A 57,671-nucleotide genomic window follows, 5' to 3' on the forward strand; every position below is an offset into this window, starting at 1 on the left:
CGGCATGCTGGTCGACGACCTGGCAGGCTATCTGAAGCTCCAGGCCGAGGTGGGCAGCGAGACGCTCGGACTCACCCTCGACATCGGCCACCTCGTCTGCAACGAACCACAACCACCGGCCGCCTGCATCACCGCGGCAGCGGCGCACCTGGTCAACGTCCAGATCGACGACATGCGCCGGGGCGTCCACGAACACCTCGAGTTCGGCACCGGCGAGGTCGACTTCCCGTCGGTCTTCAGTGCTCTCCGAGAGATCCAGTACGCCGGGCTGGTGGCGGTCGAGCTCCCCAGACACTCCCACGCGGCCCCAACGATCGCGCGCGACTCGCTCGCCTTCCTCCGCCGAGCCGCCACATGAGCCGCCTAACCGCCGCGCACCTGGAGGCACACCTGCCTCCGGCCGCACAGGCGAGGCTCGCAACCTCGCGCCAACAATCGCTGGCAGAGGTGTTCCCGGCGGTCGCCCGCCAGGTCGGCCGCGCCAAGCTGGCCCCATGCGACTCCGCGGTCCGGGCGCTCAGTGACACTGCGTCCGCGGGGTCGGGCGAGGGGCAACCGGCGGCTGGTCCAGCGGGCTGGACTGTGGATCAGGCGGTGCGAGCCCTGCTGTTGGTCGGGGTGGAGTCTGCGGAGGTCCTGGAGCTCTATCGCTACGGTGATGCTGCCGAGAAGCATGCTGTGCTTCGGGCGCTCTCGGTCGCGGAGGTGGCTGGTCGGCTTGGCGACAGCGCATTGCCGATCGTCGCGGATGCGATCCGGACGAACGATCAGCGGCTGCTGGCTGCGGCGCTCGGACCCTACGCGACGGAATGGTTGCCGCCAGCAAGTTTTCGGCAGGCGGTCCTGAAGTGCGTCTTCGCCGGTGTTCCGCTGGCTGTTGTCGACGGCTTGCCGAGCCGGGCTGACGACGGGTTGGTCCGCATGATGAAGGACTTCGCCGCCGAACGGACAGCCGCCGGGCGGGACGTCCCGGCCGATCTGCAGCCATACCTCCGGCCCGATCTCGCCGGCGACCGCCAGCCGGGTCCGCCCGCAGCTCTCAGCCCCGTCTCGCCGCCCAGGAGAGGTGTCTGACCTATGCGTATCTTCGATCCACATATCCACATGACTTCGCGGACCACCGACGACTACGCCGCGATGGCAGCGCACGGCGTTCAGGCTCTGGTGGAACCGGCCTTCTGGCTCGGCCAGCCGCGGACCAGTGTCGGCTCCTTCGTGGACTATTTCGACTCGTTGATCGGTTGGGAACCGTTCCGCGCGTCCCAGTACGGGATCAGGCATCACTGCACGATCGCGCTGAACCCGAAGGAGGCGAACGACCCGCGCTGCCGCGAAGTACTCGAAGTCCTGCCGCGCTTTCTCGCCAAGGACGGCGTCGTCGCGGTCGGGGAGGTCGGCTACGACTCGATGACACGCGAGGAGGACGAGGTGTTCGCAGCGCAGCTCGAGCTGGCCAAGCGGTTCGAGTTGCCGGTCCTGGTCCACACGCCGCACCGCGACAAGGCGGCCGGGACTACCCGGACGCTGGCTGTGGTGAAGGAGTCCGGAGTCGCCGCCGAGTTCGTCGTGGTCGACCACCTGAACGAGGTGACCGTGAAGGAGGTCGCCGACTCGGGGTGCTGGATGGGCTTCTCGATCTATCCGGACACGAAGATGGACCCGGACCGGATGGTGGCGATCCTGCAGCAGTTCGGCACCGAACGGATTCTGGTCAACTCAGCCGCCGACTGGGGCAGGTCGGATCCGCTCCGCACCTACGCGACCGGCCAGGCGATGCTCGCGGCCGGCTTCACCGCCGCCGACGTCGACCAGGTGCTGTGGCGCAACCCCGTCGCGTTCTACGGCCAATCGGGACGGCTGGAGCTCGATCGCGGGCAACCCGAGGAGACCTTCGCCGGGAACTCCATCCTCCGCGGAGCCCGCGCATGAGGTTCCGGCACCCGGACGGCTCGGTCGTCCATCTCGCGTACTGCACCAACGTGCACCCGGCCGAGGATCTCGAAGGCGTGATCGCCCAGCTCGACGGCTGCTCCTCCTTGGTCCGGAAGAACCTCGATGTGCCAGTCCTCGGCGTCGGCCTCTGGCTCGCGCACACCCTGGCCGAACGCCTGGCCACTTCGCCGATCGCACTGAACCGCCTAGCCCAGGCGCTCGAGCGGAACGGCCTGGAAGTCGTTACCCTGAACGGATTCCCGTACGCCGGGTTCCATGATCAGGTGGTCGGCAAGAAGGTGTACCGGCCCGACTGGACGGAGGCCGCGCGCCTCGACTACACCCTCGATCTGGTCCAGGTGCTCGGCGATCTCCTGCCCGCGGACGCGGCGTACGGCTCGATCTCGACGCTCCCGCTCGCCTGGCGCACACCTTGGACGAAGGCGCGGGACGACCAGGCGCGGCGGGCATTCGACAAGCTCGACGAGCACCTCGCCGGAGTGGAGACGCGAACCGGCCGCCGGATCCGGGTCGCGATCGAACCCGAGCCCGGCTGCGTTCTCGAGATGATCCCCCAGGCCGCGCACTGGCTCAGCCCGTACGCCGCGTCGCAGGGCCCGGGCTCGTACGCCGGGCCGCCGGGCGCGGGTCCATCCGCCGGCCAGTCGCGGCTCGGGGTATGCCTCGACACCTGTCATCTGGCGGTCCAGTTCGAGGAGCCGGCGGAGGCGTTCGCGGTGCTGGCCGACGCGCGGGTGGACATCGTGAAGAGCCAGGTGTCGGCGGCTCTGCAGGTCGCGGATCCGTCCGACCCGGCCGCGCGGGAGCTGCTGAAGGAGTTCGCCGAACCGAAGTTCCTGCACCAGACCCGGGAGTACGGCGGCGCCGGCGTGGACGACCTCGATCTCGTCGACGAGCTCTCAGGTCGCGAGGCCTGGCGGGTGCACTTCCACGTGCCCGTGCACGCGGCTCCTCGTGCGCCACTCGCGAGCACCACAGACGTCCTGCTGGAAAGCCTCGGGGAACTCGTCGGCGGACCGCATCCGCGCACGCATCACCTGGAGTCGGAGACCTACACCTGGTCGGTGCTCCCCGCCGGACCGAAGAACCAGTACGAGCTGGCCGAGGGAATCGCGGGAGAGCTGGCCTGGCTCCGGGACCGGCTGACAGCGCTGGGTCTGGAGGAGATCAGATGAGCAAGCAGGTTGTCGTGATCGACGTGGTCGGGCTGACGCCGAGGTTGTTGCGGAGGATGCCCCGGCTTCGGGCGTTGCCGTTGGCGCGGGAGTTGGGGACGGTGTTGCCGGCCGTGACGTGTTCGGCGCAGGCGACCTTCCTCACCGGCGCGATGCCGTCGGAACACGGTGTCGTCGGCAACGGCTGGTACTTCCGCGACCTCGGCGAGATCTACCTCTGGCGCCAGCACAACCGGTTGGTGGAGGGCGAGAAGGTCTGGGACATCGCCAGGCGCACGAATCCGTCGTACAAGGTCGCCAATGTGTGCTGGTGGTACGCGATGGGTGCCGACACAGATCTGCTGGTGACCCCGAGGCCCATCTACTACGCCGACGGCCGGAAGGTGCCGGACTGTTACACCCGGCCGGTCGAATTACACGATCGCCTGACCGCGAAGCTGGGCGACTTCCCACTGTTTCACTACTGGGGTCCGACCGCGGGGATCAAGTCGAGCAAATGGATCGTTGCCGCGTCGCGCCAGATCCTTGCTGAGGACAACCCGGACCTGCTGCTGACGTACGTCCCGCACCTGGACTACGACCTGCAGCGGTACGGGTCGTCGTCGGTGCAGGCCACCGAGGCGGCGATCGAGCTGGACGGTGTACTGGCTCCGCTGCTGGACGATGCGCAGGCCAAGGGGGCGACGGTGATCGTGCTGTCGGAGTACGGCATCACCGATGTGGCTCGGCCGGTCGACATCAACCGCGTGCTCAGGACAGAGGGGCTGCTGGAGGTCCACACCCAGGACGGGATGGAATACTTGGATCCTTGGGCCTCGAGGGCGTTCGCAGTGGCGGATCACCAGGTCGCACACGTCTACGTGAAGGATCCCGCGGACATCGATGCCGTGAGCAAGCTTCTCGCCACGGTCGACGGTGTTGCGGAAGTGCTCGATGCTGAGGGCAAGCGGGCCGTCGGGTTGGACCACGAGAGGGCGGGCGAGCTCGTGGCGGTGGCTGAGCCGGATTCGTGGTTCACCTATTACTACTGGCTCGATGATGACCGGGCGCCGGACTTCGCCCGGGGAGTGGAGATCCACCGCAAGCCGGGATACGACCCGGCCGAGCTGTTCTTCGATCCCGCCGACCGTTGGGTGAAGCCGCGCGCGGCGTCGTATCTGCTGCGCAAGAAGGTCGGGCTGAGGTATGCCATGCAGGTGGTTCCGCTCGATCCATCGGTCGTGCGCGGCTCCCACGGACGGCTGCCGGATTCACCCGAGGACGGTCCGGTCTTCCTCAGCTCGGATCCGACCTTGGCTCCGGAAGGCCAGGTCGCCGCGACCGCAGTACGGGATCTGCTGCTGAAGGCTGCATCAGGCTGATTCGCGGATGACGAGCTCGGTCGGGAGGATGACGGAATCCGCGCTGCCGTTGGCCAGCAGTTCCAGCAGCAGCCGCGTGGTGCCTGCGGCCTGTTCGCCCATCGGGCTGCGGACGGTGGTGAGCGCGGGCGCGGTGTAGAGCGCGGCCTCGATGTCGTCGAAGCCGACCACGGCGACGTCTTCCGGGACTCGCCGACCGGCCTCGCGCAGGGTCCGGAGCGCGCCGATCGCCATCAAGTCGTTCGCCGCGAACACCGCGTCGAGCCGTGGATCGTCGTCCAGCAACTGACGCATCGCCTCCGCGCCGGAGATCCGGGTGAAGTCGCCCAGGGCAACGATCGATCTGCGGCCGGTGCCCTTCAGCGTGTCCCGGTAGGCGTTCAGGCGATCCTGCGCGGCGGTCATGTCGAGCGGTCCGGAGATCGTGGCGATTCGCTGCCGCCCCTGGTCGAGCAGATGCTGCACAGCCTTGGCGGCGCCACCGACGTTGTCGTTGTCGACATACGGCATCAGGCCGGGCGTCGACAACCGTCCGTGCGACACCACCGGCAGCCCGGTGCGCGCCAGTACTGCGGGCAGCGGGTCGGCGCCGTCCATCGAGACCAGCATCGCGCCATCGACATGGCCGGCGGCCAGGTACTGCTCGACGCGGGCCCGGCTCTCGTCCGAACCGGCCAGCACCAGGGACACCTGCTTGCCTGCGGCCTCGAGCTCGCGGCTGGCGGCGCGGACCACCATCGCGAACATCGGATCGTCGGAGACCAGCCCGGCCGGGGGATCGGACACGATGATCGCGATGGTGTTCGTCTTCTGGGTGACCAGGTTGCGGGCGGCCCCGTTCGGCACGTAGCCGAGCTCGGTGACCGCGGCCATCACGATCTGCCGGATCTCAGCGGCGACGGTCGGCTCGCCGTTGATCACCCGGGACACGCTGGACTTGGACACCCCGGCTCGGGCCGCGACCGCGTGCAGCGTCGGTCGTCTCATGGCGCGCACCCCCTCGATCGGCCCTAGGGGAGCGTTCCCCAGCACTGAGCATCCTGGCGCCGCAGCCGGCCTGTCAACCCGGCACGGCCAGTCCCATCACTGCGTACAAGCGAATGCAGCCGATCCGGTACGCAGTGTTACGCGCAGGTTGCGCTCGGATCACCGCGAGCTCTTGACACCGTTCCCTCAGCCCAGCACGCTCAGGCCTAGGGAACGTTCCCCCGGATGTCTTCACCCGCCCCAGGAGATGCCATGGATACCTCTCGTCGACCTGCCGCGCGCCTCAAAGCCGCGACCCTCATCGCGGTGGCGATGAGCTTCTTCCTAGCGTTGGTGGTCAGCCCGCCGGCCGGCGCCGCCGACACCCTGCTGTCCCAGGGCAAGACCGCCACGGCTTCCTCGGCGGAGAACATCGCGTTCCCGGCGGCCTCCGCCGTCGACGGAGACCCCGGCACCCGCTGGTCGAGCGGCTTCAGCGACCCGCAGTGGATCCAGGTCGACCTCGGTCAGACCGCCACTGTGAACCAGGTCCAGCTCAGCTGGGAGGCGGCGTACGCGAAGGCCTTCCAGCTCCAGACCTCCGCCGACGGCAACAACTGGACCTCCATCTACAGCACCACCACCAGCACCGGCGGCAACCAGACCCTGACCGTGTCCGGCTCCGGCCGGTACGTTCGGGTGCTCGGCACCCAGCGGGCGACCCAGTGGGGCTACTCGCTCTGGGAGTTCAAGGTCTTCGGTGCGACCGGCGGCACCGGCCCGGGCCCGGGCAGCAAGTTGCTCTCCTACAACAAGCCAGGTTTCGCCTCATCGCAGCAGAGTGACGGCAACTGCTGGGAGTGCACCCCTGCCAGAGCGTTCGACCTCGACCCGGCCAGCCGCTGGGCGACCACGACCGACACCGGCTGGGTGGACCCGGGCTGGATCTACGTCGACCTGGGCGCGGTCGCGCAGATCGACAAGGTCGTGCTGCAGTGGGACCCGGCCTCGGCGAAGGCCTACCAGGTGCAGGTCTCGAACGACGCGATCAACTGGGTCCCGATCTACAGCACGACGAGCGGTCCGGGGTTCAAGGAGACGCTGAACATCACCGGTTCCGGGCGCTATGTGCGGATGTACGGCACGCAGCGGAACACGCCGTACGGCTACTCGCTCTGGGAGTTCCAGGTCTACGGCACCGGTGGTGCGCCGACCACGCCGCCGACCCCACCGGCCGATCCCGCGAACCCGCCGCAGCTGATCTGGTCCGATGAGTTCAACACCGCCGCCGGCACCAAGCCCGACGCCGGCAAGTGGGTGGCCGATCCGGGCAACGGCCAGAACGGTGAGTTGCAGGTCTACACGAACCACAACAACGCGCAGATGGACGGCGCCGGTCACCTGGTGCTCGAAGCGCGTCGCGAGGTGACTCCCGGCTCTGCCTGCCCGATCGATCCGGTCAGCGGGAGCGGCACCTGCCAGTACACCTCGGCCCGGATGAACACCGGCACGAAGTTCACCACGACGTACGGCAAGATCGAGGCGCGGATCAAGGTGCCCAAGGGCAACGGGTTCTGGCCGGCCTTCTGGATGATGGGCGCGGACTTCCTGACCGGTCGCCCGTGGCCGTACAACGGCGAGATCGACATCATGGAGATCCTCGGCCGCGAGACCACCAAGGGCTACTCGACGCTGCACGCCCCGGCTTACAACGGCGCCGGCGGGTACGGCGGCAGCTACGGCCTGCCGGGTGGAGCGGACTTCGCAAACGACTTCCACACCTGGACGATGCTCTGGAACTCGACCGGGATCACCTACCAGGTGGACGGGACCACCGTCTTCACCGTCGACAAGGCTCAACTCGAGGCGACGCGCGGTCCGTGGATCTACGACCACCCGTTCTACCTGATCCTCAACCTGGCCGTCGGCGGCGACTTCCCAGGTCCTCCCGACGCCAGCACGCCATTCCCGTCGCGGATGCTCGTCGACTACGTCCGGGTCTACCACTGAAGCGAGGAGGTCTCATGAGAGCCGTCAGATTCAGTACGTTCTTCTTCACCCTGCTTGCCCTTCTCGGTGCCTACCTGGTCTCCAGCAGCGAGCCGGCAGAAGCGGCCGAAACCCTTTTGTCACAAGGCCGTCCGGCGCTGGCGTCGTCGGTGGAGAGCGCGGCCTTCCCGGCCTCGGCCGCCGTCGACGGTGACAACGGGACTCGCTGGGCGAGCAGCTTCGCCGACAACCAGTGGTTGCAGCTCGACCTCGGCTCGTCGCAGACGATCAACCGGGTGCTGTTGCGCTGGGAGGCGGCGTACGCGCGCGGCTTCCAGCTCCAGACGTCCGGCAACGGCACGGACTGGACCACCATCCAGACGACCACCAACGGCACCGGGGGAGAGCAGAACCTGACCGTCAACGGCAGCGGCCGTTACGTGCGGATCCTGGTCACCCAACGCGCCACCCAGTGGGGTGCGTCGCTGTTCGAGTTCCAGGTGTACGGCGGGACGGCCAGTGGGCCGATCGTCCGCGTCGCGGAGTTCCTCGCCGACTGCGCGTACACCCACCGGCTGCCGGACGACCCGATCGTGTTCCCGAACCTGCCGGGCGCCTCGCATATGCACAGCTTCTTCGGTGCGACCGTGACGAACGCGAACACCACCGTGCAGGACCTGGCGACCTCGCCGACGACGTGCAACCCGGCCGAGGACAGGTCGTCGTACTGGGTGCCGACCTTCTACAACAACAACCAGCCGGTCGAGCCGACCGGCACGACGTTCTACTACCTGGGCGAGGGGGTCCGCGACGACGTGATCGCGCGGATCCAGCCGCTGCCGTACGGGCTCCGGATCGTAGCGGGCAACGCGAAGGCGACCGGCCCGAACGACAACACGATCTCCCGCTGGTCCTGCCTGCACGCCGGTGATGCCGGGGCCGGGCACGACTTCATCACCTGTCCGGCCGGCACCATGCTCGAGTCCTACCTGGATTTCCCGCAGTGCTGGAACGGCCGCGACCTGGACTCGCCGGACCACAAGAGCCACATGGCGTACCCCGTCAACGGCGACTGCCCGGCCAGTCACCCGGTGCCGGTGCCGAAGCTCCGGCAGGTCCTGCGCTACCCGGTGAACGGCTCGACGGCCGGATTCCGGCTGGCGTCGGGTGGCGGGTTCACCATGCACGGTGACTTCTTCAACGCCTGGCCACCGGCCGAGATGGAGCGCCGCGTCAACGACTGCATCCGCCCGATCATCAAATGCGGGGCCGACGGTCACCCGTAGGTCCCGCCGCCCCCACCCAAACTGCCGGGCGGGTCCCCCGTCCCAGGGCCCGCCCGGCCGCTGTTGTGTTGGAGGAGTCATGAGAACTCTCGCGGTGGTTGGCCTGATCACCGGACTGCTCGCCGGCTGCGGTGCGTCCTCCGCAGCCTCGGAACTACCTGCCAGTACTCCGGTGCCGACCGCTGAGCAGGCGTTCAACCCCACCGACCTGGCGTGGGTCGAGCTGATGGTTCCGATGGACGAACAACTTCTCCGCGTGCTCGGGTTGGCGACCAGGCAGGCGGCCGATCCCGCAGTACGGAAGCTGGCCGCGCAGGTCAGCGCAGGTCATCGCGCCGAGCTCGCCCAGCTGGTCGCGCTGCGGACCGAGGCCGGTGCGCCGACCACGAACCCGCACGAGGGGCACGACATGCCCGGGATGATGACCGAGCCGGAGATCGTTGCCCTCAGCAAGACCCGCGGCGCCGCCTTCGACCGGCTCTTCGAGCAGAACCTCAAGGAACACCTGGACCAGTCGATCGTCGTCGCCCGCAGTATCGCCACCGCCGGCAAGGAACCAGCTGTGAAGAAGTTGGCCGCGTCGATCGAGACCAGCCGAGCCGCCCAGCTCAAGCAACTCGCGACCCTTAGCAACGGCTGAGTGGCATTCGCCTGCCTCCGGGTGCGGCCCTTACGCTGCGCGAGTGGCGACTTCGTGGCATCGAGGACGGAAGCAGCTGTTCACTCGGTTAGTGGTTTCGCTACTGGCACCGGCGTTCTTGTGCACAGGATGCCAGTCCGGCGGTACCAACGCCGGGCCTGGCCGACCGACCGCGCAACCGCAGACGCCGACCGTGCCGGGCCGGTCGCGAATGGCCGACATCAGAGCGGAGAACGCGAAGCCCGGGACTACCGCGTGGGAACTCCCCAACAGCCGACTGGCGGGTCCGACGGACCTTGCCGGCTACGCCGATCGAGTCAGTGCCCGTTCTGGCGAGTCCTTCCGGCTGTTCGTGTCGTCGAGCGATGGCGATTTCACCGTGCGTGCCTTCAGGATCGGCTGGTACGGCGGCAAACAGGGACGGTTGGTCTGGACTTCAGGGACGGTTCCCGGCCGACCGCAGCCGGCCGCGACGCTGGCGCCCGGCCGGATGGTCACGACTCATTGGCAGCCATCCCTCACCGTCCCCACGACGGGATGGCCGCCGGGGACCTACCTGTTGTTGCTGACGGCCGCGAACGGCAAGCAGAAGTACGTGCCAATGACCATCAGGTCGCAGTCCACCGGGGGCGCCGTCGTCATCGTCAACGCCGTCGCGACCTATCAGGCCTACAACCAGTGGGGTGGATACTCGCTGTACAGCGGCCCGGACAAGTCCTTCGCGACCCGGTCCTCCCGGGTGAGTTTCGACCGGCCGTACGACGGCGACGGCGCGCATCTGCTGTTCAAGTCCGAGCACGCGCTGATCGTCCTCGCGGAGCGGACCGGCGTGCCGTTGGCCTACCTGACCAGCCGGGACCTGGACACGGATCCCGGGGCGCTCGCCGGTGCGCGCGGAGTCATCTCACCCGGCCACGACGAGTACTGGTCGACAGGTATGCGTGCCGCGGTGACCAAGGCCCGGGATGCCGGCACCAACATCGCCTTCCTGGGGGCGAACGCGGTGTATTGGCGGGTCCGATTCGAGCCGGGACAGCTGGGCGCGGGGCGAGTACTGGCTGGTTACAAGTCCGCCGTGACTGATCCGCTGAAGAACCGGCCCGACACCACCGTGAAGTGGCGCAGCCTCCCGTCCGCGAATCCGGAGAACAGTCTCACCGGCATGCTGTACGAGTGCTTCCCGGCGGCGGGATCGTTCGTCGTACGGCGACCGGACTCCTTCTTGTTCGCCGGGACGGGAGCAAGAAAGGGTTCGTCCTACCGGGGGCTGGTGGGGACGGAGATCGACAGGGCCTACCCGATCGCCGGTACGCCGGGGAACCTCGAGGTGCTGGCGCATTCACCGGCCACCTGCGGTCCGGGCCGGAACACCTTCTCCGACGCCACCTACTACACGGCGCGGTCGGGAGCGGGCGTGTTCGCCACCGGTTCGATGGACTGGCTGCGTGCGCTACGCGGGGTTGATCCCAAGCACGGCATCGACCGCGCGACGGTCACCTTCGCTCAGGTGGTCACCCGCAACGTGGTCACCGCCATGGAGGCCGGACCGCTGGCCCGCCGTCACCCGTCCACGCCGGACCTTGCCTCGGTCGGCGACTCCAGGTCGACCTCGACCGGCACCGGTGGACGCGTCGGGCGGTGAGGGTCAGCCGTTCGCGATCCTCGACACCGCGAAAAGGATGATCACCAGGACCGAGAAGACGCGAACGGCGCGCTGGCCGGTGCTGACCAGCGGCCAGGAGAGGAAGCCGAGCCAGGCCAGCAGCAGCGCCAGCAGGATGAGGGCGGGGACACCCGCGACGGCCGGGGCGAAGACGCCGAGCAGCGCCAGCACGAGGGTGATGCCGGGGAGAGTCAGCTTCGGCATGGTGTGCAGCCGGGCCACGATCGGGTAGCTGGCCTTGGTGATCCTGGCCCGGAGCGGACTCGTCGGCTGGCTGCTGGGGGAACTCATGACCACAGTGTTCCAGGTTCCTGGTTGAGGTCGGCGTCACTGTAGGCGCCTGCAGGTCGCTGAGGGTAACGTCGTACGCTTGCCCGCGTGTTCGTGGTGATCAGGTTCAGGGTCGAGGAAGCCGCCCAGCCGGAGTTCGTCGTACGGCTGGAGACCGCTGTCGAGGTGCTGTCGCGGCAGAAGGGCTTCGTCGCGGCCAGGACCGGGCGGAATGCGGACGATCCGGAGCTGCTCGCGCTCTCGATGGAGTGGGAGAACATCGGCAGCTACCGGCGGGCGCTTTCGCCGTACGAAGTGAAGGTGGCGGCGGTGCCGCTGCTGTCCGAGGCGATCGACGAGCCGACCGCCTACGACGACCTGCACGACTTCGCGCCGCTGCGATAACGCACCCGTAACCCATCGTCTGCGCGGATGCGACGCGGGCCACCCCGGCCCGATAGCCTGGACCCTTCCCGTACCACCAACTGTGTCATTTACTGGAGTCGAAAAGTGCCCGTGGATACCGTCGATGCCGTCGTCAGCCTCAGTAAGCGGAGAGGCTTCGTTTACCCATGCGGCGAGATCTACGGTGGGACCAAGTCGGCCTGGGACTACGGACCGCTCGGCGTCGAGCTGAAGAACAACGTGCGGACCCAGTGGTGGCGCTCGATGGTGACGAGCCGTGACGACATCGTCGGGCTGGACTCGTCGGTGATCCTGCCGACCAAGGTGTGGGAGGCGTCCGGCCACCTGTCGGAGTTCGTCGACCCGCTGACCGAGTGCCAGTCCTGCCACAAGCGGTTCCGTGACGACCACCTGCGGGAAGACTTCGCGCGCCGGAAGAACCGGGACGCCGACGAGGTCAAGCTGGACGAGATCGCCTGCCCGAACTGCGGCAACAAAGGCACCTTCACCGAACCGCGGATGTTCAACGGCCTGCTGAAGACCTACCTCGGCCCGGTCGAGTCCGAGGAGGGCCTGCACTACCTGCGGCCCGAGACCGCGCAGGGCATCTTCATCAACTTCGCGAACGTGATGGGCACCGCCCGGAAGAAGCCCCCGTTCGGCATCGCCCAGGTCGGCAAGAGCTTCCGCAACGAGATCACCCCGGGCAACTTCATCTTCCGGACCCGCGAGTTCGAGCAGATGGAGATGGAGTTCTTCGTCGCGCCCGGCTCCGACGAGGAGTGGCACGAGTACTGGCTGAAGACCCGCTGGAACTGGTACCTCGACCTCGGCCTGAACCCGGACAACATGCGCTTCTACGAGCACCCGAAGGACAAGCTCAGCCACTACTCGAAGCGCACCGTCGACATCGAGTACAAGTTCCACTTCGGTGGCAAGGAGTTCGACGAGCTCGAGGGCATCGCGAACAGGACCGACTTCGACCTGTCCACCCACTCCAAGCACTCCGGGGTCGACCTGTCCTACTTCGACCAGGAGAAGGGCGAGCGCTGGACGCCGTACGTGATCGAGCCGGCGGCCGGCCTGACCCGCAACGTGCTCGCGTTCCTGCTCGACGCCTACACCGAGGACGAGGCCCCGAACGCCAAGGGTGGCGTGGACAAGCGGACCGTACTGCGCTTCGACCCCCGGCTGGCCCCGGTCAAGGCGGCGGTGCTTCCGCTGTCCCGCAACGCCGACCTGTCCCCGAAGGCCAAGGACCTGGCCGCCGAGCTGCGCAAGAGCTGGAACGTCGACTTCGACGACGCGGGCGCGATCGGCCGCCGCTACCGCCGCCAGGACGAGATCGGCACGCCGTACTGCATCACCGTCGACTTCGACACCCTCGACGACCAGGCCGTGACGATCCGCGAGCGGGACTCGATGAAGCAGGAGCGGGTCGCGCTGACCGAGGTGACCGGCTACCTGGCCCAGCGTCTGGTGGGCTGCTGACGATGAAGCTCCACGGGATCGCGCTGCTCGGCGTGCTTGCGCTGGCAGGGTGTTCGGACACTCCTGCCGACAACGCGGGTGGTTCGCCGACCTCGTCGGGGACGACGTCCGCGCCGTCCTCGGCGCCGATCCCCACTGCTTCCACGCCAAGCCTGACCCCGCTGCCGACTCCCACCAAGCCGTGGCCGACGCCTTCGGTCAAGGGCGCGCCCGAGTCGGACGCGCCGTTGGCTCAGCGGATCCGGTTCGCCGTCTCCAAGCAGGCCCAGATCGCCGCGGGCAAGGCTGCCACCACGACGGTGAACTGCCCCGGCATCGAGAGCGCGGAGAAGCCCGGGCAGCACAGCCTGACGTGCACCGTGACGTATGCGGGTAAGTCGTACCCGGGCAAACTGACGATCGACGCGAAGCAGTACTCCGCGACGTACAAGTTCACCTCGGAGTCGGTCGCCATCGTTCGGCCGAAGGTGGTCGACGCGGTGCAGCGCACCGTCACCGGCGCCGCGAAGGTCACCTGCACGATGGACGAGGTGGCCGTGGTCAAGCACACCTCGCAGGGCATCTCGTGCGACGTCACCACCGTCGACAACGCAGTGCAGCCCTACCGCGCGCGGATCTCCGGCAACGGCCAGGTCCTGGTCACGAAGGCTTAACTGATGCTGACCCCACCGCACCAGCCCGGTCACATGCTGAAGCTGGGCAACCTGACGATCGATACGCCGGTGGTGCTCGCGCCGATGGCGGGGATCACCAACGCGGCGTACCGGCGGTTGTGTGCGGAGCAGGGCGCCGGACTGTACGTGTGCGAGATGATCACGTCGCGCGGGATCGTCGAGGGCGACCAGAAGAGCCTGGACATGCTGACGTTCGACGAGCGAGAGACGGTCCGCTCGGTCCAGCTGTACGGCGTCGACCCGGTCTACATCGGTCGCGCGGTCGAGCTGCTCTGCGACCAGTACGGCGTGGCGCACATCGACCTCAACTTCGGCTGTCCGGTGCCGAAGGTGACTCGCAAGGGCGGCGGCGCGGCCCTTCCCTGGAAGCGGAATCTGCTCGGCGCGATCCTGCGGTCCGCGGTGAAGGCAGCCGCGCCGTACGACGTACCCGTGACGATGAAGACGCGGATCGGGATCGACAGCGAGCACCAGACCTACCTTGATGCAGGGAAGATCGCCGCCGAGTCTGGTGTGGCGGCCATCGGGCTGCATGGACGCACCGCGGCGCAGGCCTACTCGGGCCAGGCGGACTGGGCAAAGATCGCCGAACTGGTCGAGCACGTGAGCATCCCGGTGCTCGGCAACGGCGACATCTGGGAGGCGTCCGACGCGCTCCGGATGGTCGCCGAGACCGGTTGTGCCGGCGTCATCGTTGGACGCGGCTGCCTCGGGCGGCCGTGGTTGTTCCGCGACCTGGCGGTGGCGTTCGCCGGTGGTGAGGCGCTGAACCTGCCGACGCTGGGCGAGGTCGCCAAAGTGATGCGGCGGCACGGCGAGCTGCTGGCCGACCTGATGGGGGAGCAGCGCGGCCTACGCGACTTCCGCAAGCACGTGCCTTGGTACCTCAAGGGTTTCCCGGCCGGCGGCGAGCTCCGCGCCGCGCTCGGTATGGTCGATTCGCTGGCCAGGCTGGACGAGCTCTTGTCCCAGCTCGACCCCTCGGCCCCGTTCCCCGTGCACGAGCTCGGTGCGCCTCGCGGTCGGCAGGGGAGCCCGCGCGACCACGTCGTCCTCCCGCACGGCTGGCTCGACGACACCGACGGCATGAGCACCGACCTGGCTGAGGCCGAGATCGGCGTTTCCGGCGGCTGAACGCATCCGCCCCTAAGCTCCTGTCATGGCGAGTAAACCGGACGAGACGCGCGACGGGGTACCGCTGACCAACCTCGACCAGCCGCTGTTCGATGGTGCCGAGGCGACCAAGCGCGATCTGGTCGACTATCTGGACGCGGTCCATGAGCGGATCCTGGGCGAACTGCGGGACCGGCCGTTGTCGGTGATCCGGGTGCGTCCGGGGCAGCAGCCGTTCATGCAGAAGAACGTCCCGAAGTACACGCCGGACTGGGTGCAGACGGTGTCGCTGTGGGCCGAGGCGTCGAAGCGCGAGGTCTCCTACGCGCTGTGCAACGACCGGCGTACGTTGCTCTGGTTCGCGAACCAGCGCGCGGTCGAGTATCACCCGACGCTGGTCCGGGTCGATCGGTGGGACCGCGTTACGCAGCTCGTACTGGACCTCGACCCGCCGGAGGGCGCGACGTTCGACCTTGCTGTGCAGGCCGCGCACCTGGTGCGGCAGGCGCTGACTGACGTCGGGCTGAGCGGCGCGGTCAAGACCAGCGGGGCCAAGGGCGTGCATGTCTACGTGCCGATCGACGATCAGGCCACGATCGAGGACGCGGCCGCGGCAACGCGCGCGATCGCGGCCCGGGCCGAGCGGATCGACCCGGCGCTGGCCACCACTGAGTTCGTCCGGGAGAACCGCGGCGGCAAGGTGTTCGTCGACTCCACCCGCGCCGGCGGAGCGACCGTTGTCGCGGCGTACAGCCCCCGCATCCGACCAGGCACGCCGGTGTCGTTCCCAGTTGGTTGGGACGACCTCGACCAGGTCTCGCCCTCCGACTTCACGCTGCACACCGCGCCGGGACTTCTCGGAGACGCTGACCCGTGGGCAACGCAACTCCCCGCTCCGCAGACACTGAGCGCCGCCCTGATCGAGGAGGGCCGCGCCATCCCGATCGCTCGCGTTCAAGCCATGCACGAAGGCAAACGCCGGGCCCAGGCGCGCCGCGCCGCTAAGCAAGACGGCTGACCTCTAGCAAAGTCAGGCCGGCAGGCTGGCGTCCAGCAGCAGTACTGCGGCCTCTCGGGCGCGGGTGGCAGGGTCGGCCGTACCGGAGATCGCGGAGCGGGTGATCGCGCCTTCGCTGAGGAGAATCAGGTGGTCCGCAAGGCGATCCGGATCCGGCGCGCCGGCTGCTGCCGCCAGTTCGCCGAGGGCTTGGCGGAAGCCCTCCTTGTGCTGCATCGCCAGTTCGGCCACCCGAGGTGAGACGGTGCCGAGCTCGCCGAACGAGTTGATGAAGGCGCAGCCGCGATAGTCGCGCTGCAGGAACCAGGTGTGCAGAAACTCGAAGACCGCGAGAATGCGCTCTCTCGGATCTGTCGCGGCGTCAACGTGCTCGGCCAGCATCGACTTCCACAGCTGGTCGCGCCGGTCCAGGTAGGCCTCGATCAGCCGGTCCTTCGAGGGGAACAGCTGGTAGAGCCGCTTCAGCGAGACGCCGGAGGCTGACCGGATCGCGTCCATCCCGACCGCCTGGACGCCGCGCTCGTAGAAGAGCGCGTCCGCCGCATCCAGCACCTGTCGCTGGGCGGTCTCTGTGTCGAGCGTCATGGTCTTCCTCCACTGCGGGTCGATGGGCGGGCTTGCGTGAGAACCATCGTTCTCCTACAGTAGCTGATATCGGCGGAGAACGTTCGTTCTCCGCTTTGGACCCGCAGAGGAGAGAATTTCGATGACCGTTCTGGAGCCCGCCGCACAAGCCTTCGCCGACGCGACCGCCGTCCCACCGTTCCTGTTCCAGCTGCCGCCGGCCGAGGGGCGTAAGGCGGTCGACGAGGTGCAGACCACCGACTACCCGAAACCCGCCGTCGACGAGGAGTGGATCACCGCCGCCGACGGCACCAAGGCGCGGATCGTCCGTCCGGCCGGAAGTACCGGCGCGCTGCCGGTGGTGCTGTACATCCACGGCGCCGGCTGGGTGTTCGGCAACGCGCACACGCATGACCGCCTGGTCCGCGAGCTCTCTGTAGGAGCCGGCGCCGCGGTGGTCTTCCCGGAATACGACCTGTCTCCGGAGGCGCGGTACCCGCACGCGCTCGAGCAGAACTACGCCGTTGCCCAGTGGATCGTTGCTTCGGGCAAGGACAACGGCCTGGATGCCGGTCGGCTGGCGATCGCGGGTGACTCGGTCGGTGGCAACATGGCCGCCGCGGTGACCCTGCTCGCGAAGGAGCGCGGTGACGTGACGTTCCGCCAGCAGGTGCTCTTCTACCCGGTGACCGACGCGTCGTTCGACACCGCGTCGTACCACGAGTTCGCCACCGGCTACTTCCTGCAGCGTGAAGGTATGAAGTGGTTCTGGGACCAGTACACGGCCGACGAGGGCGAGCGGAACCAGATCACCGCGTCGCCGCTGCGTGCGAGCCTCGACCAGCTGTCCGGCCTGCCGACCGCGCTCGTGATCACCGGTGAAGCGGACGTACTGCGCGACGAGGGCGAGGCCTACGCGGCGAAGCTCCGCGAGGCCGGGGTGGCTGTCACAGCGGTCCGGTTCGGCGGCATCGTCCACGACTTCGTGATGCTCGACGCGCTCCGCGACACCCACGCCGCCGAAGCCGCGATCAGCCTCGCCGTCAGCACCCTCCGCACCGCACTCAGCTGATCCGGCAGCACCTGTTCCATGGCCAGACCTTGACGACGTTCCACCTCGCGTCGTCGAGCACCGTCGGCGGCAACCCGCAGTACGGGGCGTTTTCACACCGTTGCCGACGACAGCGTCCAGTTGCGGCTCGTAGTACGGGCAGTGCATGGACGTGCGGCAGGCGTCGCTCCGGGGCGGAGGAGCGACGCCTGCCGCGGGGTGTGTGTCAGTCGTTCTGGTTGTTGAGACCCGACCCGCCGGCTTACCTCACCACCGGCCCGCCCGCCGCCCCCGCCTCCCTACCCGACCCGCCGGCCACCACTCGACTACCCTCCCCGACCCGCCGGCCATACCTCACTACCCGGCCCGACCCGCCGGCCGCGACTCGACTACCCTCCCCGACCCGCCGGGCAAACCTCACTACCCGGCCCGACCCGCCGAATCGCCGGCATGATTTCGGCGGGTCGAGCCGGGTAGTGCCTCGACCGCGGCGGGTCGGTCCGGGAAGTCGACAGCGAACCGGCGGGTCGGTCCGGGAAGTCGCGCGGGCCACGATCCGACTACCCTCCCCGACCCGCCGGCCATACCTCACTACCCGGCCCGACCCGCCGAATCGCCGGCATGATTTCGGCGGGTCGAGCCGGGTAGTGCCCCGACCGCGGCGGGTCGGTCCGGGAAGTCGCGCCGGCACCGGCGGGTCGAGCCGGATAGTGCCCCACCCCGGCGGATCGAGCCGGGGTGTCGCGGTGGAGCCGGCCGGGTTGCGACTTCCCGGTTCGACCCGCCGGCCACGATCCGACTACCCTCCCCGACCCGCCGGGCATACCTCACTACCCGGCCCGACCCGCCGGCCGCGACTCGACTACCCTCCTCGACCCGCCGGGCATACCTCACTACCCGGCCCGACCCGCCGAATCGCCGGCATGATTTCGGCGGGTCGAGCCGGGTAGTGCCCCGACCGCGGCGGGTCGGTCCGGGAAGTCGACAGGGAAGCGGCTGGTCGGTCCGGGAAGTCGCGCCGGCACCGGGGGGGTCGAGCCGGATAGTGCCCCACCCCGGCGGATCGAGCCGGGCCCCCCACCCCGGCGGGTCGGGCCGGGTAGTGCCCCGATCCGGGGTGTCGGTCCGGGAAGTCGCTCCGGCGCCGGCCGGGTGCGGCGGGAGGGGGACGGGGGTCGGAGGGGCTGGCGGTGGGTGAGTTCGGCGGAGATCAGGAGGCGCATGGTCGGCGGCGTGGGGCCTGGTTCGGTGCCGGCGTACGGGTGGGTCGGGGATTGAGATAGGGCGGGTGGAGCTTGGGGGAGGCGAGCTAACGTCTTCAGGGTGACTAGTGCACCTGTTGAGCTTCCTCGTAAGGCTGGCGAGCTTCGGGCCGCCGGATACCTTCCTCGTACGATCAAGGCCGAGATCCGCGACAACTTGCTGAAGGAGTTGCGCGCCGGTCGTGACCCCTGGCCCGGCATCGTCGGGTTCTCCCGCACTGTTATTCCTCAGTTGGAGCGTGCTCTGCTTGCGGGGCACGACGTAGTACTGCTCGGTGAGCGTGGGCAGGGCAAGACCCGCCTGCTGCGCACGTTGATCGGGTTGCTGGACGAGTGGACGCCCGTGATCGAAGGCGCGGAGCTTCCCGAGCATCCGCTGGAGCCGATCACGCCGGAGTCGAAGCGCCGGGCCGCCGAGCTCGGTGACGACCTGCCGGTTGCGTGGTTGCACCGCAGCCTCCGGTACGCCGAGAAGCTCGCGACGCCCGACACGTCCGTCGGGGACCTGATCGGTGATGTCGACCCGGTGAAGGTGGCCGAGGGGAGGAGCCTGGGGGATCCGGAGACGATCCACTTCGGGCTGGTTCCGCGGGCGCATCGCGGGATCGTCGCCATCAACGAGTTGCCGGACCTGGCCGAGCGGATCCAGGTCGCGCTGCTGAACGTGATGGAGGAGCGCGACATCCAGGTCCGCGGCTACACGCTGCGGCTGCCGCTGGACGTGTTGCTGGTGGCAACGGCCAACCCGGAGGACTACACGAACCGCGGCCGCATCATCACCCCGCTGAAGGACCGGTTCGGCGCGGAGGTGCGGACGCACTACCCGCTGGACATCGACGCCGAGGTCGACGTGGTACGGCAGGAGAGCCACCTCACGGCCGAGGTGGGGGAGCCGCTGCTGGAGGTGCTCGCGCGGTTCGTGCGGCATCTGCGGGAGTCGACCGCGATCGACCAGCGATCGGGTGTTTCCGCCCGGTTCGCGGTCGCCGCTGCCGAGACGGTTGCCGCCGCGGCATTGCGCAGAAGCGCGATCACTGGTGAGGACCCGGCGGTCGCCAGGCCGGTCGACCTCGAAGCTGTTCCGGCTGTACTGCGGGGCAAGCTCGAGTTCGAGCCGGGAGAAGAGGGACGCGAGACCGAGCTTCTCGAGTACCTCCTGCGCCGGTCCGTCGCGGACACCGCGCGCGAGCGGTTCGCCGGACTCGACCTCAGCCCGCTGGCCGAAGCCGTTGCCAACGGCCACCTTGTGACGACGGGTGAGCGAATCCCGGGACGCGACGTGCTCGCGGCTCTCCCCGAGCTTCCCGTGCTGCACGACGTGGCAGCGCGAGCAGGCGTCGACCCCGACGATTCGCCGGGCCGGATCGCGGCGGCAGTCGAGCTCGCTCTGGAGGCGCTGTACCTGTCCAAACGGCTCGCCAAGGACGCCGACGACGACACCACGATCTACGGGATCTGACATGACCGCCGCCATACCGGAAGGCTGGTCGTACGGGCCCTGGCACGAGGGTCCGGACCCGCTCGCGCCGCCGGTGGATCTGCGTGACGCCTTAGACGAGCTCGGCCGTGACGTGATGGCCGGGTCGTCGCCGAGATCCGCGCTGGAGGAGTTGCTCCGGCGCGGCACTCGCAACACCCAGGGGCTGGACGATCTGACCCGGAGGTTGTGGGAGCGTCGTCGCGAGATCCAGCGGCGGCACAACCTCGACGGCACGCTGCGGGACGTGCAGCGGCTGCTCAACGAGGCCCTCGAGGCCGAGCGGCACGAGCTCTTCCCGAACCCGTCCGACGATGCCCGGTTCAGGGAGGCCCAGCTTGACGCTCTCCCCTCGGGGACGGCGGCCGCAGTACGGGAGCTGGCCAACTACGACTGGCAGTCGGAGGAGGCGCGGCAGAAGTACGAGGAGATTCGCGAGCTCCTCGGCCGCGAGTTGCTCGGGTCGCGCTTCGAAGGGATGAAGGAGGCGCTGCAGAACACGACCCCCGAGGACGTCGAGCGGATCAACGAGATGCTGTCCGACCTCAACGCCTTGCTGGCGGCGCACGCTCAGGGCAACCCCGATATCGACGACCTGTTCGCCGAGTTCATGGACAAGCACGGCGAGTTCTTCCCCGAGAACCCCCGCAACGTCGACGAGCTGATCGACGTACTGGCGGCTCGGGCGGCCGCGGCGCAGCGGATGATGAACTCGATGACGCCGGAGCAGAGGGCCGAGCTGGCTCAGTTGTCTCAGCAGGCGTTCGGCAGTCCGCAACTGGCTCAGCAGCTGGCGAATCTCGATGCACAGCTGCAGGCCCTCAGACCGGGGGAGGACTGGTCCGGGTCGGAGCGGATGAGTGGCGACGACCCGCTCGGACTCGCCGAAGGTGCGCGGGCGATGTCGGACCTGGCTGAGCTCGACGCGTTGGCCGAGCAGCTGGCCCAGTCGTATCCGGGCGCCCGGCTGGAGGACATCGACCTCGACGCGCTCACCCGGCAACTCGGCGACGAGGCGACCGTCGACGCCAAGCGGCTGTCCGAGCTGGAACGCCAGCTCCGCGACCAGGGGCTGCTCGAGCGCGCACCCGACGGCACGCTGCAGCTGTCCCCGAAGGCCCTGCGCCAGCTCGGCCAGACCGCGCTGGAGGACGTACTGCGAACGGCCCGCGGTCAGTCCGGCGAACGCGACTCAGCCTCGGCGGGCGCGGCCGGCGAGCTCAGCGGGTCCACCCGGGCCTGGCAGTTCGGCGACACGCAGCCGTGGGATGTGTCGCGCACCGTTCGCAACGCAGTACTGCGTACTGCGGGCGCGGGCCGCGGCCGTTCGGTGAAACTCGACGTGGCCGACGTGGAGATCTCCGAAACCGAGCACCGGCCGCGAGCCGCGGTCGCACTGCTCGTGGACACCTCCTGGTCGATGGTCCAGGAGGGACGCTGGTTGCCGATGAAGCGGACCGCGCTCGCCCTGCACCAGCTGATCTCGACCCGCTACCGCAACGACGCGCTCCAGCTCATCACCTTCGGCCGGTACGCCGGGGTGGTGGAACTGCCGCAGCTCATCGGCATGGAGGGCGCCTGGGAGCAAGGCACGAACGCGCACCACGCGCTGCTCCTCGCGGGGCGGCACCTGCGCAGGCACCCGGACGCGCAGCCGGTGGTCCTGATGGTGACCGACGGGGAGCCGACGGCCCACCTGGAACCGGACGGCACGGCCGAGTTCGACTACCCACCCCGTCCGGCCACCTTGCGGAAGACCGTCGCGGAGGTTGACCGGCTCGCCAAGCTCGGCGCCTCGCTCACGGTGTTCCGGCTCGGGGACGATCCGCGGTTGAACGCGTTCGTGGATCTACTCGCGCGACGCTCCGGTGGACGGGTGCTCGCACCCGACGCGGACGGGCTCGGCGCGGCGGTGGTCGGCGACTATCTGAGGACCCGTCGCAAGCTCTGAGACGGCTCAAAGGGAGGCGATTACCCATCTCGAAGGTGGGTAATCGCCTCCTTTCGCATTTCCTCGGAAAAACCCCTGACTGTCCTGCGTTGTCAACGAGGTAAGGGTTTTCCGCCCCCTGGCATGTGGGCAGGGTCACGGTCTCAACGTGAGACCAGTGTTCAAGTGGACTGGTTTTTGGGCTTACTCTGAAGAGACGTCCAGCGCCATCGGAGCCGTCGGGCCAGCGGTCATCATGCCGCGCAGGAGCGACCACCTCGCGCCCACACCTCAGGGAGTCACAGTGCCGAAACTCGTCTACGACTTCACCGAAGGCAACAAGGACATGAAGGAGCTTCTCGGCGGCAAGGGGGCCAACCTCGCCGAGATGACCAACCTGGGTCTGCCCGTTCCTCCAGGCTTCACCATCACCGCTGAGGCCTGCCGCGTCTTCCTGCAGACCGGCTCGGTGCCGCCCGAGCTGGCGGACGAGATCGACCACCACGTGGACGCGTTGCAGCAGAAGATGGGCAAGAAGCTCGGCCAGGCCGACGACCCCCTGCTGGTATCGGTCCGTTCCGGTGCCGCGGTGTCGATGCCCGGCATGATGGAGACCGTCCTGAACGTGGGCCTGAACGACGACTCGGTGAACGGACTGGCACACCACTCCGGCAACCCGCGGTTCGCCTGGGACGCCTACCGCCGGCTGATCCAGATGTTCGGCAAGACCGTGCTCGGCATGGAAGGCGATGTCTTCGAGGACGCGATCGAGGCCGCCAAGAAGGCGAAGGGCACCAAGAACGACCTCGACCTGGACGCCGACGACCTGAAGAAGCTGGTCGCGCAGTTCAAGGCGGCCGTGCACGAGCACACGGGTCGCGAGTTCCCGCAGGACCCGCGCGCCCAGATGGACCTGGCGATCGAGGCCGTCTTCGGCTCCTGGAACTCCGAACGCGCCATCCTCTACCGCCGCCAGGAGCGGATCCCGGCGGACCTCGGTACGGCGGTGAACATCTGCTCGATGGTGTTCGGCAACCTCGGCATGGACTCCGGCACCGGCGTCGCCTTCACCCGGGACCCGGCCACCGGCCAGCGCGGCGTGTACGGCGACTACCTGCAGAACGCGCAGGGCGAGGACGTGGTGGCGGGCATCCGCAACACCGTCCCGCTCGCCGACCTGGAGAAGATCGACAAGAAGTCGTACGACGAGCTGATGGAGATCATGGCCAAGCTGGAAGGCCATTACCGCGATCTGTGCGACATCGAGTTCACCATCGAGCGCGGCAAGCTCTGGATGCTCCAGACGCGCGTCGGCAAGCGCACCGCGGCGGCTGCCTTCCGGATCGCGACCAGCCTGGTCGACGAGGGCGTGATCGACATCGACGAGGCGCTTCGCCGGGTCAAGGGCGCGCAGCTCGCGCAGCTGATGTTCCCCCGCTTCGACTCCGAGGCCCCCAAAGAGCTGCTGACAAAGGCGATCGGAGCCTCCCCTGGCGCCGCCTCAGGCAAGGTCGTCTTCACCTCGGCCGCGGCGGTCGAAGCCGCCGACAAGGGCGAGAAGGTCATCCTGGTCCGCCGCGAGACGAATCCCGACGACCTGCACGGCATGATCGCCGCGCAGGGCATCCTGACCAGCCGCGGCGGCAAGACCTCGCACGCGGCAGTCGTCGCCCGAGGCATGGGAAAGACCTGTGTCTGTGGGGCCGAGGACCTCGACGTCGATGTTGCCGCCGGCAGGATCAAGGTCGACGGCAGGACGATCGAGGTCGGCGAGGTGATCTCCATCGACGGAACCACCGGCGAGGTGTTCCTCGGCGAAGTCCCCGTGGTGCCTTCCCCGGTCGTGCAGTACTTCGAGGGGTCGCTCGCCCCGGAGGCGGGCGATGAACTCGTGGCGGCCGTGCACCGGCTGATCACGCACGCCGATGAGACGCGGCGCCTCGACGTCTGGACGAATGCTGACACCGCTGACGACGCGGCACGGGCCCGGCGGTTCGGTGCTCAGGGCATCGGTCTGTGCCGGACCGAGCACATGTTCCTGGGGGAGCGGCGCGAAGCTGTCGAGCGGTTGATCCTGGCTGAGACGGAGGAGGAGTGTGAGGCGGCGCTGGCGGAGCTGGAGCCGCTGCAGCGCGGGGACTTCCTGGAGTTGCTGGAGGCGATGGACGGACTCCCGGTGACGATCCGGTTGATCGACCCGCCGCTGCACGAGTTCCTGCCCTCGATGGAGGACCTGGCCGTCAAGGTCGCGCTGGCCAAGGAACGAGGCGAGGACCCGGGCCACGATGCCACCCTGCTGGCCGCGGTTGAGCGGTTGCACGAGCAGAACCCGATGCTCGGACTGCGCGGCGTCCGCCTCGGCCTGGTCATCCCCGGACTGTTCGCGATGCAGGTGCGCGCGATCGCCTCGGCCGCCGCCGAGTTGCGCAAGCAGGGCAAGGACCCCCGGCCGGAGATCATGATCCCGCTCGTCGGCGCGGTGCAGGAGCTGCAGCTGGCGCGGGACGAGGTGGAGGGTGTGCTGAACGACGTCGCGTCCTCCGAAGGTGTGGAGTGGAAGACCCCGATCGGCACCATGATCGAGCTGCCGCGGGCCGCGATCACCGCGGACCAGATCGCCGAGGCGGCCGAGTTCTTCTCGTTCGGTACGAACGACCTGACCCAGACGACCTGGGGTTTCAGCCGCGACGACGTGGAGGGCTCGTTCTTCTCGAAGTACCTGGAGAAGGGCATCTTCGCGGTCTCCCCGTTCGAGTCGATCGACCGCGAAGGCGTCGGCGCGCTGGTCCGGCTGGGGGCCGAGCGGGGCCGTTCCACCCGCCCGGAGCTGAAGCTCGGCATCTGCGGCGAACACGGCGGCGACCCCGACAGCATCCACTTCTTCCACGAGGTAGGCCTCGACTACGTCTCCTGCTCGCCGTTCCGCATCCCGGTCGCCCGCCTGGAAGCGGGCCGCGCAGCGCTCAGCTAGAGCCTGGGTCCCTCCCGTCGGCGGGGCGGCGCCGACGGGAGTCAGGGACGGGCTTTGCCGAAATACATGAGCTCCCACAGGGCGTCGTCGACGTAGCTCTCCTCGAGGCTCTCGCCCACGTAGTGCTCGACGCGCACCTCACCGACGAACCTCAGGTAGGCGCCGTCGAACCCGGAGAGCTTCGCCGCGGCCTTCTTCGGCCCCTTGAGCCCGTCGACGAACTTCATCGTCGACAGGTCCGAGTGGCGGGTGTACGTAACCACGTACCGCTCGGTCCTGTCGGTGTAGGTGTAGCGGGTGACATTGGCGACCGGCTTGCCGGTTCCCGTGTCGGTGTAGCGACCGAGCTCCTCGAAGGTCACCTTGCTTTTGTCGTCGGCGATGAGTTTCCCGTCGCGGGCGAGCATGAACACGGGCAGCGTGGAGTACCCGTACTGCTTCTCGGCCGTGATGTACGAGGCGATCACCGAGAACGGCCCGGCCGATCCGCGGGCCCAGTACCAGTGATGCATCAGCTTCAGCATCAGGGTGTTGCCCCAGTTGTGGTCGTGGTAGCCCACGCCCGTCGTGGTGCTGGTCTTCCCGCCGATGCTGTACGTCGCCTCGACCCGGCCCTCCGGGACAGACGGAAGCCAGGCGAAGACCTGCTCGGCCTCTGTGCCGAACAGCCAGTGCCCCGACTCGGGACGCCAGGCAGGCACCTGCCCGGTCAGCGTGACGTCCACCTCGACGTCCTCGGCCTTGGCGTGAATCGTGTACGTCTGCAGGTCGCCGGCGAAGACGTTGTCGCCGATCCGGACGTCACAGGTCTCGGTCGAGGCGGAGAAGGCCTTTGCGTCGAACTCGGCAAGCTTCTCCACCGTGGTGCCGTCCGGCAGCGTGAGGTCGATCCGGATCATCGGCGCGAGCGGCTTGTCGATGGCGGTGAACTCCTTGGTGAAGAAGACCACGACCAGTTTGGCGCCGTCGTCCAGGTGCGCGTCGAAGTACCACCACTCATAGCTGCCCGGGCCGCCGTCGGTGCGCAGGCCGTCCTCGTGGGGCTTGATCGATCCGGCCTCGATGCCGAACCGGGCGTAGTCCTCCGGGGTGTTGCCCATCCGGGCGGGCGTGGTGCGGTCGGGTGCCATGTCTCTTCTCCTCGAGGGGCTGCTAGTCGGGTTCACTGTGTAGCCGGGTTCACTGTGGTTAAATATCCACGTGTCTATTTTGTCCGCACGGCCAGCATGCTCCTCTCGCCCCGGTTCGGCAAGTGAAGATCCGGAGGGAATGCTGTGACGGTGCAGACACGAGGACGCGGCCGCCCGCGGGCCGGTGAGGAGCTCGACGTCGGTCGGCTTCTGCAGGGAGCGCTGGAAGCGTTCGCCGAGAAGGGGTACGACGGCATGTCGGTGCGCGAGCTGAGCCGGCGGCTCGGGGTGAGTCATGCCTTGCTCACCGCGCGCTTCGGCTCCAAGGATGGCCTGTGGTTCGCCGCGATGGAGCACGCCCTGGCCGCCGCCGAGAGTTCGTGGCGGCAGCTGGCCGACGATCCCCAGCTCGACGACCTCGAGGCGCTCCGACAGGCGATCGTCTACCAGGTGATGTTCTCGGCGGCGCATCCGGAGGTGCTGCGGATCATGAGCCACGAGGGCGCGATCGACAGTCCGCGGATCCGCTTCGTCCTCGACCATTTCGTCAACCCGCTGCGCCCGCTGGTCGAGCGGCGGATCGACCGGCTGGTCGCCGCCGGCCGGATCCGTGAGGTGCCGTATGCGACCGTCCATTATCTGGTCGTCCAGGGCGGCGGAGCCCCCTACGCCACGCCCGTTGAGACGGCCTTGCTCGGTGGATCCCAGCAGCCGGACGCGGATGAGGTGCGCCGCCATGCTGAGACGGTGGCGGACCTGATTGTCACTGGCCTGGCACCGATATCCCGCTGAACCCACGGCCCCTGTGCCATAGCCTGCAGCAATGGGGCGGCAAGAGTTGCGAAAGACCTTCGGCGAGGACGCCGAGCTGTACGACCGGGTGCGCCCGACGTACCCACCGGGCCTGTACGACGAGCTGGCCGCGCTGCTGGGGTATCCGATCAGACCGCGAGTGCTGGAGATCGGCTGCGGCACCGGCCAGGCGACCGCGCCGATGATCCAGCGCGGCTGGTCCGTCAAGGCGGTCGAGCTGAGCCCGGAGCTGAGCCGGGTCGCGCGGAACAACCTGCCTGAGCTCGAGGTGATCACGACGGACTTCGAGAGCTGGCCGTTGCCGGCGGAGAAGTTCGACCTGGTGCTCTCGGCCACGGCGTTCCACTGGATCGACCCTCAGATCCGGGTGCCCAAGTCGGCGGACGCACTCCGGCCCGGCGGGGTCCTCGCGGTCGTGTCGACGGAGCACGTCGCCGGTGGGAGCGAGCAGTTCTGGGTCGACGTCCAGGCCTGCTATCGCCGGTTCACTTCCGACGCGGACGAGGACGGTCCGCGCCCGGCGGACGACCACCCGAAGGACTCCGCCGAGTTCGACGCCTCGGGCCGGTTCGGGCCGGTGGAGTTCCGCCGGTACGAATGGGAACAGACGTACACGACCGCCGAATACCTCGATCTGCTCTCGTCGTACTCGGGTCATCGGGCCTTGACACAACAGGCTCGTGACGGACTGTACGGCTGTGTCAGCGCTCTCATCGAGTCGGCCGGGGGTTCGATCACCAAGCGTTACCTGACGCAACTGGCTGCAGCAAATAGCCTTTACCAACCCCTTGCATCCAGCTGATTCGCCGGTGAAAATGTCCGAGCGGGAAGGGCGTTCGCTCGTCGACTTTCGGGTCTGACCTGAACCAGCCGCTGTGGCGGCTCGCGACTCCCTTCCCGCACCAAATTCCGCTTCTCCCCGGCCTTGATTCGCCATTCTTTTATAAGGTCGACGGTATGGCTCTCTTCGCACTCCAGTTGAAGTTCACCGATGCCGAGCGGCGCCTCCAGGTGCGCCCCGCCCACCGCGAGTACCTGACCTCGCTGAAGGAGGCCGGCAAGCTCGTCGCGGCCGGGCCGTTCGCGGACCAAACCGGCGCCCTACTGATCTACGAAGTCGCCGACGAGGCCGAATTGCGGCAAATCCTGGAAAAGGACCCGTATACCCCGGCCGAGGTCTACGAGATCGCGGCTCTCAACGAATGGCAGCCGCTCTTCCCGCTCTCGTAGCGCTTCAAGCCTCGGCGTTGTCGAAGTCGAGGTCATCGACGTAGGCCCACAACCAGCCGAGCGGCGCGAGCACCATCTCGGGCTCGCCGCCGTCATCGGCGACGAACAACATCGACCCCTCGCCGTTCGAGATGTCCTCCAGCACCGCGCCACAGACCTCGACCGCCGCCTCGAACGACACCAGTTCGGGCCCGTCCTCCCAGCGAGGCTGAGGCAGCGGCAGCACCGGCGCCTCGTCCGTGCCGTCCATGTCCACCGAGACCTGCTGCAATGCCTCGTAGAGATCGAAGGAGATCAGCCCGGCGAGCGGGTTACCGTCGACGCCGATGAGATACGGATCGTCAGCCCCGGACCGGAAACTGTCCCGTACTTCGGGCAGCGCCGCGGGCAGATCCGTCACCTCGATGTACGGCGCTTCCGCGGGCTCTTCCGCCTCCGGGGTCACAGCCCCGCTGCGCATCTGGTCGAACGAGTGCAGCAGATCGCTCAGCTCGTCGTACGCGCCGCCGCCGGGAGCCGCCTGCGCACGCTGCTCCAGATCGCGCAGGTGCTCGACCAGGTCGTCCTCGAAGTGCAGGTCGTACCGCGGCAGTCCGGGCTCGCGGCGTGCGTTGAGCTGAGCGACGAGCTGGGTCGAGATCGGCCCGAGCCGCTCGGCCAGCACCTCCAGTGGCGTGGTCGGCTTCTCCTCCTCGTCGTGCACGCAGGAGTCGTCGTCGGTCTTGCCCTCGCTCTCCATCGCCAGCAGCACGGAGAACGCCGGAAACGCGATCAGCGCGGCGGTAGCCATCGGCCCGTCGCCGATCAGCATCAGCGGGTTCCCGCCGGCCTCGGTCCGGCGCAGATGATCCGGCAGCAGTACTGCGGCCTGCTCCACGTTGACCTGACTCGCCAGCGAGGAGAGTCCGTGATCCGTATCGACGCCGAGTTGCTCTACCAACGTCTCCGAGCTCATGTCGAAGGTGGAGCGCAGGTAGTAGCGCAGCCAGCCCGCGTCGACCGGGTTGCCGAGCAGTTCGGCGATCTTGCCGCGGAAATCGGCCAGGTCCGCGATCGCCAGTACGACGAGCACCGGCTGGTCGCCGTCGCCGATCACCAGCGGCCGGGTGTCGCCGTTGTGGAAACCGTCGATCACCTGTGCCAGGCCTTCGGCGGCCGCCTCCAGCGGCCATGACTCCGCCTCGAACTCGGTCACCACCCCGGAGGTGTTGACGTCGTCGGACATCTGCTGGTCCTCTCGCAGGGCGGCGGGTGACGCCTACTTTAGGGGGCGGTGATCACGCTGGGGTCGGGCGGTCGGTACTCAGTGACATTCGCTACGCTGGGACCGGCGGGTTGGCGTAGCGTTATCTCACATGTGAGATAAGGTCCGGCGCATGACTGATGACTACCTCAGCCGGATCGGTAATCTCATCCGGGACGCCCGCAAGCACCGCGGCTGGACGCAGACCCAACTCGCGGACGTGCTCGGCACCAGCCAGAGTGCGGTGAACCGGATCGAAAAGGGTCATCAGAACCTCACTCTCGAGATGCTCGCCCGGATAGGCGAAGCACTCGACTCCGAAATTGTCTCTCTTGGCGGCGGTCCGGTCCACCTGCGCGTCGTAGGCGGACGGCAGCTGTCCGGTTCGATCGATGTCAAGTCCAGCAAGAACGCCGGGGTTGCCCTGCTCTGCGCGAGCCTGCTGAACAAGGGCAGGACCACACTGCGCAAGGTGGCCCGGATCGAAGAGGTCAACCGGCTGCTCGAGGTGCTCAACTCGATCGGCGTGAAGACCACCTGGCTGAACGATGCCGGTGACCTGGAGATCATCCCGCCGGAGCACCTGAACCTTTCCGCGATGGATGCGGACGCGGCCCGGCGTACGCGCAGCATCATCATGTTCCTCGGCCCGCTGCTGCACCGCGAGGACACCTTCCAGCTGCCGTACGCCGGCGGCTGCGACCTCGGCACCCGGACGGTCGAGCCGCACATGGCCGCGCTGCGTCCGTTCGGCCTGGACATCAAGGCGACCGGTGGGGAGTACCACGCGCTGGTGAACCGGGCGATCACCCCGGGCAAGCCGATCGTGCTGACCGAGCGCGGCGACACCGTGACCGAGAACGCGATCATGGCGGCGGCCCGCTACGACGGTGTCACCGTGATCCGCAACGCGAGCTCGAACTACATGGTCCAGGACCTGTGCTTCTACCTCGACCTGCTCGGCGTGAAGATCGACGGCGTCGGCACCACCACGCTGACGGTGCACGGCCAGCCGGACATCGACGTGGACGTCGAGTACGCGCCGTCGGAGGATCCGATCGAGGCGATGAGCCTGCTCACCGCGGCGATCGTGACCGGCTCCGAGATCACCATCCGGCGCGCCCCGGTCGAGTTCCTCGAGATCGAGCTGGCGCTGCTGGAGGAGATGGGCCTGGACTACAGCCGCTCCGAGGAGTACCTGGCCGAGAACGGCCGGACCCGGCTGGTCGACCTGACCACCCGGCCGTCGACCCTGCACGCGCCGATCGACAAGATCCACCCGATGCCGTTCCCGGGCCTGAACATCGACAACCTGCCGTTCTTCGCGGTGATCGCGGCGTCGGCGACCGGGCAGACGCTGATCCACGACTGGGTCTACGAGAACCGCGCGATCTACCTGACCGACCTCAACAAGCTGGGCGGCCGGGTCAAGCTGCTCGACCCGCACCGGGTGATGGTGGAGGGCCCGACGCACTGGTCCGGCGCCGAGATCATGTGCCCGCCTGCGCTCCGCCCGGCCGTGGTCACGCTGATCGCGATGATGGCGGCGAAGGGCACGTCGGTCCTCCGCAGCGTGTATGTGATCAACCGCGGCTACGAGGACCTGGCCACACGGCTCAACTCGCTAGGCGCCCAGATCGAGACGTTCCGCGACATCTGAGTCCAGCAGGCCGGCGCCCGCCGCCGCTCCATCCGCATCCGGCTGGAAGCCGCCGCAACCGCCGGCACCCCGTTGCCCTGGGCAAGCTGACTTCCCAGCACTGCCCTTCCCGGCGGCGCCCCTTCCCGGCGGCGCAGCTCAAAATGTCGGTGGGCGTTTCTACGGTTCTCGGCATGAAGTGGTTGTGGCGATGAGGTGGGGGCCGGCGTGAGGCCGCACGTGGTGGCACAGTTGGCGGTCTCGGTCGACGGGGCGACGGCCGGATTCGCGGTCGACCATGCGCGTTTCTATGCCCTGGCAACGCTCTGGCAGGAGGACGTGACTCTGATCGGCGCGGACACGATCCTCGCGCAGGAGGAGGCGCTCCGATCGGCTCCGCATCCCGGCCCGCGACCTGCCGGACCTTTGCTCGCGGTGGTGGACAGCCGGGCCCGCGTCCGCGAGTGGGAGGCGCTCCGCCGGGTCGGCCACTGGTCGGATGTGCTTGCTCTGTACGCCGACCAGACCCCCGCGCGATCCCCGGACAGTTCGATCGCGGAGCTCATCACCGGTTACGACCGCGTCGATCTCGCGGAGGCGCTCGATCTCCTCGGTTCCCGTCGGGGTGCCGAGGTGGTTCGGGTCGAGAGCGGCGGCACGCTGATCGCAGTACTGCTCGAGCTCGGCCTCATCGACGAGTTAGCCCTCCTGGTCCATCCCGTGATCGTTGGCTCCGGCGGCCCGTGGACCACCAGCCGCCTCAACCTCAACCTCAGCCTGGCCAATGCCGAGGAATTCGAAGGGGGAGTCGTCTGGCTCCGCTACTGCGTCTCCCTAGGTCGCGGAGCCCAAGGTTCTTCCGAGGTTGGGGAAAGTGTCGGTGGGGATGGCTAGGGTGAGGGGTGATGAGGAAGCAGCACGAGTGGTATGACGAGCACGATGCGGAGCGTTGGGTGGCGGAGCCGGTCAAGCGACCGGGCCGGACAGCGTTCGCGCGCGATCGCGCACGCGTGCTGCACAGCGCTGCCTTGCGACGACTCGCGGCCAAGACACAGGTGGCGACTGCCGGCAGCGACGACTTCGTCCGGAACAGGCTGACCCACAGCCTGGAGGTCGCGCAGATCGGCCGCGAACTCGCGAGCACGCTCGGCTGCGACCCGGACATCGTGGATGCCGCCTGCCTGGCGCACGACCTCGGCCACCCGCCGTACGGGCACAACGGCGAGCGCGCACTCGACCAGTTGGCCGAGGGGATCGGCGGCTTCGAGGGCAACGCGCAGACGCTGAGGTTGCTGACCCGGCTCGAGTCCAAGGCGTTCGACCCGGCCGGCCGCAGCGTCGGGCTCAACCTGAGCCGCGCCACCCTCGACGCCGCGACGAAGTACCCGTGGCGCAGGCGCGAAGGGCTGCGGAAGTTCGGGGTGTACGACGATGACGCCGAGGTGTTCGAGTGGTTGCGCCAGGGCGTCGAGGCGGGGGATCGCCGCTGCCTCGAGGCGCAGGTGATGGACTTCGCCGACGACGTGGCGTACTCCGTGCACGATGTCGAGGACGGAATCGTTGCGCACAGCATCGATCTGCAGCACGTGCACGCCGAGCGCGCGCCGTACTGGGAAACGGTGCGGCGCGTCTATTTGCCCGAGGCAACTGATGCCGACCTGGACGAGGGCTGGCGGCGGCTGACGAGTCTGGCGTACTGGCCGAGTGCCTGCTTCGACGACAGCCGCCGGGCTCTGGGTGGCCTGAAGGACCTGACCAGCCAGCTGATCGGAAGGTTCTGCACTGCGGCCGAGCAGGCCACACACGCGCGGTTCGGCAGGTCCCGGCTGGTCCGCTACGAAGCCGACCTGGTCGTTCCGGACGGCGTCCGCACCGAGATCGCCCTGCTCAAAGGCATCGGCATGTTCCACGTCCTCGACTCCCCGGAGCTGCAGGCCAGGCGTGCGATCCAACGCGAACTCCTCACCCAACTCGTCGAGGCCCTCGCCAAGACCGCCCCCCAGACCCTCGACCCCGCCTTCGCCGCCGACTTCACCCAGGCCCCCGACGATGCCGCCCGCCTCCGCGTCATCATCGACCAGGTCGCCTCTCTCACCGACCCCTCGGCGCACGCCCTCCACGCCCGACTGGTCGGCTAGCCCGTCGCCTGCACCCAAACTCGCGTACTGCGGCCCTCGCGGACCCTTTCCGCAACTCCTGCCTACCGTCCGCCGGCCTGTCGCGGGGTGGACTGGCGGGTTCTTCGTGGACTAGCGCCGAATGAAACCGCTATCGGTCGAAGATCCCGGCACCGGGTCGGCGGGGCACTATCACCGCGTCCCGCCCGCGCCGACCCGCCGCTCCGACCCGCCCGCCGCGTCCTGCCCGCCGCGTCCCACCCGCCGCGCGAGGCCCATCGCCGCGTCCCGCCCGCCCCGACCCGCCCCCTCAGACCCGCCCACCGCGTCCCGCCCGCGCCCGCTCAGATCATTCGCCGCGCGTCCGTCCTTCAAGGACGCTTGAAGGATTAACCTCCTTGTATGAGCGATGAGCAGCGGATGGTAATCGTCGGAGCCAGCCTCGCCGGTGCGTCGGCGGCGGAGACCCTGCGGACGGAAGGCTGGACCGGTCAGGTGGTGCTGATCGGCAACGAGACCGAGTTGCCGTACGAGCGACCACCGCTGTCCAAGGGGGTGCTGCTGGGGAAGGACCAGACCGAGGTCAGTCAGCTTCACGACCGCCAGTGGTACGACGACAACAACATCGACCTGCGCCTCGGAACCACCGTCACCGCGCTCGACCCGAACGCCCGCACCGTCACCCTCGACGACGACTCGCAGCTCCCGTACGACGAGCTCCTCATCGCCACAGGAAGCCGCGTCCGCAAACTCGACGTACCGGGTGGTGACCTGCCGGGCGTCCATTACCTGCGCACGGCTGCTGAGTCCCAGGCACTGACCGACGCGTATGCCGCCAAGCCGCGGGTGGTCGTCGTTGGCGCCGGCTGGATCGGCCTGGAGGCGGCCGCGGCCGCGCGCGAACGTGGCAGCGAGGTCACCGTGATCGAGCCGCAGTCCACCGCGCTCGCCGCGGTCCTGGGGGAGAAGGTCGGCTCGTTGTTCGCCGACCTGCACCGTCAGCACGGCGTCGACCTGCGCTTCGACACCGGCGTCGAGGCATTCGAGGGCTCGGATAAGGTCACCGGCGTGCGGACCTCCACAGGCGAGGTGGTGCCGGCGGACCTGGTGGTCGTCGGCGTCGGGGTCCAGCCGAACACGGAACTCGCCGAGGCGGCCGGCATCGAGGTCGCGAGCCGCGAGAACGGCTCCGGCATCGTGACCGGCCCCAACCTGCAGACCTCGGCGCCGAACGTCTTCGCCGCCGGTGATGTGGTCCGGTGGGACCACCCGCTGCTGGGACGGTCGATTCGCGTCGAGCACTGGTCGAACGCGAAGGACAGTGGCGTGGCCGCGGCCAAGGCGATGCTCGGCCAGGACGTGGCGCACGACGCGATCCCCTTCTTCTTCACCGACCAGTACGACCTGGGCATGGAGTACGCCGGGGACGTGCCGCGCGGGGCGTCGTACGACGTAGTGCTGCGAGGTGATCCCGCCTCGGGCGCGTATCTGGCGTTCTGGGTGGACGAGGACAACCGCGTGCTGGCGGGCATGCACGTGAACACGTGGGGCGCGATCGACGGAGTACAGGAGCTGATCCGTTCCAAGAAGCAGGTGGATCGCGGCAGACTCGCCGATCCATCGGTGGACCTCTCGGAGGTCTAGCCCGGCCGGTCGCGACCGGCCCTCGCACGTGCCGCCCGGACTGAATTGCGCTTCGCGATCTTGCTCCCAGTGGTTTCGGTACAGACGGCTGGGCAGCCTAATGGCGACCGAGGTCCAAACCGCTTCCGCCGGACCGTAGACTCACCGCGTGGCAGGTCGGATCAAGGAAGAGGACATCGCGCTGGTGCGCGAGCGTGCTCGGATCGACGACGTGGTCGGCTCGTACGTGACCTTGAAGAACGCCGGTGGTGGTTCGCTCAAGGGGCTGTGCCCGTTCCACGACGAGAAGTCGCCGTCGTTCAACGTCACCCCCGCGCGCGGCTTCTTCTACTGCTTCGGCTGCCAAGAGGGCGGCGACGTGATCGACTTCATCCAGAAGATCGACCAGATCACCTTCCACGAGGCCGTCGAGACACTCGCCGCCAAGGTCGGCATTCAACTCCGGTACGACGACTCGGGCGCGCCGGTGCAGCGCTCGCAGTCGAACCAGCGGCCGAGACTCGTCGAGGCCCACAAGGTGGCAGCGGAGTACTTCGCGGAGCAGTTGTTCGGCGCCTCCGACGCGATGCTCGGGCGGCAGTTCCTGGACAAGCGCGGCTTCGACAAGGACGCGGCGGTCACCTTCGGTGTCGGGTTCTCGCCGCGCGGCGGCGAGTCGCTGACCGCGCACCTGCGCGGCCGCGGCTTCAGCAACGCCGAACTGGTCGCCTCGGGCCTGTGCGCGGAAGGCCAGCGCGGCCTGTACGACCGGTTCCGCGGCCGGCTGATGTGGCCGATCAGGGACGCCGGCGCGGACGTGATCGGCTTCGGCGCACGACGGCTGTTCGACGACGACAAGATCGAAGCCAAGTACCTCAACACACCCGAGACCCCGATCTACAAGAAGTCCAAAGTCCTGTACGGCGTGGATCTCGCGCGCCGGGAGATCGCCAAGGGGCGGCAGGCCGTCGTCGTCGAGGGATACACCGACGTGATGGCGTGCCACCTGGCCGGAGTACCGACCGCTGTCGCGACCTGTGGTACTTCGTTTGGCGAGGACCACGCGCGGGTGCTTCGGCAGTTGCTGCTGGATCACGACCAGTTCCGCGGCGAGGTGATCTTCACCTTCGACGGTGACGAGGCCGGCCAGCGGGCTGCGCTGAAGGCATTCAGTGGGGACCAGGCGTTCGCCTCGCAGACGTATGTGGCGGTGGAGCCGGACGGGCTCGATCCGTGCGACCTGCGGCTGCAGAAGGGTGACGCGGCCGTTCGCGAGCTGATCGGGCGACGGGTTCCGCTGTACCGGTTCGTGCTGTCGAACGTGCTGTCCAAGTACGACCTCGATCGTGCGGACACTCGGGTGGATGCGTTGCGGGATGCGGCTCGGTTGGTGGTGAGCATCCGGGACCGGTCGAAGGTGGACGCGTTCACCCGGGAGTTGGCCGGTCATCTCGGCATGGACGAGCAGCAGGTTCGGTCGGAGGTGCATCGGGCCGCTTCGCGTCCTGCTCCGGCTCCGGCCGCACCTGATCGTAGGCCCGTGCAGGTCGCGACCGAACCCCCGCCGCCGGCTCGGGTGGATCTGCCGTCGCCGCGGGACCAGCGGTTCGTGATCGAGTGGGACGTGCTGAAGATCGCGATGCAGCACCCTTCGCTCGTCGGCGTTGCTTTCGACGAACTGGATGACCAGGACTTCACGCACCCGTGGTTGGCCGCCGTACGCGCTGGGATGGCGAAGGCGGGCGGGCCTGCCTCTGCCGCTCCCGGTGAAGCGTGGGTGGTCGCAGTACGAGAGGCCATGGGCATCGAGCCGGCCGCCGCCGTCGTCAGCGCTCTGGCCGTCGATCCGATCCGGCTGGACCGTGCCCCGGACGAGCAGTACGCGCGCGCCAGCCTGGCGCGGCTGCAGGAGTTGACCTGCCTGCGGCGGATCGCGGACCTCAAGTCCAAACTGCAGCGCACCAACCCGATCGATCGGCCCGACGACTACAACCGGATGTTCGGTGAGCTGATCGCGCTCGAGCGGTACCGCACCGACCTCCGGTCGCAAGCCATCTCGGGCGCTCTCTAACCTGCGGAGAATACGCGCCTCGGCTGGGTCCTGGGCGTGCTTTGTCCACAACCCCCGGTTACTGCGTGGTCACATCGCGTAGATATCCACCGATCGCGAAGTCATCAGTTCCGGCGGGTGAATTCCCGGCAGTATCCCTTGCAGAAGAGAGGGGATCCCGCCGTGGCCGAACTGGACTGCGAACCCGCCGACGTGAACGCACTCGTCGCCTATCTGCGCGATATCGGGCGCCACGAACTACTGACGCTGGAGGAGGTCAACGAGCTTTCGTACTGGATCGAGGCGGGCTTGCTCGCCGCTGACCGCGCAGGTCGCGGAGGATCGGTCGACACGCCTGACCTGCTGGCGATCGCCGAACTGGGCGAGCACGCCCGCCGCCGCATGATCGAAGGCAACCTGCGACTCGTCGTCTCGCTGGCCAAGCGCTACACCGGCAAGGGCATCTCCCTGCTGGACCTCATCCAGGAGGGCAATCTGGGCCTGATGCGCGCGGTCGAGCGGTTCGACCACCAGCTCGGCAACCGCTTCTCGACGTACGCGATCTGGTGGATCCGCCAAGCCATCGGCCGCGCGATCTCCGACCGTTCCCGGCTGATCCGGATGCCCGCCCAGGCGTACACCGACGCAGGCCGCGTAGCGGCCGTCCACCGCGACCTCACCCAACGCCTCGGCCGCGAACCCACCACGGCAGAGGTCGCCACCAGCGCGTGCCTGACGATCGCCCGCGTCGAACGCGCCCGTGCCTGGAAGATCCGCCCCGACTCCCTCGATGTCGAGGAGTCAGACCAGCTCGAAGACGACGACACCCTCGTACTCCGGGCCGCCCTGCGCCGCGATCTGCACCTTCAGTTGGAGTTCCTCGACGATCTCCAGCAGTCAGTGCTCCGGCTTCGGTTCGGGCTGAACGGCTTGGCCGAATCCACGCTGGAAGAAACCGCTGCCCACCTCGACCTGCCGCTGGAGCTGGTCGAGACCCTGGAGACCACCGCGCTCCGAGCCCTCCGACGCCGGTGCACCGTCGCCCTCCGCGACTACGCCGCCTGACCACCCGTGCGCCCCCAAGCCGACCCAGCCTGCCCACCCAGCCGTGCCCTTGCGCCTGGCTGAGACGATGGGGGTGTGTTGAGACTTCGTCGTACCTCCTGGCCGTCCTCACTCACCGAGGCGGTCCAGATCGCCTCGCGGCACTCGGTCGGCGGCAAGGAGGAGATCCTGGCGGCGATCCAGCTGATCGACGGCCATTGGGTCGCCGGCGGCCGGGCGGCCGTCTACCTCCCGACGGACTCCGCCGACGCCGTTCGCCGGGTCGGCTGGGAGAAGATCGAGCGCGCCGGCTGGGACTCCGAGGCCTCCGTCTTGCACATCTACGAGACCACCCAATTCGGCACTCCGCTGCGCGCCACCGAGCTCAAGGTCGAGGACCCCGGTCGCTTCGGTCAACTCCTGCGCGAACGCATCGACGCCAGCGTCCTGCTCCAGCGCCACGTACCACTCGTCGGCAAGAAGGGTGTCCGCATCGTCGGCCGCCGCAACCCCGCCGAACCAGACGCCGCGGTCTCGTGGAATTTCGTTCTGGACAAGGGATTGGAGCCCGACCAACCAGGTCTGGTCGACCGGGCCGAGGAGGCCCTGCGGGCCGTCCGGGACGAGTTCGGAGTCTGACCTGGAAGCGATCCCAGAGCCGTAGCGCCGTAGGCGGAATCCCGTTTTTGTAGTTCGCCCACCGCCTGCTAACCTAATCCGGTCCTCAGGGATCGAGGACAAGGAAACACGATCGATCCCGCGTAGCTCAATTGGCAGAGCAGCCGGCTGTTAACCGGCAGGTTACTGGTTCGAGTCCAGTCGCGGGAGCAACACACAAAGGCCGGTTCCTCACCAGGAACCGGCCTTCACTCTGTCCGCACCTACGACTGGCCGCTCGCGCCTGCTCAGCCGCGGTTCTCCTTACGCCGATCGATCGCCCGCTGGATGCGGTGCTGCGGTTGCCCGGTCAGCTTCGCGATCAACGGCACCCGGAACTTGTACGCCGCCACCGCGCCCACTACGAGCACGAGAAAAATGAACCAGCCCATCGGACTTCCCTTCAGTCGGACCTAACCCCCATCATCGCTCACCCCCGGTAACCCATCGCTCCGTCATCCCCCTGACCTACCCCTGGTTTCCCAGCCACACGAGCTTGAGCAGGGACTCACTGTGCCTGGCTCGCTCCTTGGAGTCCCCTGACGCGCGGACTCTCGCAGTACCGATAACATCTGCGCACGGCACTGATCGCATCAAAGAGTGCTCGGGGGCGGTAGCTCAGCCGGTTAGAGCAGGGGACTCATAATCCCTGGGTCGTGGGTTCGAGTCCCACCCGCCCCACGGTAAGAAGTCGCAGGTCAGAGGCTATTTCTTGGCAGACCGGGCGATGATCCTCGGCTGCTCGTGACTCGTCTCGTGACGCGAGTGCTGCTACGGTCAACTCTGTGACCGGCCGGTCACAAGGGCGAAAGCGCCAACGAGGACAGATCGACGAGCTCCCATCGGGGGCACTTCGGGTGCGTGTGTACGCCGGCATCGACCCAGTCTCGAAGCGCCGGCTCGATCTGACCGAGGTGATACCTCCAGGCCCCAAGCAAGCCACACTGGCCGAGAAGGCGCGCACCAGGTTGCTCAACCAGGTCGACGAGAAGCGCAACCCAAAGACAGTGCAACAGTCGACCAGCTGATCGCCAAGTACTTCGACGTTATCGACGTCGACACCCAGACCATGCGTGGCTACAAGTCGAAGTACGAGAACCACATCAAGCCGCTCCTCGGCTCTCAGCAGCTGACGCGGCTCGATATCGAGACGTTGGACTCCTTCTACTCCTTGCTGCGGACGTGTCGCGCTCACTGTCGGGGACGCAAGTACATCGAGCATCGGACGGACAGACCGCACCAGTGCGATGAGCACGAAGGGGGTCGCTGCCTGCGCAACAATCCCCAGGCTTGCGGCCGTTGCCGGCGGATGTGCAAACCACACAGGTGCCATGGTTTGAGCGCGTCCACGATCCGACAGATCCACTGGATTCTCAGCGGGGCGCTCGACCGGGCTGTCGTTTGGAAATGGATCTCGGTCAACCCGGCAGAGCAAGCTGACAAGCCAGGACTCCCCACACCGAACCCGCAGCCACCCACGCCGGACGAGATCGCGAAGCTGATCCTCGCAGCATGGGACGAAGACCCCGATTGGGGATCGTTTCTATGGTTGAAAGCCACCACCGGCAATCGGCGCGGCGAAATGTGCGCGCTGCGCCGGAACGACCGTGAACGGCGGCCTGGTGAACCGTCCGTCCTCCGAGTCGCGCGAGCGCTCTACTACGACGACGACGGGAAGTTGGCAGAAGAGGACACCAAGACTCACCAACAGCGTGGGTTGGTCCTCGATCCCGAAACGGACGCGGTTCTCGACGAACTTGAAGCTCGCACCCGGCAGCGTGCCGACGCCGTCGGTATGGACTTCAACCCCGCTGGCTACATGTTCTCTCCGGTTCCGGACGGCAGTCGCCCCTTGGACCTGACCCTTGTCTCGAAGCGATACGCGCGCCTCGCGAAGCGCCTCGGTATCGACACCTCCATCAAGAACATGCGTCACTACAACGCGACAGAGCTGATCTATGCGAACCACAGACTGGGTACAGTCGCGGCCCGCCTGGGGCACGGTGGTGGCGGCACCACAACCCTCAAGGTTTACACAGCGAGAGTGTCGGAAGCTGACCAGCGAGCTGCCGGGCCGATTACTGGTCGAATGCCGCCGCGTCCGACGTCGAGCGGAGCCGGACAAGCCAGCCCAGGGCCCGTCGCTCGCTCAACAGACGATGCGCTGCAGCCCTACCAGCAGATCGCGGCTGACCTTCGAGGAGCTATCGACAGCGGTATCTTGATGCCAGGCGATCCTTTGCCCAGCGAAAATGCGCTCGCGAGCCGCTATGGAGTCTCGGCGAGTGCCGCGCACCGTGCGGTAGCACTCTTGGTTACAGGCGGGGTGGTGAAGGCATCCCGCGGGGTTCGAGCAACAGTCGCTGAATCGCAGACTGCTGATAACGAACTGCAGCATGCCGTCACCGAGCTAAAGTCTTCGCACTCAGGCAGCTGGCCCTGATCTCCATTGTCGACCGCCGATAATGGCTGCAGCGTCCTGGCGGCCGGACCGCGGCAGGCCCCGTCCCCTGGCGGAACGCTCGTCCAGCCACCATGACCCACATCGAGAGCGCTACACGTCCCCTCTCGGCGCATCGGCAAGCCGACCCACGGGCTGGCGCCTATCGATTCATCCGCTGTCGGCGGATGGCTCGTATCGCGACCATCGCCCACACGACAACTGGCGCGAGTGCAATACGCCTGTGCCTCCCCGGTCTCTCCGCCGGCGTTGGCGTATGTAGCTCCGGGGTCGGCACCGAAGAAGGGGCAGGCGGGGTCGATCGCGCCGCGACGGATTTCGAGTCCAGGAACTGGAGGCTAATAATGATCGCCACCTGCAGAGCTAACAATATGTCAATCAAGGTGGGGATTCCGCCAACGCCAGCCTCCGGGCCGAGGATTGATCTCAGAGCGAGGATGGCGAGTAGAGCGGCAAGTACTTCCCACGACGACCCGGACGGATGCATGGGGCCATACCTCAGAATGAGAGCTGCTGCGAGAGGCACTAACACCATGACCAATGTGTAGATGACTAGCGTGCTGGGACGCCAGCCGCTTAACACGCCGCCGCTACTGATGCTCCAGGTCGTAGACGGTGGGAGCTCCCCGATCGTCAGAACGCTAACGCTGAACGCGACGGTCCGATTCTGACATATCAGGTTGCCCGGGGGACAACCGAACAGATTGGTGACGGATTGAAATTCTCTAGGAAAGGTCAGCGACAATTGCGACATGGCGACCTGGTATCGGTCGAGCGGGTACATGCCAGACGTCTTCAGGGGTAGCTTGGCGGTGACATGAACCGCGCGCTCGGCAGTAATGTCAGCTGGCCTGGAGGAATAGGGGTTGTTTGTTTCGAGGAGTGCACGGATGTTGACGGGCACCGTTACTGAGGTGCCATCGGTTGTCACGCGCAGCTGTGCCACTCGCGACGGCGAGACCGCATTGGAGACCTGGGAACGAAAATCGACGAGTGGTTCAAAGTCGCCGGGTGGGGATGGATAGCCAACGCGAAGGGAGAAGGCCAACCCTTGTGTCGACAGGAGGCCGATGTCGATCACGACCGACCGGGCGGCCAGGTCGATGGTCTGGACTTGCACCGACGCCTGTATCGCGCCGGATGATGGCAACCGTGTATCTCCCTGGGTGGCGTGCTGCTTACGTTGCAGTAGGCCCAGTCCCGCCTGCGGCTCATATACGAGCAACCATGCCGCTCCAGCGGCGCCTGCGACGAGAAGAAGTCCGATTGTGACGCTTCGGATCAGCGACCTCATGACCATGAAACGAAAGGATGGCTGATATGGCGCGCCGATGTGGCCTCGCGCCGATCGGCTCGACGTGCAGCGGCGAGACCGTCAAAAAGTCTGCTGGTGCTGCCGAGTAGCGCGATTACGAGCGGAAGCCAGTCACGGAGGGTCGGCATGTCGCAATGATGGCGTAGATGACCTGCGAATTAGAAGGGGGACGGACTGAGTCAGCTCGCCTGAACTCGTCCATCTCTGGCCGACTTCGCTGCGCTCGGGGACCAATCTGGCATGGTCTTTTAGCCTGGAGTTCAATCCCCAAACCAGTCCCCGCCCGAGACGGCCGGATCCGGTAGGCGGAGCGAAGCCAATTGGGAGGGCTTTGGGCCCTTCCGCTGCAGGTCGGCCGCCGCGTCAGGGTAGTTCGCTCCAGGGGGTGCGCTGTGGAGGCGTCATGGAGGGGGACCCCAACGGCAAGGCCGCTTTCGGTCGCCGAACCCGTGGAGATCTCAGTCCTCGCCTGGCCAGAGGCTTCGACTCTGGATGTACTCCAACGCTTCGGGCTCCTCCGTGAACTCGAGCAGCCCGCCGACCTTCTCCGCAAGTATGTCTCGGACCTCCACAGGGGTGGCGAAGAAGAACTCACGTCGCTGGTTGATCTGGTTCACGCGGCGGTCGGCGAACGCCTTGTGCAGCTCGTTCTCCAATGCGATCGCATCTTCGGAGAAGAACAGCGCGTGGACGTCGTACTGGAACGGCACCGAAGCATCGCCAAGCTCCCGTACTCGGTCTCGCGGCTCAAGGCGGCGGGTCATGCCGATCTTGACCACGTTGGGGCCGAACGCGCCCACATTCGAGATGACGTACACGTACCCGGCGCGGATGTTCGCGATCCGGTAGTCGTTGTCCGCGATGGCCTGCTCGATATCGGCCAGTCGTGTTGCCAGCTCGTCGGCGGCTGCCTGGTCGCCGGCAGCACGCAGGGTCTCAAGCACACTCACGTAGTGCGCCTTCTCCTTATCCAGGCGCTCACGCTCAGAGGCGAGCTCCTGCTCAGCGCGGCGCTGTTCACGGAGCAGTTCGCGCTCGTCCCTGGCTCGCTCACGCTCCTCTTGAACCTTCATCTGGTAGTCGGCGGTTAGTTCCAGCTCTGCAATTCGTAGAGCGTGGTAGTCCGGGTTGACGCGCATCTCCATTATCGCGCCGAGCTTCTCGATGGCCTTGACCGCAGATTCAAGCCGCTTCTTCGCGGTGCTGACGTTCCCCGACCGCAAGGAACGCACGCAGTTGTCGGCCTCGGCGTTGTATGCACGCAGCATGAGCTTGCCGAGGTCGGCGACCATCTTGCGCCCCTTGGCCAGTGAGCCGTCGAAGGTGAACATGTCGGCGCCCAGCACTGCGCGACCAGCCTTCACAACCTCGTCTACTTGTCCCTCGATTTCTCGGAGGCGGTCCTTGTACGCGGCTGCGCCTTCGAGTGGGTGGTGGTAGCGGTAGATGCCGACGTCTTGGAGCACCCGCTGGTCGTTGAGCTCGATCACCTCCCCGGCGCCACCGGCTTGTGCGGCGGTGAGCGCAGCCTCCAGCACGGCGATACGAGCCAGCAAGGCAGCGCTGTCGTCGGCTGCGGACGCGGTCGGGCTCGGCGCTGACGCAGCAATGGGCGGCTTGGGGCCGGGGGTGCTCGCTGCCGCAACATAGGCGGCGGCAGCGGCATCTTCCTCAGCGACAAGAGATGCAGGTCGCGGGTCGCTCACGGCTGGCTTCGGCTCGGCAGGAAGCCAGAGCTGCCAGCCGGGCGGCGGGTCGGGCCAGGACGGATCGGGGTTCCATCCCGGGGGAGGTGTCCACCCCTCGGGCGGAGTCGGCCAGCCGGCCGGAGGGTTGAATCGCATCAGCGTCCCCGTGCCCGGACGCCGCGGCTGGTGTCGGCCGGGGTGAGGTCAACCGGGGACTTCGACAACGCGGCACCCATGTGGGTCAGCGTCGCGTGCGGTACGACGTTGCCCAGGTCGAAACTGCCAAACGTTTCCCGGTCTGCGGCTACAGCCACCAGTGGAACCGTCTCCGGCTGCCCCGTCGCGGGCGATACCCGGTTTACGCCGACAGTCAGCGCGATGGAGGAGATCTTTCCAGCCCTATCGGCCTCGAACACCTCGTGAACAGTCCGGACCGCGACCTGCCAGACAGCGCTCGCGTACCGTTCCTTCTGCGCTTTGGCGGGCAGAGCCGTCGGGGTGATCTCATCCTTCGCCTTGACGTACTTGTACTCCTTCACCGCCGGGACCGCGGAAGGCTCCGGGATCAGCGCGGTGAGCGCAAGTTCGCGCGTCGCGAGGCTGAAACCGTGCTCGTGTGAAACCGGGAAGATTTCGGGATACACGGAGTTAGAGAGCACGATGCCGACGTATTCCTGGATGGCGGACTCGACGTCGAACGCCAAGCCGTTGATGAGCTCGGCCAGGCGCTTGTTGTGCTCTGCCGCCTCCGCCTCTCGCCGGCGACATTCGTCCTGGTACATGGACTCGGCCGCCGCCAGCTTCGCAAGCCGGTCCTCTTCGGCTTGTCGGTGGCGGTCCTGCTCGGCCACGTACTGGGCGTGCATCGCCGTCGCGTGCTCGTGCCAGCGGCGTATCGCTTCTGCGTGCTCCGCCTTCGCGCGTTCAATCGAGTCCTGGTGCTTCTTCTTCCCGCCGAACGCAGCCGCGAGCCCGCCGGGCGCAGGCGGCTCGTGATACTCAGGCTGTCGCGGGTACACCAGTTCGGGCAGCGGCGGGGTCGAGGTCGCGAGGATGCCGGGCTCAAACGGCGGGTGCTCAACGTCGATGATCTTGAGGGCGTCAAGATCGACGTAGTCGTCGATCTCCAGCGTCGCCGCAAGTAATCCGTCGATCTCCGCGAACTCGTTGGCCAGGTCGCCGTTCATCGCCTCGACCTCGGCCATCCGGGCCTCCGCGTGCAGGCGCGCAGCTTCCTTCTCCGCGGCCTTCTGCTCTGCCGCTGATCCTCGCGCGGCAGCGGCTCGCGCACGTTCGGCTGCCTTGCGAGCCCGTTCCGCGTCCCGCTCGGCCGCGGCTTGGGCGCGATAGGCGGTAGCAGCTTGCTGCCTGCGTCGTTTTTCGGCCTGTTGAGCCTGGTAGTTCAGCTCCGCGAAGAACCCCCGCTTGGCCATAATTGCCCCCCTTACTTGCTGACAAAGCAGCATCATCGCACTTTCAGTTGCCGCCAACACCGTAGCCCCCGAGCGTTCCCACACCCGGTGGCCGCACGGCTCGTGGCCAATCCTGGCATAATTACCAGACAGCCACCTCGCAGAGTGGCCGCCCCGTTGTGAGCCCTACTCGGGGCAGGTGAGATCTTCACCGGATGCCCGCCTGATATATGTCGCGGCTGCCGGCGCAAGCACGCCGGGCGGAGGCGTCCGTGCAACCCAGAACGTGTTTGTCGGGTCCAGATCCTGCCTGACTGTGCTGAGGTAGCGGGCGACGTCCTGATCCATCGCGAAGACAAAGAGCTCGAATCGCTCCCCGAGACCCCTCGACTTGGACCCGGCTTGTACCTGAGCTCGCCAGGAATCAGGGCCACCGCTTGGGTCTTGTTGAACGGACGCTTCGAAGTAGTACAGGCCGGATCCTTGCCTGGTGGCCACGACGAATGCGCTATCTCTATTTGGTTTGCCATCGAAACGCAACTCCACCAGGCACGTCGAGATCACGTCGCCTTTGCCGGGCACCGAGAACCGGACGGTTGTGGGTGTGGGATTGTGGTAGATCACCACAATCCCACCCGTTGCGACGGTCAGCGTTAACGCCGCTGTGAGGGCTCGGCGAGTCCATATTCGACGTCCCGGAATGACCACCGACACAGCACCCGGGACTGCGATTCCGAGGAGCAGGAAGCCAACCACTCGTATAGGCGGAGAGAAGAAGGAAACGCTGACAGCGGTGATGGCCGCCACCCCGAGGGCCAGTAGGTCGGCTGCCAAACTGAAAGCGCTGGGAATGCGTTGCCACCACCGTGGGCCTCCGGGGCCACTCGGACTCGTCATGCAGGTCCCTCCCTTATGGACCGAAGTTGTCAAACCGCGGCATATTGAGCGGCGAGGCACCTCGGGCTGCTGAGAGATACAATTGAGCCCACCGTTTGTCGGCACGCTGCCTGCTCCCCGCAAGGGTCATCGCGCATGAGTCGCAACTGTTACATCGTTAGCGGTGACATGTGTGTCCACTGCGGCCGTATCCGGTGTCCGGCCTGCCGGATTTTCGCGCGCGCCTCGATCGCCCACAGACGGGCGTCAAAGCGCGACGGCCCGGCCACGGCCTTCAGTTCTGCGCAGCGGCACGGACTGCGGAATTGACCGACTGGCTACACCAGGATCCGGGCGACGAGGCGCACAACTGGGGCAATTCACCCGAGTGAAGCCCGGTTTAGGAAACCGACGCACCAAACCTACATACGCCTCTCCAGGCGTCACCAGTTCGGCTGTTCTTGACTCCAGTTGACTCGAATCCACCCCTCTTTGTTCCCACGGTGTTCCCACGCTGAGCTGCTCTGCTGAGCGTGCGCCCAGGCCCCCGGCGCCGTAGCGACTGAGATGAGCTTGGCCGTGTCGGCGGCAGGCGAGATCTCAGCAGTACTTTAAGGTCGCGTGATGCGCCCCCTTCTTGCCGCCCTGATCTTGCTCGGTATCGCGGCTACCGGATGCACCTATCGAGCAGCTGGCGCCGAACCGCTTGGCGCGTCGCCGCCACGGACCACGCCCACCCGTAGCCTCGCCACAGCTTCGCCAGCCACCGGCACGGCGAATCTGATCTCTGCCGAACTCCGCCGAGTCCGTGTCATCGCCGCCCGGCCCGACGTACCTGGATACAAGCGAGACCAGTTTGGGCCGACCTGGACCGACGACCACGCGGGCCGTGGTGGTCACAACGGCTGCGACACTCGCAACGACCTACTCGCGGCCCAGTTGACCGCGGTGCAGTACCGCGGTCGCTCCAGCTGTGTCGTCGTCGCCGGCACGCTTTCCGTTGAGCCGTACACCGGTCGCCGGATCGAGTTCCGCAAGGTCGCCGCGTCCAAGGTACAGATTGACCATCTGTACCCGCTTGCGAGGGCGTGGGACATGGGCGCGGCAGGCTGGCCGTTGCAGCGGCGCGTCGATTTCGCTAACGACGAAGCCGCGAACCTGCTGGCCGTCGACGGACCGGCGAACGCTTCGAAGAACGACGCGGGGCCAGGCGAGTGGCTGCCGCTCAGCCGCGGCTACCGATGCACCTACGTCCTGCGGTACCTGCAGGTCGCCCGCAAGTACACGCTGCCGATCACCGCAGCCGATCGCGACGCCGCCCTGGCGATCACCCGAATCTGCCCGTAGGAAGTCCAGTTACCTCGCGCGGCGGTCACGCGGGTTGACAGCCAGCTGCCAGCGACACGGCTGAGTCAACGACAGACGGATTAGAAGGTCGACGGGCCCCGTTGACAGGGGGCAACCTGAGCGTGATCAGGCATCTCCAGTTCCGGCTTCATCGCCTTCAGCATCACTGGTAGACGCCGGTTCGTTCCCCAGACTGTTCCCCAGGCTCGTGCTCTCGCGCTGCAGGATGAGCTGGCCTGAAGCTCGGGAAGGTGCCATTTGCACTCGTGGAGGCATTCCGACCGCGAGTCGGTCGGACTGGAGTGTCGAGGCGCTGCGCTCGCTCACGTCCACCACTTGGGCCACTCCCCGGTCGCAAGCCAATGAGCGAACTTTTCAGAACGCAGCTCCTCAATCCACGCCGGTGCCACGTCCTCGACCAGGAGATCGGCGGGATAACCCGGGACGCCCTGCAGTCCCGTGACGATCTCGGGTGTCTCTGTGGCAACGACCATCACGCAGGGGTTCTGTGCGGACGAAGCCCGCGCAGCAGCATTGCTAGTGAAACCGGAGTGCGAGTACAGCACGCCATGGCTGGCACCCAGGTCCAGCAGCTTGCCGATGAACTGGTCGACGATCTCCACGTCCACAGCGCGGCGGCGGCGTTTGCACTCGACTGCAACAGATATCTCAAGGCCGACTACCGTCCCAATCGCCCAAACGTCGACCTGACGGGGGCATCCGCTCAGCCGGCCAGGAATCTTCTGATTGTGAACAACGGTCGCCGCCGGATCCAGCGCTGCAAGGAGCTCGCGCACCGAAAGTTCGTAGCGCTTCCAGAGCGGGGCGCCGGGTATCTGGTCCTGCTCGTCATTGAGTCGGGGAGCCATCAAGGAATGCTAGCCGAGCACGGGGTGCGTTCTAATCGCTGGAGCAGCGCAGCGACCGTTGCACCCCGACGACCTACGACTCTCCAGCCATTAACCAGTCAACTCATGTTCGGTCGATCTTGACTCCAGTTAACTCAGATTGACATCTCTTTGCTCCGGTGGTCTTCCCACGCTGAACTGGGGTAGCGTGCGGCCGGGTTTAGCCAGCCACCGCACTGCACTGTCGCGTCAGTCTCCCTGACCCGAGCCGGGTCGATCTGTGCCGGGTCCCCGCATTGAGCCGCTGCCTGTGGGTCGCGGTGACTGTCGCAGTCAGAGGCCGAGGTAGTCCCACACCTGTCCGTAGAGGGTGGCCTATCCAGGATTCGGTTCGAACGCGGCACGGATGAGTCCGACCAAGCCGTCAAGGTTGCCGTTGTCCGCGCTGTGTAGGGCGGCGTAGTAGGCCGCGCGATCCATCACTAGGTCTGGAGCGATTCCCGCTCCGAGCAGCTCCCTGGCGGCCTGGTCAACCACCAGGCGCGCAAGCGTTCCATTGCCGTCTAGGAAGGGGGCGATCTCGACCAGACCGTAGTGGAACTCGGCCAGAAGTCGCAGTACGGTCTCGCGGTCCGCACCCCGGGCTGTTTGGTAAGCCCCTCTCCACCAGGCCAAGAAGTCCGTGAGTCGGCCGGGGAGCTCTTCCGGAGGTGGGGGACGAAAGCGAGGCGATCCGTCCTGCCCGCGGATGGTGGTCTGAAGGCCGCGGAGCTGACCTCCAATCGTGGACTGCCGGCTGTCGTTCACCATTGCGTGGTGGAGCAGTTGAAGTGCCGAGGGGTTCAACTGTGAAATCGCGCTGCTACCGAGGCCGTCCCAGTGCTGGCCGGTCTCCCGCACGCTGCGAAGCAGGCGCTGCATTTGATCCTGGTTCACAGAGCTGAAGAATGCCACCTGCTCTTCTTCCGACATCGGCCGGCGAAGATACTCCAGCCGCAGGCCGTATCCGATCGGTGAGTCGAGCAGGTTGCGGATGCGCTCAAGATGGAAGACTTGATCCTCAGGGCTGCCGAGTCGTTGCAGTTCGGCGCGCCGCCCAACGGGGAGATGCTGATTTACAAAGAAGGCGAATCCGTCAGCTCCGTTCGCTCTGACACCGGCGCGGTCAGAGACGAACTTGGCGCGGACTTCCGAGAACGGCGGAATGGTGGAGGGAAAGTAGACGGCTGCCACGATGAGCCGACCGTCGCGGCGTGCAAGAATATCCTTCTTGCCGTCGGGTCCACCGAGCGTGCTCTGTGGATCGATGTCTGCGTAGCCGCTGACTGACAGAAGGCCAGCGCAGAGGCGTTCGGCTTGGATCTGGCCGTAGCGCCAGTCTCGCAGGTCCGCCTCAGTCGACACGCCGCGAGATACTACCGTGGGCGGCCTGGCCGACGGACTGTGAGTGGGGTTACGACTGCACTCCGGCCAGATCCGTCGGTGCGGCTGGTGGTCCGGGACAGCCCGAGATTCGCCCGTTGCCCAATCGCACCCTGCGACCTACGGATTAGGCCGTGTCTGCTAATTGCGGACGCGGTGGTAGGTGACGATCGCGGCGAGGAGTACGCCGCCGAGGTAGGTCAGTGCGTACTTGTCGTAGCGGGTGGCGATGCCGCGCCAGTTCTTGAGGCGGTTGAAGCCGCGTTCGACGGTGTTGCGGTGGCGGTAGAGGTCGGGGTTAAAGCCAGGCGGTCGGCCGCCTCGTGATCCCTTCGTCTTGCGGTGCTCGATCTGGTCGGATCGCTGCGGGATGGTGTGCGGGATTCTCAACGCGCGCAGGTGTTTGCGGGTTGAGGGGTGTGAGTAGGCCCTGTCTGCCAGGAGTCGGAATCCGCCGTTGGAGATGCTGCGGTGGGCGGTCAGCAGCGGGGCCAGCATCGGGTTGTCGCCGGCCTGTCCCGGCGACAGGGCCACGGTGAGCGGGCAGCACAACGCGTCGGTCAGGGCGTGGATCTTGGTCGTCCATCCGCCACGGGAGCGGCCCAGAGCATGGTCAGCGGGTTCGCCGGGCAGATTCTTGTGATTCGATCCTGCCCCCTGTGTCGTCGTGGAACCGGCCGCCGGCCGCGTGCTGGTGGGCGCGGATGCTGGTCGAGTCGGCCGAGATCAGGCTCACCAGGTCAGACCCGTCGGCGGGCGCGGCTGCGCGCACCGCGGCGAACATCTTCGCGTAGGTTCCATCGACAGACCAGCGACGGTGGCGCTCCCAGATCGACTGCCAGGCTCCGAAATGCTCCGGGAGATCCCGCCACGGCGAACCCGTCCGGTACCGCCACGCGATCGCCTCCAGCGTCAGCCGATGATCGTTCCAGGGACGACCCCGACGACCAGCACCGGACGGAAGAACCGGCTCGATCACGGCCCACAACTCATCAGAAATCACCTCAGCACGAAGCACCAGCCGATCATCGCCCACCCCACACCACCGATTTAGCAGACACGCCCTAGAAGGTGGACGGACACGGTTATCACGCCTCTAATGGCGGAACTCTGACCTACTTCAGTTCGCTCGCTATTCACTCTGGCTGACCGCAGTGGTTTCGGCCGGATTCCCACAGAGATTCTCAGGGATAGATCAGGCGGTGCAGGACATGATCCACCCGGGGGACCGGAGGGACGAGCCGACTTCGTCGGCGCTGTAGAGCGTGTGTTTCCCTCTCCCGTCGTGCCAATTCTGGCCCGACACGACTTCCGCGCGACTGCCGTGCCTACGTCGGCTCCTGGCATCCGGGCCAACAGCGGCGCACCCCAAGCATCACCTGGCCGACAATCGTCCCGACGACCGTAATCCACGTGGTCTTCCGCCATGAGCAACTTGGGCGGTGCCGCCTACGACTCCAGGCCGAGCGCCCGGACCACGTCCTCATCGGCGCCGCGGAGCAGCTCTCGCAGGTCGATGCCGAGGGCAACGCACAACGCCGCCGCGTCGGCCACGGTGACGCGGCGAGTCCCGGCCTCCAGCGCTGAGACCGTCGGACGACTCCAGCCCATTTCGTCGGCGAGATCCTCCTGCCGAAGCCGACGCCGTGCCCTGGCGGCGCGGACGTTCTCCGCGACCAGTTGATCGATCTCCTCCGGCGTCATGACCCCCATACTCCACGCCGTCCCGGCTGTCGTCATGTCGCGAAATCAATCCTGTGGTATAGCAATAGAACACTCGGAAAGTTGCAGCCTCGCCAAGTCAGCTTTACTGTCTATAGGTAAGAAAACCTGACGTAGAGGAACCGCCATGATGCACGTCCACTCGTACCCATGCTGCCCTGCCGTGGGCACCCGATGACCGGCGCGATGATCGATGCGGCCCGCATAGACGCCGCGCTCCGCGTCGCCGCGCCGTGCGAGGCGCGACTGGCCGCTCTCCGCGTCATCGTCGACGAGGCCCTAGGCGTACTCCCCGCTCCGGCCGGTCCTGTCGAGCGGGACGCGGCGGGCTGGCCGATCCTGCGGCCCGGCTGCGGCGCCCGGCCGCTACCGGACGACGGCACCGCGTGGGAGCGCTACGACGACCCGCAGGCCGACTGATCCGGCAGACCGCACAACCGATCCGGACCGGTGACCGGACAGACTGCCGAATACGTCTCTTGCGGATCAAGGAGCCGCTGACGGCGGCGCACCGCCCTACCGCCCTTGCGGGCGGCGTCGGGGCGCCGTTCTCGGGCTCGCCGGGTGGAGCCGGTGGCGAATTACCCAGCGAACGCCGCAGGGCTCTGCCCTGCACCCGGTCCTCCCTCAGAGAGGCAGCGCCGGCTCCTCTAACATCGAATGGCCACCGCGAGCGGCTTACCCGGAGCCCGCGCAGGGCGCCAGGCCAAGCCTGACGGTCGACGCGTCGAGCCTGGCGCCCTGCGCAGAACCCGGGTGCGGACAAGTTGTCCGACCGATGGGAGAGCAGCCCTCAGGCACCACCCCGCGTGGGTCCTAGCTGTTGCGTCGGGCGACGACTCGGGAGAAGCCGAGCATTCGGCCGGTGTCGGTACGAAGCATCTGAGCTTCCCATTCCGGCGCGCCACTGTCGCGGTCGCACGCTTCGTTCCACTGCAACCAGTCTCGCCAACCGTCGGGCAGCCGATCGGCGACCTTAACGGTGACCAGACCGGTTTTCTCCCAGTGCTGGCGCCACCAGGCAGGGCTGTGCCAAGCACAGAAGTCCCACTTCCAGTAGGGCTCAAGGCCCGGAGGGGGAAGCGTCTCGCACTCCTCGGCCAGACCCGGAAGGACGATGCCGATCTGCCCGCCGCGTTTCACGAAGCGTGAGTAGTAGCCGAGATAGAGGTCATCGGTGCCGAAGTAGTGGTAGGCGCCGATGCTGACGAGGGCGTCGAAGAAGTGCTCGGCGAAGGGCAACGCATGGGCTTCGGCGTAGATCGGGTGAACCTGGTCTTGTACGTGAGACTCGGCCACGCGCCGCAAGTTCTCGTCGGGCTTGACCCACAGGTCAGTCGCCCACACCTCGACCCCGAACTCTTTGGCAAGGAAGATCGAGCTCAAAGCGGTTCCACAACCCATGTCGAGTACCCGCATACCGGCCTCGAGCGGCATGACATCGGTCAATGCCTCCGTCTGCCACACGGGGTTTGGCCCCATCACCCCATCGACCATCCAGCGAGCCGAGTATCGAGCCGACCGTGGGTACCGTTCGTTACTCAGCAGCACAGCGAGTTCGTCGTCATCCACGCGGCCAAAGTGTGGGGGAGTACCTGCAACCAGGCAAGCGAATATCCGCGGATATCCGCGGACGCCGGCGCGGCCAGTCGATTGTTCTCAATCGATTCCGAGGTTCGACTTCATTCATCCTTGCTGCCAACAGGTCGAGCAGGGAGGCACAGGGTTGAATCGACGAGTTCGATGGACTTCTTGCGCCTCTCGGTGACGTATGCCGTACCCCTCCCATGATCGCCATGATCGCGACGACCGGCAGGACGATCTTGCGGTTAAGCTTCACGCCCTTCATCGCCTCCTGGACCTGCTGTGGCTCGGGGGCGATCTCCATTAAATGCTTGAAGATGCGCCCGTTCGCGACCTCGCGAACAACACTCCCACTGCGAAAGAGCTTGCCGGCGAGTATGCGCAACTCGATCTCGGGCGGCACGTAGAGGACGGGCTGAGTGATCACGGCGCTTCCTTCGAGCGGTTCGGGTTGAGGCAGCGATCGTAACGTCAGGCATCACACTCGTCCTGAATTGTTAGAGCCCCGCCGCCACGTATCGCATTGGCTCAGAGGATCCGGCCGTCATCAAGCGGTGGCCGCCTTGCGTCCGGGGCCGCCACACCGCCAGATCACGAACTCCGGCTGTCGTACTAGGAAGTGCACGATCCTCAAGGCTGCGGGTCGCGGTCGCCGAAACCAGGCACGAACGTGAGGTTCTGCCGAGGTAGCGCGCAAGTGCCGCCGCCCGCTCCCGTACCGGTACCGCCAAACCAACTCCGGCCAAGAACTACATGGGGTGGACAGTAGTGATAGGGGATCACGGTGCGCTGCCGACAGCCCAATTCGTGCAGCGCCTCGGCCCGCCGGTTTCCGAGGAGGCTATAGGCGCCCGAGGATCTCGGACTTCTTGCCGTTGAATTCGACTCCGACAGGACACCCGCATCCCTCAGTTCGGCAAGCTTCTTCAGTTGCGCGAGATCGTCCAAAGGAGCGGACGCTGGCGGGTTGCTGCGCTGGGCAATCGACTGCTCAATTTCGCGCGAAGAGCATCAAACTATGCCATCTGCTGTTCCCACGCTGAACTGCTGAGCGTGGACCCCCATGTGGAGCCGTGCGCGGCTGAGCTAGTCGCGGAAGCTACGGTCCAAGCGCGCTCTAGCTGTTGCAAGTCAGACTGCGGGCACTAAGAATTGATGCCAGGGGAGTGACCGGTCGTCGAGCATGTGATGGTGCCTCGCTGGGCGCGAAGTGGTGGTTATGGGGAAGCCGGATCGCCGGGTCGATGGTCGGCCGCAGGTGTCTCCCGGTCGGCACTCGGGGGGAAACCATGCTGAATCCGGCAGTGCACTATCGGCTAGAGGTTCTCGGTGGTTTTCGGCTGAAGCGTGATACCCATCAACTCGTATCGGTACGTCCGAGTTGTAGACGATTGGTGGGACTGTTGGCCGTGACCGGTCCGCAGCATCGAATGGAGGCAGCTGAAGCGCTGTGGCCAGGGCTGGGCGAGCGCCAAGGTCAATCAAACCTTCGAACCGTGCTGTGGCGGCTGCGGCAGCAGGAAGGCGAGCTCGTCACTGATGACAATGGATATGTCTCTCTGATCGGTGTCGAGGTCGACCTCACCGATGTGGTCGATTGGTGTCGGGCCAACCTTGGCGAAAGCGTCCCAGGGCCTATGCCGCCAGAGGCGGTCGCCCATGACGTACTACCTGGCTGGCCGGACAATTGGCTTCTACTGCCGCGCGAAGAGTTGCAGGTGCTGAAGGTCCATGCACTGGATGCCGCTGGTAATAATGCCCTGACGGCGGGCCACTTTGGTGATGCCTGCCATCTGGCAAGGATTGCCATCAGTCTCGATCCGCTACGCGAATCCTCGAACAGACTCCTTATTCAGATCTATCTCCGCGAGGGTAACCCAGTCGATGCGGTGCGCCACTACAGGCTTTTCGCGGCACGCCTGCGCGACGAGATCGGCGCCGACCCGAGCCCTGACACGACGGCCCTGGTCGCAGGCAATCCACCTGGTCAGGAGTTCTCCAGTGGCGAAAATCACGGGTGAGGCAGTCCTGAGGCGCTAACGCGGCGGCGGCGCGGCGCTGCTGAGACGACTGCTCTGCGAGCTTTCCAGCTAGGTATCCCCGCGATGCGCGGAACAGACGCCCGCGCCACGATCCTCGGGCGGGCGTCGCGTCCCAAGGCACGGGGATCGCCCATACGCCATCCAGGGAGGAAGTATGCCTGACACCCCAGACAAGGGCGCGCCCGAGACCGTCCAAGCGGCCTTGAAGCGAACGATCGAGATAAATCTCGCCCGCGAGAAGGCACTAACGGAGATGGACATCCCCGGCGGGGCGGCGTTTCACTCGAACGGGATCATCTTCAGCAAATCCGGAAACGGCACGCCGTTCTCCAATGGGTTGATCTTTAGCAAGACCGGCACGGTCTCGCTGGAGGAGATGACGACGCTTGAGGGTCAGGACCTGCTGGAGGGACTCACCTCAGCCGACGAGGCAACGTTTAACCAGTTCACGTCGCGGCTGATGGCCATCAAACAGGCCAAAGCCGCGACCAAACGGCAAACCGGCGAGGAGTGACGGCACCAGGATGTGGGACTGGATCCCGGACTCGACCCCATTGCTGCGAGCGCTCGGCCAGTCGGCTGAGCGCTGGCAGCCCCACCCGGGCCTGGCACTCGATCGCTCGCGCCTGTCGACCGCCTTGGTCGACGGCGCTGGCCAGGCTGCGCCTTGGCTGCGCCATCCGTGCGTGAGCCGCTTGACCCGTGGCGAGCCCGCCACCGCCTACCGCGACCTGGTCCTTGCGCTTTGGACCGCAGCCCACACCGACGCCGACCTCGGGTCCGTTACGATCTCTACGCCGGTTACGATCTGGACCGCCGGCGGCGACGTCGAGCTCCCCGCCGGTCGCCACGAACTGTGCACTGTGGCCGAGACCATGAAGGCGGTCACCCCGATCGCAGTCTCCGTCGACGTGTGGTGCACGACTACGGGTCTGCGCAGCCCTGGCGCGTACGCCATCGACGACGACCTCACCGTCCACGAGGGGCTCACCCGCGACCTCAACCACTTTGTGCGGATCATGCACGTTGTCGCGACACGGCTGCCCGAACTGACGCATTGGCTCACCTCGGCGACCAAGGTTGTGCGGCCGCTCGTGCCGGTACCCGGCTGCTCCCGCAGCACCCATTATCCCGACATCGCCGGTCTGATCGAGGCCGACCTGTCGCGCGGCATCGCCCAAACGATTGAACTGGTCACCCATGAGACCGCCCATCTCCATCTTCGGGCGGCGCAGGCCGACGACCCGCTCGTCGACCCCGGCGACAACGGGCGCTACCCCTCGCCACTCCGACCAGAGCCTCGCCCGCTGGTCGGCATCCTGCTCGCATATCACGCCCTCGCCTACATCGCCGCCGCGCTGTGCGACGCTGCCGAGGGTGGCCTGCTCGACGAAACCGTCGAGGCCTACGTGCGGTCCGACGTCGAGCCCAAGCGCGACGACGCCAGGGCCGTGCTCGACGGCGCGGAGGGTCAGCTCACCGACGCGGGGCGCCGCTTCCTCCGCCAAACCCACGAGGTGTCCGACTGTGTCAACATCTGAGCCCGTCCCCTTCACCCGACGCCTGCCAGAACGGGACAGAGTCCCGCTTGATCCGGCGTCGTTGCGCGGCCGGACGCTCGCCTTCGTGTTCAAGGTCGCTTCGCGCTGCAACCTCAACTGCTCGTACTGCTACGTCTACAACAAGGGGGATGAGACCTGGCGAGACCGCCCCCGGTTCATGTCGGACGACGTCGTTGCTGCTGGCATCGACCGCATCCGTCGCTGGTGCGAACAGGCCGAGCAGCGCCGAGTACAGGTAACGTTTCATGGAGGCGAGCCCCTCCTGGCCGGCCGGGCCCGCTTCGACCGCTGGTGCACCGCCATCCGTAACGGCTTAGCCGGCACCGCCGACGTGCGGTTCAATATTCAGACCAACGCCACGCTGATCGACGATGACTGGGCCGAACTGTTTCTGGCTCACGGAATTGAGGTCGGGGTTTCGATCGACGGGCCCGCTGCCGTCCACGACGCCCAGCGGGTCGACATCCACGGGGCCGGGTCGCACGCTCGCGTCGTCCGCGGCGTCGAAACACTCCACGCTCACGGGGTGTGGGCCGGCGCGCTGGCCGTGATCCAACTCGGCGCCGACGGGGTCGCGGTCCATCGCC

The 57,671-nt window shown here is 67.0% G+C and carries 50 protein-coding genes, 2 tRNA genes and 1 pseudogene (2 of these 53 cut by a window edge); 38 read left to right on the forward strand and 15 right to left on the reverse strand.

The features are described from left to right. The 5 genes in view from ABD210_RS31965 to ABD210_RS31985 are tightly spaced (at most 3 nt apart) and all read left to right on the forward strand, a layout consistent with a single transcriptional unit that may run on beyond the window. On the forward strand, positions 1-358 hold the 3' end of the coding sequence (locus tag ABD210_RS31965) for a sugar phosphate isomerase/epimerase family protein (protein WP_344116744.1). The gene continues 467 nt to the left of window position 1, outside the view; only the last 358 of its 825 coding nucleotides appear in the window; the start codon falls outside the window, past its left edge; the stop codon is at positions 356-358. Further along, entirely contained in the window at positions 355-1,074 is a 720-nt protein-coding gene (locus ABD210_RS31970; RefSeq protein WP_344116745.1) for an EboA domain-containing protein, read from the forward strand. Before ABD210_RS31965 ends, ABD210_RS31970 begins: the two co-directional genes overlap by 4 nt. A gap of 3 nt (positions 1,075-1,077) precedes the next feature. Next, entirely contained in the window at positions 1,078-1,929 is an 852-nt protein-coding gene (locus tag ABD210_RS31975; protein WP_344116746.1) for a TatD family hydrolase, read from the forward strand. After that, positions 1,926-3,128, forward strand: a complete 1,203-nt coding sequence (gene eboE, locus ABD210_RS31980) for a metabolite traffic protein EboE (RefSeq protein WP_344116748.1) — start codon at positions 1,926-1,928, stop codon at positions 3,126-3,128. The genes ABD210_RS31975 and eboE overlap by 4 nt, the downstream gene beginning before the upstream one ends. Beyond that, positions 3,125-4,489, forward strand: a complete 1,365-nt coding sequence (locus ABD210_RS31985) for an alkaline phosphatase family protein (protein ID WP_344116751.1) — start codon at positions 3,125-3,127, stop codon at positions 4,487-4,489. The genes eboE and ABD210_RS31985 overlap by 4 nt, the downstream gene beginning before the upstream one ends. Here the strand turns inward: ABD210_RS31985 and ABD210_RS31990 are convergent. Continuing rightward, positions 4,481-5,476 (reverse strand): LacI family DNA-binding transcriptional regulator, encoded by a 996-nt coding sequence (locus tag ABD210_RS31990; RefSeq protein ID WP_344116752.1) that lies wholly within the window; start codon positions 5,474-5,476, stop codon positions 4,481-4,483. The genes ABD210_RS31985 and ABD210_RS31990 overlap by 9 nt on opposite strands. A 252-nt stretch (positions 5,477-5,728) precedes the next feature. Here ABD210_RS31990 and ABD210_RS31995 point away from each other — a divergent pair, with 252 nt between their 5' ends. The 4 genes from ABD210_RS31995 (at position 5,729) to ABD210_RS32010 (ending at position 11,012) form a co-directional block, all read left to right on the forward strand. Further along, positions 5,729-7,465, forward strand: a complete 1,737-nt coding sequence (locus ABD210_RS31995) for a discoidin domain-containing protein (RefSeq protein WP_344116753.1) — start codon at positions 5,729-5,731, stop codon at positions 7,463-7,465. A gap of 14 nt (positions 7,466-7,479) precedes the next feature. Next, positions 7,480-8,730 (forward strand): DUF1996 domain-containing protein, encoded by a 1,251-nt coding sequence (locus tag ABD210_RS32000; RefSeq protein WP_344116754.1) that lies wholly within the window; start codon positions 7,480-7,482, stop codon positions 8,728-8,730. Positions 8,731-8,809: 79 nt separating this feature from the next. Next, positions 8,810-9,370, forward strand: a complete 561-nt coding sequence (locus ABD210_RS32005) for a DUF305 domain-containing protein (protein WP_344116756.1) — start codon at positions 8,810-8,812, stop codon at positions 9,368-9,370. 211 nt (positions 9,371-9,581) lie between these two features. Then, positions 9,582-11,012: a N,N-dimethylformamidase beta subunit family domain-containing protein gene (locus ABD210_RS32010; protein WP_344116758.1), complete on the forward strand. Its 1,431-nt coding sequence runs from the start codon at positions 9,582-9,584 to the stop codon at positions 11,010-11,012. Positions 11,013-11,015: 3 nt separating this feature from the next. Here the strand turns inward: ABD210_RS32010 and ABD210_RS32015 are convergent, their stop codons facing one another. Further along, positions 11,016-11,324 (reverse strand): DUF6703 family protein, encoded by a 309-nt coding sequence (locus ABD210_RS32015; RefSeq protein WP_344116759.1) that lies wholly within the window; start codon positions 11,322-11,324, stop codon positions 11,016-11,018. 87 nt (positions 11,325-11,411) lie between these two features. On the opposite strand from ABD210_RS32015, the gene ABD210_RS32020 reads away from it, so the two are divergent. The 5 genes from ABD210_RS32020 (at position 11,412) to ligD (ending at position 16,004) form a co-directional block, all read left to right on the forward strand. After that, the gene (locus tag ABD210_RS32020) at positions 11,412-11,708 is read left to right on the forward strand and encodes an antibiotic biosynthesis monooxygenase family protein (RefSeq protein WP_344116761.1); all 297 of its coding nucleotides are present in this window, start codon (positions 11,412-11,414) and stop codon (positions 11,706-11,708) included. A gap of 105 nt (positions 11,709-11,813) precedes the next feature. Next, on the forward strand, positions 11,814-13,199 hold the full coding sequence (locus ABD210_RS32025) for a glycine--tRNA ligase (protein ID WP_344116762.1): 1,386 nt from the start codon (positions 11,814-11,816) through the stop codon (positions 13,197-13,199). A gap of 2 nt (positions 13,200-13,201) precedes the next feature. Continuing rightward, a complete protein-coding gene (locus tag ABD210_RS32030) occupies positions 13,202-13,852 on the forward strand; it encodes a hypothetical protein (RefSeq protein WP_344116763.1) in 651 nt (216 codons plus the stop codon). Positions 13,853-13,855: 3 nt separating this feature from the next. Continuing rightward, positions 13,856-15,007, forward strand: coding sequence for a tRNA dihydrouridine synthase DusB (dusB, locus tag ABD210_RS32035; protein ID WP_344116764.1), 1,152 nt, complete (start codon positions 13,856-13,858; stop codon positions 15,005-15,007). A 25-nt stretch (positions 15,008-15,032) separates the two neighbouring features. Then, complete coding sequence (gene ligD, locus ABD210_RS32040; RefSeq protein ID WP_344116765.1) at positions 15,033-16,004, forward strand: non-homologous end-joining DNA ligase; 972 nt, start codon at positions 15,033-15,035, stop codon at positions 16,002-16,004. Between the two features lie 12 nt (positions 16,005-16,016). On the opposite strand, the gene ABD210_RS32045 is transcribed toward ligD, so the two are convergent. Beyond that, on the reverse strand, positions 16,017-16,589 hold the full coding sequence (locus tag ABD210_RS32045; protein ID WP_344116767.1) for a TetR/AcrR family transcriptional regulator: 573 nt from the start codon (positions 16,587-16,589) through the stop codon (positions 16,017-16,019). Positions 16,590-16,710: 121 nt separating this feature from the next. Between ABD210_RS32045 and ABD210_RS32050 the strand changes: the two genes are divergently transcribed. The 4 genes from ABD210_RS32050 (at position 16,711) to ppdK (ending at position 25,259) form a co-directional block, all read left to right on the forward strand. After that, positions 16,711-17,640 (forward strand): alpha/beta hydrolase, encoded by a 930-nt coding sequence (locus ABD210_RS32050; RefSeq protein ID WP_344116769.1) that lies wholly within the window; start codon positions 16,711-16,713, stop codon positions 17,638-17,640. 1,302 nt (positions 17,641-18,942) lie between these two features. Then, positions 18,943-20,340 carry an ATP-binding protein gene (locus ABD210_RS32055; RefSeq protein ID WP_344116771.1) on the forward strand — a complete coding sequence of 466 codons (1,398 nt, stop codon included), beginning with the start codon at positions 18,943-18,945 and terminating at the stop codon, positions 20,338-20,340. Between the two features lies 1 nt (position 20,341). After that, entirely contained in the window at positions 20,342-22,309 is a 1,968-nt protein-coding gene (locus ABD210_RS32060) for a VWA domain-containing protein (RefSeq protein WP_344116773.1), read from the forward strand. Positions 22,310-22,544: 235 nt separating this feature from the next. Further along, complete coding sequence (gene ppdK, locus ABD210_RS32065; protein ID WP_344116776.1) at positions 22,545-25,259, forward strand: pyruvate, phosphate dikinase; 2,715 nt, start codon at positions 22,545-22,547, stop codon at positions 25,257-25,259. A 41-nt stretch (positions 25,260-25,300) separates the two neighbouring features. On the opposite strand, the gene ABD210_RS32070 is transcribed toward ppdK, so the two are convergent. Next, positions 25,301-26,389, reverse strand: a complete 1,089-nt coding sequence (locus ABD210_RS32070) for a lipocalin-like domain-containing protein (protein WP_344116778.1) — start codon at positions 26,387-26,389, stop codon at positions 25,301-25,303. A gap of 150 nt (positions 26,390-26,539) precedes the next feature. On the opposite strand from ABD210_RS32070, the gene ABD210_RS32075 reads away from it, so the two are divergent. The 3 genes from ABD210_RS32075 to ABD210_RS32085 all read left to right on the forward strand — a co-directional run bounded on the left by ABD210_RS32075 (position 26,540) and on the right by ABD210_RS32085 (position 28,432). Further along, on the forward strand, positions 26,540-27,181 hold the full coding sequence (locus ABD210_RS32075; RefSeq protein ID WP_344116780.1) for a TetR/AcrR family transcriptional regulator: 642 nt from the start codon (positions 26,540-26,542) through the stop codon (positions 27,179-27,181). Positions 27,182-27,212: 31 nt separating this feature from the next. Then, positions 27,213-28,004: a class I SAM-dependent methyltransferase gene (locus ABD210_RS32080; RefSeq protein WP_344116782.1), complete on the forward strand. Its 792-nt coding sequence runs from the start codon at positions 27,213-27,215 to the stop codon at positions 28,002-28,004. A 155-nt stretch (positions 28,005-28,159) separates the two neighbouring features. Further along, positions 28,160-28,432: a YciI family protein gene (locus ABD210_RS32085; RefSeq protein ID WP_344116784.1), complete on the forward strand. Its 273-nt coding sequence runs from the start codon at positions 28,160-28,162 to the stop codon at positions 28,430-28,432. A gap of 4 nt (positions 28,433-28,436) precedes the next feature. Here the strand turns inward: ABD210_RS32085 and ABD210_RS32090 are convergent, their stop codons facing one another. Continuing rightward, positions 28,437-29,657 carry a hypothetical protein gene (locus tag ABD210_RS32090; protein WP_344116786.1) on the reverse strand — a complete coding sequence of 407 codons (1,221 nt, stop codon included), beginning with the start codon at positions 29,655-29,657 and terminating at the stop codon, positions 28,437-28,439. A 151-nt stretch (positions 29,658-29,808) separates the two neighbouring features. Here ABD210_RS32090 and ABD210_RS32095 point away from each other — a divergent pair, with 151 nt between their 5' ends. The 8 genes from ABD210_RS32095 to ABD210_RS32130 all read left to right on the forward strand — a co-directional run bounded on the left by ABD210_RS32095 (position 29,809) and on the right by ABD210_RS32130 (position 38,976). After that, a complete protein-coding gene (locus tag ABD210_RS32095) occupies positions 29,809-31,335 on the forward strand; it encodes a helix-turn-helix domain-containing protein (RefSeq protein WP_344116788.1) in 1,527 nt (508 codons plus the stop codon). A gap of 207 nt (positions 31,336-31,542) precedes the next feature. Then, positions 31,543-32,208, forward strand: coding sequence for a dihydrofolate reductase family protein (locus ABD210_RS32100; protein ID WP_344116790.1), 666 nt, complete (start codon positions 31,543-31,545; stop codon positions 32,206-32,208). Between the two features lie 11 nt (positions 32,209-32,219). Beyond that, positions 32,220-33,452: a deoxyguanosinetriphosphate triphosphohydrolase gene (locus ABD210_RS32105; protein ID WP_344116792.1), complete on the forward strand. Its 1,233-nt coding sequence runs from the start codon at positions 32,220-32,222 to the stop codon at positions 33,450-33,452. 381 nt (positions 33,453-33,833) lie between these two features. Continuing rightward, positions 33,834-35,075 carry an NAD(P)/FAD-dependent oxidoreductase gene (locus ABD210_RS32110; RefSeq protein WP_344116794.1) on the forward strand — a complete coding sequence of 414 codons (1,242 nt, stop codon included), beginning with the start codon at positions 33,834-33,836 and terminating at the stop codon, positions 35,073-35,075. Positions 35,076-35,223: 148 nt separating this feature from the next. Beyond that, positions 35,224-37,125, forward strand: a complete 1,902-nt coding sequence (dnaG, locus tag ABD210_RS32115; RefSeq protein WP_344116796.1) for a DNA primase — start codon at positions 35,224-35,226, stop codon at positions 37,123-37,125. Between the two features lie 162 nt (positions 37,126-37,287). Further along, positions 37,288-38,169: a sigma-70 family RNA polymerase sigma factor gene (locus ABD210_RS32120; protein WP_344116798.1), complete on the forward strand. Its 882-nt coding sequence runs from the start codon at positions 37,288-37,290 to the stop codon at positions 38,167-38,169. 75 nt (positions 38,170-38,244) lie between these two features. After that, complete coding sequence (locus ABD210_RS32125; protein ID WP_344116800.1) at positions 38,245-38,787, forward strand: hypothetical protein; 543 nt, start codon at positions 38,245-38,247, stop codon at positions 38,785-38,787. A gap of 116 nt (positions 38,788-38,903) precedes the next feature. Next, positions 38,904-38,976 (forward strand) — tRNA-Asn (locus ABD210_RS32130). A 77-nt stretch (positions 38,977-39,053) separates the two neighbouring features. On the opposite strand, the gene ABD210_RS32135 is transcribed toward ABD210_RS32130, so the two are convergent. After that, a complete protein-coding gene (locus tag ABD210_RS32135) occupies positions 39,054-39,197 on the reverse strand; it encodes a hypothetical protein (protein ID WP_344116802.1) in 144 nt (47 codons plus the stop codon). 215 nt (positions 39,198-39,412) lie between these two features. On the opposite strand from ABD210_RS32135, the gene ABD210_RS32140 reads away from it, so the two are divergent. The 3 genes from ABD210_RS32140 to ABD210_RS32150 all read left to right on the forward strand — a co-directional run bounded on the left by ABD210_RS32140 (position 39,413) and on the right by ABD210_RS32150 (position 41,248). Beyond that, positions 39,413-39,486 (forward strand) — tRNA-Ile (locus tag ABD210_RS32140). A 176-nt stretch (positions 39,487-39,662) separates the two neighbouring features. Next, positions 39,663-39,833 (forward strand): hypothetical protein, encoded by a 171-nt coding sequence (locus ABD210_RS32145; RefSeq protein WP_344116804.1) that lies wholly within the window; start codon positions 39,663-39,665, stop codon positions 39,831-39,833. A gap of 308 nt (positions 39,834-40,141) precedes the next feature. After that, entirely contained in the window at positions 40,142-41,248 is a 1,107-nt protein-coding gene (locus tag ABD210_RS32150; protein ID WP_344116806.1) for a GntR family transcriptional regulator, read from the forward strand. 160 nt (positions 41,249-41,408) lie between these two features. On the opposite strand, the gene ABD210_RS32155 is transcribed toward ABD210_RS32150, so the two are convergent. From ABD210_RS32155 to ABD210_RS32165, 3 genes are all read right to left on the reverse strand, one after another. Then, positions 41,409-42,560, reverse strand: coding sequence for a hypothetical protein (locus ABD210_RS32155; RefSeq protein WP_344116808.1), 1,152 nt, complete (start codon positions 42,558-42,560; stop codon positions 41,409-41,411). Between the two features lie 479 nt (positions 42,561-43,039). Next, positions 43,040-44,287, reverse strand: coding sequence for an SNIPE associated domain-containing protein (locus ABD210_RS32160; RefSeq protein ID WP_344116809.1), 1,248 nt, complete (start codon positions 44,285-44,287; stop codon positions 43,040-43,042). Between the two features lie 137 nt (positions 44,288-44,424). Next, positions 44,425-45,702, reverse strand: coding sequence for a hypothetical protein (locus tag ABD210_RS32165; RefSeq protein WP_344116811.1), 1,278 nt, complete (start codon positions 45,700-45,702; stop codon positions 44,425-44,427). Between the two features lie 1,479 nt (positions 45,703-47,181). Here ABD210_RS32165 and ABD210_RS32170 point away from each other — a divergent pair. Next, on the forward strand, positions 47,182-47,904 hold the full coding sequence (locus tag ABD210_RS32170; RefSeq protein WP_344116813.1) for an HNH endonuclease family protein: 723 nt from the start codon (positions 47,182-47,184) through the stop codon (positions 47,902-47,904). A gap of 323 nt (positions 47,905-48,227) precedes the next feature. Here ABD210_RS32170 and ABD210_RS32175 read toward each other — a convergent pair whose 3' ends face one another. From ABD210_RS32175 to ABD210_RS32190, 4 genes and pseudogenes are all read right to left on the reverse strand, one after another. Further along, entirely contained in the window at positions 48,228-48,773 is a 546-nt protein-coding gene (locus ABD210_RS32175; RefSeq protein ID WP_344116815.1) for a restriction endonuclease, read from the reverse strand. Between the two features lie 354 nt (positions 48,774-49,127). Then, a complete protein-coding gene (locus ABD210_RS32180) occupies positions 49,128-50,156 on the reverse strand; it encodes a Fic family protein (protein WP_344116817.1) in 1,029 nt (342 codons plus the stop codon). A 159-nt stretch (positions 50,157-50,315) separates the two neighbouring features. After that, positions 50,316-51,192 (reverse strand): annotated as a pseudogene (locus ABD210_RS32185) (IS5 family transposase). Between the two features lie 431 nt (positions 51,193-51,623). After that, the gene (locus ABD210_RS32190) at positions 51,624-51,878 is read right to left on the reverse strand and encodes a helix-turn-helix domain-containing protein (protein ID WP_344116819.1); all 255 of its coding nucleotides are present in this window, start codon (positions 51,876-51,878) and stop codon (positions 51,624-51,626) included. A 168-nt stretch (positions 51,879-52,046) separates the two neighbouring features. Between ABD210_RS32190 and ABD210_RS32195 the strand changes: the two genes are divergently transcribed. Next, positions 52,047-52,316: a hypothetical protein gene (locus tag ABD210_RS32195; protein WP_344116820.1), complete on the forward strand. Its 270-nt coding sequence runs from the start codon at positions 52,047-52,049 to the stop codon at positions 52,314-52,316. A gap of 396 nt (positions 52,317-52,712) precedes the next feature. On the opposite strand, the gene ABD210_RS32200 is transcribed toward ABD210_RS32195, so the two are convergent. After that, complete coding sequence (locus ABD210_RS32200) at positions 52,713-53,468, reverse strand: SAM-dependent methyltransferase (protein WP_344116822.1); 756 nt, start codon at positions 53,466-53,468, stop codon at positions 52,713-52,715. Then, the gene (locus ABD210_RS32205; RefSeq protein WP_344116824.1) at positions 53,461-53,907 is read right to left on the reverse strand and encodes a hypothetical protein; all 447 of its coding nucleotides are present in this window, start codon (positions 53,905-53,907) and stop codon (positions 53,461-53,463) included. Before ABD210_RS32205 ends, ABD210_RS32200 begins: the two co-directional genes overlap by 8 nt. Before the next feature lie 862 nt (positions 53,908-54,769). Here ABD210_RS32205 and ABD210_RS32210 point away from each other — a divergent pair. The 4 genes from ABD210_RS32210 to ABD210_RS32225 form a co-directional block, all read left to right on the forward strand. Continuing rightward, positions 54,770-55,501, forward strand: coding sequence for an AfsR/SARP family transcriptional regulator (locus ABD210_RS32210; RefSeq protein WP_344116825.1), 732 nt, complete (start codon positions 54,770-54,772; stop codon positions 55,499-55,501). A 175-nt stretch (positions 55,502-55,676) separates the two neighbouring features. Further along, positions 55,677-56,036: a hypothetical protein gene (locus ABD210_RS32215; protein ID WP_344116827.1), complete on the forward strand. Its 360-nt coding sequence runs from the start codon at positions 55,677-55,679 to the stop codon at positions 56,034-56,036. Between the two features lie 40 nt (positions 56,037-56,076). Further along, complete coding sequence (locus ABD210_RS32220) at positions 56,077-57,063, forward strand: aKG-HExxH-type peptide beta-hydroxylase (RefSeq protein WP_344116829.1); 987 nt, start codon at positions 56,077-56,079, stop codon at positions 57,061-57,063. A gap of 85 nt (positions 57,064-57,148) precedes the next feature. After that, on the forward strand, positions 57,149-57,671 hold the beginning of the coding sequence (locus ABD210_RS32225; protein ID WP_344116841.1) for a radical SAM protein. It continues 617 nt past the right edge of the window; 523 of the gene's 1,140 nt are visible here — the first part of the coding sequence; it begins with the start codon at positions 57,149-57,151; its stop codon lies off the right edge, out of view.

It is taken from the genome of Kribbella alba, from assembly GCF_039529635.1.
In the GTDB taxonomy this organism is placed as follows: domain Bacteria; phylum Actinomycetota; class Actinomycetes; order Propionibacteriales; family Kribbellaceae; genus Kribbella; species Kribbella alba.

Excerpts from the sequence above, each read along its gene's own strand:
- ABD210_RS31970 (WP_344116745.1), top strand. The coding sequence starts at position 355 with ATGAGCCGCCTAACCGCCGCGCACCTGGAGGCACACCTGCCTCCGGCC.
- ABD210_RS31975 (WP_344116746.1), top strand. The coding sequence starts at position 1,078 with ATGCGTATCTTCGATCCACATATCCACATGACTTCGCGGACCACCGAC.
- eboE (WP_344116748.1), top strand. The coding sequence starts at position 1,926 with ATGAGGTTCCGGCACCCGGACGGCTCGGTCGTCCATCTCGCGTACTGC.
- ABD210_RS31985 (WP_344116751.1), top strand. The coding sequence starts at position 3,125 with ATGAGCAAGCAGGTTGTCGTGATCGACGTGGTCGGGCTGACGCCGAGG.
- ABD210_RS31990 (WP_344116752.1), bottom strand. The coding sequence starts at position 5,476 with ATGAGACGACCGACGCTGCACGCGGTCGCGGCCCGAGCCGGGGTGTCC.
- ABD210_RS31995 (WP_344116753.1), top strand. The coding sequence starts at position 5,729 with ATGGATACCTCTCGTCGACCTGCCGCGCGCCTCAAAGCCGCGACCCTC.
- ABD210_RS32000 (WP_344116754.1), top strand. The coding sequence starts at position 7,480 with ATGAGAGCCGTCAGATTCAGTACGTTCTTCTTCACCCTGCTTGCCCTT.
- ABD210_RS32005 (WP_344116756.1), top strand. The coding sequence starts at position 8,810 with ATGAGAACTCTCGCGGTGGTTGGCCTGATCACCGGACTGCTCGCCGGC.
- ABD210_RS32010 (WP_344116758.1), top strand. The coding sequence starts at position 9,582 with ATGGCCGACATCAGAGCGGAGAACGCGAAGCCCGGGACTACCGCGTGG.
- ABD210_RS32015 (WP_344116759.1), bottom strand. The coding sequence starts at position 11,324 with ATGAGTTCCCCCAGCAGCCAGCCGACGAGTCCGCTCCGGGCCAGGATC.
- ABD210_RS32030 (WP_344116763.1), top strand. The coding sequence starts at position 13,202 with ATGAAGCTCCACGGGATCGCGCTGCTCGGCGTGCTTGCGCTGGCAGGG.
- dusB (WP_344116764.1), top strand. The coding sequence starts at position 13,856 with ATGCTGACCCCACCGCACCAGCCCGGTCACATGCTGAAGCTGGGCAAC.
- ligD (WP_344116765.1), top strand. The coding sequence starts at position 15,033 with ATGGCGAGTAAACCGGACGAGACGCGCGACGGGGTACCGCTGACCAAC.
- ABD210_RS32045 (WP_344116767.1), bottom strand. The coding sequence starts at position 16,589 with ATGACGCTCGACACAGAGACCGCCCAGCGACAGGTGCTGGATGCGGCG.
- ABD210_RS32050 (WP_344116769.1), top strand. The coding sequence starts at position 16,711 with ATGACCGTTCTGGAGCCCGCCGCACAAGCCTTCGCCGACGCGACCGCC.
- ABD210_RS32060 (WP_344116773.1), top strand. The coding sequence starts at position 20,342 with ATGACCGCCGCCATACCGGAAGGCTGGTCGTACGGGCCCTGGCACGAG.
- ppdK (WP_344116776.1), top strand. The coding sequence starts at position 22,545 with ATGCCGCGCAGGAGCGACCACCTCGCGCCCACACCTCAGGGAGTCACA.
- ABD210_RS32070 (WP_344116778.1), bottom strand. The coding sequence starts at position 26,389 with ATGGCACCCGACCGCACCACGCCCGCCCGGATGGGCAACACCCCGGAG.
- ABD210_RS32080 (WP_344116782.1), top strand. The coding sequence starts at position 27,213 with ATGGGGCGGCAAGAGTTGCGAAAGACCTTCGGCGAGGACGCCGAGCTG.
- ABD210_RS32085 (WP_344116784.1), top strand. The coding sequence starts at position 28,160 with ATGGCTCTCTTCGCACTCCAGTTGAAGTTCACCGATGCCGAGCGGCGC.
- ABD210_RS32090 (WP_344116786.1), bottom strand. The coding sequence starts at position 29,657 with ATGTCCGACGACGTCAACACCTCCGGGGTGGTGACCGAGTTCGAGGCG.
- ABD210_RS32095 (WP_344116788.1), top strand. The coding sequence starts at position 29,809 with ATGACTGATGACTACCTCAGCCGGATCGGTAATCTCATCCGGGACGCC.
- ABD210_RS32105 (WP_344116792.1), top strand. The coding sequence starts at position 32,220 with ATGAGGAAGCAGCACGAGTGGTATGACGAGCACGATGCGGAGCGTTGG.
- ABD210_RS32110 (WP_344116794.1), top strand. The coding sequence starts at position 33,834 with ATGAGCGATGAGCAGCGGATGGTAATCGTCGGAGCCAGCCTCGCCGGT.
- ABD210_RS32135 (WP_344116802.1), bottom strand. The coding sequence starts at position 39,197 with ATGGGCTGGTTCATTTTTCTCGTGCTCGTAGTGGGCGCGGTGGCGGCG.
- ABD210_RS32155 (WP_344116808.1), bottom strand. The coding sequence starts at position 42,560 with ATGAGGTCGCTGATCCGAAGCGTCACAATCGGACTTCTTCTCGTCGCA.
- ABD210_RS32165 (WP_344116811.1), bottom strand. The coding sequence starts at position 45,702 with ATGGCCAAGCGGGGGTTCTTCGCGGAGCTGAACTACCAGGCTCAACAG.
- ABD210_RS32170 (WP_344116813.1), top strand. The coding sequence starts at position 47,182 with ATGCGCCCCCTTCTTGCCGCCCTGATCTTGCTCGGTATCGCGGCTACC.
- ABD210_RS32175 (WP_344116815.1), bottom strand. The coding sequence starts at position 48,773 with ATGGCTCCCCGACTCAATGACGAGCAGGACCAGATACCCGGCGCCCCG.
- ABD210_RS32190 (WP_344116819.1), bottom strand. The coding sequence starts at position 51,878 with ATGACGCCGGAGGAGATCGATCAACTGGTCGCGGAGAACGTCCGCGCC.
- ABD210_RS32195 (WP_344116820.1), top strand. The coding sequence starts at position 52,047 with ATGCTGCCCTGCCGTGGGCACCCGATGACCGGCGCGATGATCGATGCG.
- ABD210_RS32210 (WP_344116825.1), top strand. The coding sequence starts at position 54,770 with ATGCTGAATCCGGCAGTGCACTATCGGCTAGAGGTTCTCGGTGGTTTT.
- ABD210_RS32215 (WP_344116827.1), top strand. The coding sequence starts at position 55,677 with ATGCCTGACACCCCAGACAAGGGCGCGCCCGAGACCGTCCAAGCGGCC.